Source organism: Tildeniella sp., from assembly GCF_059505325.1.
In genome coordinates this window covers 1-46936 of record NZ_JCACKI010000042.1, presented here as the reverse complement: position 1 = coordinate 46936, position 46936 = coordinate 1, and the positions used below count along the sequence as shown (strand labels likewise).

Here is a 46936-nt window from a genome sequence, read left to right as displayed (position 1 = left end):
CCCTGGGGAGAAGGGTTGGGGATGAGGGAAAATCATACCTGTATTCAGCAACGCCGCAAATCAGACCAGTAGCATCTATCAGGCGTTGAAAGAATACGCGACTGCTTGTTTAGCGGCGATGGATCAGGTGCCCGCTGTTGTACGATCGGTCGTTGGTGAGGCAGGGCAATATCCCGCTAAAAACCGGGAAGCGATCGGACGTGGCTTTACACAGGCGAATCGCTACGTTGCCAAATATTTTGAGACGGTGATTAAGCGAGGGCAGCTCAACACCCATCTTCCCGCTGAGAAGTTGGCGAGTCTGCTCAACGGCATGTTGCTAGGGTATGCCGTGATCGAGTTCACCAGCGAGTTTCACCAGCTTTGGCAAGACCGGGATGATTTTCTGGAGAATCTCGTTACCTTGTTTTTGCAGGGTGCCGTGTCGCCCTCGTCTGAAGTCAGCCCAGCCTTTTCGGGTCTTGTCCCCTTTGAGCCAGTTGCGATCGCCGAAAAAGTCGCTGATTTGCCCGCACCCTTAGTTCACGCTCTTTTGCAACGTGCCAAAAAACTGGGACTGCAAGAGTATGCGATCGCCTATGTGCTCTTCGGTGCAGGCTTGAGTCCGGCAGAACTTTGTTGGTTGGAGCGATCGCACCACATCAGCGATCCGCACCAACAGCTTCTGCAAATTACTCAGGGAGCCGTGCGTCAGGTACCTGTCAATCAATGGATTATGGGCAAGCGCTACGGTTCTTACACGCGTAATCCCCTCACTCAATGGCTCAGAAGTCGCAAAGACAATCAGCCAGCCATGTTTTTGAATCAGGCTGAACAGCCGTTATCTGAGGGCAACCTGCTGCAACAATGGCAGACAATCAGCGAGGGGTTTCTGACTCCTGATGGGCAAGAGCCTGCGATCGGGCAAACCCAACAAACCTGGTGCGTAGAACTGTTAATGCGAGGCATGACCTTAGCAGATCTGCAAATTCTCACTGGCTGGGATGCCACCAGACTGCAACTTTACGCTACCAGAGCGAGAGAAAAAGCCGCTTTGGAACAGGCAATTCGTCTCGATCAAAAAGCTTAGCTCTCTAGATTCAGATCCCCGACTTCTTAAAGAAGTCGGGGATCTAAGACGGCTTATCTCCGTGGGCAGGGATTGCCATTTGCATCAACGAAGTTGCATTGCCCTGTTGTTGAAGCATTGACGACTTTGGGATCAAACACAGGTGGTGCAGCAGCGTTTGAAGCTGCGATGGCAGATGTATTTGTCGGCGCGTCCCCAGGTTGTTTGCCACAGACACTACTGACATCGATCGCGCTGCTGCCCTGAAATTGAATATAGCAAAGGGGCGCATTGGGATCCAAACGCGTTGTTGCGTCAGACTGAAGAGTGAGTGGAAGGGCGATCGCAGATTCTGCTAGAAAAGAAGCGCAGGCGATCGTGAGACTGATATAGAAAGAAGGCTTCAACATAGCAAAAAACGAATCGTCAAAAGGACAGTTTGAGTAACCCGATTTGCATCATTGCCTGTGTTGAAATGCCCACGCCCAGCAGTGTAATGACCAATGCACTTAAAGCAGGCAACAGTCTAGCAAATCGAACTTGAGCTGGCATTCGCTCGAACAAGTGGCGAGCGCTCACTAGCATTAATCCAAGCGCCGTTAGCGTTCCTGCCAGTCCCAAGCTGAAGACCAACACCATGAGCAAGCCAAAGCCAACACGACCCAGCGCGATCGCGCTCAGCAGCATCACCAATGCCGATGGACAGGGCACCATACCACCCGAAATACCTAGCGCTAGCAAACTCCGCCACGTCACAGGCTCACCATCACTGCCCGGTGTTACATGCGAGTGAACGTGCCCATCGCCGTGATCATGAGTATGCGGATGGTCGTGTTTGTGCAAATGGGTACGATCGTCCGCATCATCATGACTGTGCGGGCGGGCATGATGGTGGTCAGTTGGGTGGGCATGAACGTGAGCACCGCCGTGACTGTGCGCTGACTCATGGTGATCGACATGATCGTGCTCGTGGTCGGCATGGGCATGAATGTGGGCAGCGGCATGACCAGTCGCTGCTACAGGTTGATTATGCGAATGGTCATTGGAATGATGCTCCAAGGTTGCCTTGGGAGCGACACGCTTTTGGCGCAACCGATGCATCAACTGGCGCAGTCCAATATCCACCACAATCAAGCCCGAAATAAAGCTGAGCCAGGGATACAGACGCTCTGGCAGCACGTATTGAGAGAAAAACAGAGTGCCCAACCCCAGTGCAAACACGCCAGCCGTATGTGTGATGGTCGTCGTCAAACCCAGAAAGATCGCATGTTGTGGCGTTGCATGAGCACCGACAAGGTAGGCACCGACGATCGTCTTCCCATGTCCGGGTGACATTGCATGCATGGCTCCCCACACAAAGCAACCCGCGATCGCCAGCGGCAGACCCCCCGCAAAATACCAGGGGGCATTCTGCATCAGCGCCGCATCCTTGCTTTCAGGACTGAAGATCACGCTCTGCGTCTGTCCAGGCGTGTTAATAGTCGTCAAACAACGAGCAGTCGCCACACCAGGCAAGAATAAATCGTAGTGCAGCGTCAAGCCCTGGACAGGTTGTGACCAGGTATATGTTAACTTCAGCGTACTGTGTGTACCAGCCGTCACCTGCTGAGTTGGTGGCAAAACGGTTGTGTCAGACGCTGCGACAGTGAGTATGCCACGATCGCCCTTGCCATCCGTAAGATGAATGCGATCGCCCAAAAAGGTTTCTAATTCCGCTTGATGGGCACGCACTTCAGCGGAAGAGAGTGTGCCATCCCGGTTGTCATCGGCTGTTGCGACCAGTCCCGTAGGAAACGTCAGTGTGATGTGTGTTGTCGTTTTGCCCACATCCACATTTGCCACTGCCAGATCTGCCCAGTGCGCCTGACTTGGCGTTGCCAACGCGATCGATAGCAACAGTGCCCCAAAAAACGCCAAAATACTAACCCTGACCAAACCCCATTTGTGCTTCATACCCTACTCCCTACTCCCTATTCCCTACTCCCTCAATTCAACCCAAGTAGCCCAACGCCCAGCCCTAAAGCCTTTTGAGCCTGTTCATCAAAGGTGGGATCAGTGTCCTGAGCCGCTTTGAAAAACGCAGTTGCCTGAGCGGTGTTGCCCAAGGTTTGCGCGATCGTCCCTGCTCGTTGAAATAACGCAGCATCTCGGATGCCTCCACGCAGGGCTTCTTGCATTGCCTGCTGTGCTTCTTGCCAGCGACCCATGCGAGACAAGACCCAGGCGAGTGTATCTAGCGTTTCGGCATCGCGTCGCACTTTAACTTCTTGCTGCATGAGACTGAGTGCTTCGGTGAGATCTTGGGGTCGATCGCGTTCGAGCAGGAGCCGTGCCAGTTCGCGTCGATGTCCAAACGCGGTTAAATCGCGCCGTAGACGTTCTTCTGCCCGATCGCGCCACTCATTTGCGCTCTTTGCGTCGCCCTGTAGCTCTTTGACCCGCGCCATGCCTCGAAAAACGATGTGATCGTAGACAGTGGGCGATCGCTGTGCGGTCAGCGCGATGTTCGAGTAACGGTCTTCAGCGGTGCGATAATTGCCACGTCGCACGTCTAGTTCTGCCAGATTCAGCATGGCAGGCAGCGATTGCGGCATCACGCGCAATGACTCGCGGTAAAGCTTTTCTGCCATCTCCAGTTGCCCACGTTTAAAGTAGAGCCGTCCCAGGATCGTCCGTGCCCAAACGGAACTGCCTGCTTCCTCCGGTTCTTCTGCGGCTAGACCCTGCTGAAAGGACTGTATCGCCGCTTGGTCTTTGCCTTGCGCGACATCGACCAGCCCTTTCGTGGTCAGGGTAGCCAGGTCAGGGTTTTGCGCCACCATGCGATCGGAGGCTTGACGGGCAAGGGTCAGTTGTCCGAGTGCCAGATGCGTGACGACTGCGACTGCGAGGGTGTCTTGACTGGGTGTTGCCTGTTGCGATAGTTTGATCGCGTCCCGAAAATCGTGCTTTGCTGTGGCGACTCTAGCAAGTGCCAGCAGTGCGCCATCGTTAGAAAAGGGCAGCTTTACCAGCGATTCTTTCGCGGCTTGTTCGCTCAACAGATACCAACTGCTTTCTCCGGTTGCCCGTGCCATTTTGATGTAAGCGTTGGCAAGAAAAGCGCGATCGATTCCAGCATCCGGGTCGCGCCGGATACGCTCTTGATAAAAGGCAATTTCCTGCTCCAGCCGTTGGGTGACGCTTCCAGGTGAGGGGCGCTCGAAGCTATACCGATAGGGCGCTGCAAGTTTGGCGCGATCGAACTCCGTCCATACTTTCAAGCCGATCGGAACGGCAAGCAGTAAGCTGGCGATCGGCACTATAACCAGTGGCATCGTACTGAAGCGCTTTAGAAACGCCTGACCAACGCTGTTCTGACCATACTCCATACATTTCCTTTCCTTTTTTGGTCGATGCTGCGGTCAGTGAACCTATGGAGGAGAAGCATTGGTGAGCGATACGTCTTGGTTAAGCCCAGCAAATTGAATTCGCGGCTACAAAGACGAAGTCCGCCTACGCGGACTAGAGAAGTTTCAACCTGCGAAGGCAGGTTTGGTTTCTCCAGCTGCGGTTTCAACCGCCACTAATCGAGAAGTGTTAATTCATGTATGGGCAAATTGCTTTACAACGTTAAGACTTCTCTTAGCGATCGCTCTAGACCAATGCTTCGCTCCTATTGAACCGTCACTCTAGTTGGGCAACGCCAGGTAAGGGAAGGCTGGTACCAGAGGATCGTGTCCTTGAGACGGATTGCCAGGAGTGCCATCGTAGGAAACGTTGTCCGTAGGAATAGCACCATTGGTCACGACGCTCAACGTGATATCGATGACATCATCTTTGAACAAGCGACCGCGAACGGGGCTGCCCTTGGCGTTCAGGTCATTGGCATAACCGCTCGGTCCGGTGGTGTCGATCCGCATCACGTCTGGTAGAAACGCAGCCAGTAGTGCATTTGCGCGTTCATCCGTGTTGCCGACTGCCAGCAAGGTTTGCTTGGCTTCGGTGACGATCGGCGCAGCAATGCTGGCAGCGGGTTGTTGCCCTGCCAGCGCGGCAGCTACGAAGTCAGGTCCAACGCTGTTATAGGCATTGAGCAGGGCATTGGTGCGCAGGAGTGCTTCGTTAATACCAGGGCGAGCGAGTTGTTCAACCTGAGTGAATTTGCCGTTGGCACCGGGAACCGAGATGGTCTCCCAAACGTCAAAGACTTTAGTTTGACTGCCACCCTGTAAGAACTTGATGGGCACCCGCACGGCGATCGCGTTCACGTTGTAGCCTTTCGCAAAATCGATCGCGGTTGTGGGTGGACGGAACCCAACAGCAGGTCCTGTACCAGCCGCACCAGCTCGTACCCGGAAATATTGCTCCACGTCGAAGAAGAATGGATCTTCCCGCAGACCTGCAAACACTGCCAGATATGTATCTCCTACTGCCACCTGATTCACGATCGGTGCCGTGCTGGGGTCAGCCGCAAGGGGCGTTGTTTTGCCGACGACTGCTGTTTGAGTGCTGCCATCACGAATGGTCGTGAGCTTGATTTCCTGCTGATTCTTGGCATCAGGTGCACCAAATTCAAAGCGCAATAGAACATCGGTTTGCCCGGTGGGTGAGGCATCCTTATCAGCCGCGCGAGTCACCTTAAACTCATAGCGGGCGCGAGTGCTGAAGTAATACTGCTGACGTGCCAGCGATCGAGGATTTGTGTTCATCACAAACACTAGATCACTGTCCGATGCGCTCGGATTCTGATCTTTTTCACGGAAGACGTACAAATCGGTCAGGCTCAGGTTGCGACCTTTGGTATCCACTTCACCGTCGTCATGGTCAGACGATCGCACATACTGCGTTGCCACACCAGCCGTGATGATCACGCCCAGCGCAATCAGGCTCAATCGCATTGGTGCTGCTGTCAAAAAGCGCTTCCAGGGTGAAGCCTTAGAAGTCGTCTCGGTTTCGTTCTTGGGTGGTCGGGGCTTTAACAACATGGTGGTAGTTTCCTGAAAACAGTTGGGTGTGCTAATTCATCTGAGAGGGATAGGCAAGAGCTGAGGTAAGGCATGGCAAACAGAGCGAAAATGACCCGACGATCGATCGCTTGTCTCACCAGTGCCACGCAATCAAACAATCGATCGCTTTTGCTTCAGCGATTTCCTGATCCGATAAGCGAGACCCAAAGCACCAGCGGCAATCAGACCGGCTGTTTCGCCTGGCTCTGGTACACCTGCTGCATTGCTGGCAGTCACGCCAGTGAAGCTGATCTGGTAGTCGCCGCCCGCCGTGCCATCGCCCACAAAACCCGTCAACGGCGAAACTGCTCCTGCACCTGTGGCTGCAAAAATACCGCTGGCATCCGCATCACCAAAAATGCTGCCCCCGGCACTCACAGGGTTATAGCCAGAACTGGCGATCGCCAGAAAATAGGTGCCGGATGCCGTGGGTGAAAAGCCACCGGAGGGCAACGATGCTTGCGCCGTGCCGAAACTATCATCATTGCCATACACGCCCCGACCAGCCGCATCAAACAAAAAGAGCTGCGGATCGGGCAGCAGAGTCGTGGGCGACCCCAACTGCTGGTCGATCGGCAGTTCAATCAATGTATTCGCGTTAATGGTGGTGGCTGAAAAGGTTTGACCACCCGCCAGCACAATGCGAAACAGGTTAATCACATTCGGTGCTGAAAGGGTGCCAGTGATGGCATCCAGGGGTTCTGATCCACCTGGAATCACTTGAGCGGTATCTAACGTTTGACCAGTATCACCAACCTGGCTAAACGTGACTGCCTGCGCATGACCAGAAGCTAGTCCTGCCGCAAAAACAGATACGGCTACTGCCTGTGTCAACTTGTTCATAAAGGGTTTACCTTGAAGCTGCGTACGCTACGGTGTGCGAGTAACCCATGAGCGACCTTAGAAACTTGGCAGCACAAACTAGCGCAGCTTCAACCGGAGCGTGAATGATCCGAGAATCTACGGGGTTATGTTTGCGAGTACCAGGTTGACTCGATCGTTCCGATGCTCTCCCCCTGGATACGATTGAGACTAAATACTGGATTTAAATTGTGAAGACAACTTTTGGGTAAGCACACGTAAATTGAGTAAAAATACGTAGGGAACGCAACCTAAATAGACCTAGCCTTTAGAGGCACAGCGACAGTCCTATAGAAATATCTCTGTGGAAATAAGTAGGAAGGCTCAATTAAATATAAAATCTGCGTCGGATGGGTATAGCCTTCGGCATTCAAGAAAAGTGAAGCTTAACCCATGCTGCTAAAGGTTTTGATGCGTTACGGCAATGCCTAACACATCCTACGTTTAATTCTACATAGCTACTTAGTTGTGCCAATTTAATGTTTGTGCGTCACTGAATCACTTGCAAGAGCGACTCGTCGATCGCCTCAGTCGCGTTTTAGTTTCAAGGCTCTACTACAACCGTTGTGCCAAGATGGACCTGATCAAACATTGCTGTTACATCCTGGTTTCGCATCCGAATACACCCGTGAGAAACTGCCTGCCCCAATAATTCTTCCTGATTGGTGCCGTGAAAGCCAAGCTGCGTTTTGCCGTCTGTCCAAATGCCAATCCAGCGCACCCCCAGCGGATTATTGGGTCCTGGGTAAATGAGTTTCCCGGTTCTGAAACTTTTGAAGACAGGGTTTTTCTCTTTTGAAAGCACCCGAAAACTACCCGTTGGGGTTTCCCAGCCGCGCTTGCCGATCGCGATCGGATACTTTGCCCACGCGCGATCGCCCCGATATAGGTAAACACGTCGCTGACTCAGCTTCACCACCACACGAACCGTAAGGGCTGCATCCGATGCAGCGGCAGGGGAGTTGGGTAAGGGTGGCAGATTGGTTAGCATTGCAGGCGAGTGCTGTGAACCTGGTAACGTGTCTCCACGCACCGACTGACCGATACTTAAAAGCAACGCAAAACTCAAGCCCAGCAAGAGCGATCGCCAATTGCTTTGATGCCGTGGAATGATGCTGACCATCTCTAGAGCTGAATCCTACACTATCGCTGCTCTGAGCCTACCCGATCGTCCACTGTTGCCCCAAACCAAAACGCCAAAATTATACTTTGTGTTTTTCATGACAAAAAGAGCGTTGATCTTCACTAACAATGCTTTCGACGCATTTGTCTTTACCAGAGAGGTTTCATGTCGCTCCCAGAAATTCCTGCCCTGACCGAAAAACTGCTGGCAGCCAAAAAAGCTAAAGGTCTCAGTTTTGCCGACCTGGAAACGGCTGTAGGGCGTGATGAAGTTTGGCTGGCTGCCTTGTTTTACCGTCAAGCCAGCGCCTCTGAAGAAGAGGCAACCAAGTTGCTCACTGCTTTGGGTCTCAGTATCGATTTGGTGCCAGAGCTAACGGGCTTTCCCTCCAAAGGGTTGGGTCCGGTTGTGCCGACCGATCCACTGATTTACCGCTTTTACGAAATCATCCAGGTCTATGGGTTGCCGATGAAGGAGATTATTCACGAGAAATTTGGTGATGGCATCATGAGCGCGATCGACTTCACTCTTGAGATCGAAAAGGTCGAAGATCCCAAGGGCGATCGCGTGAAAGTGACGCTGGATGGCAAATTTCTGTCGTATAAAAAGTGGTGAGTCTCTAGCGGTCAGCGGTCAGCTATCAGCTATCAGCTATCAGCCAAAGCGCTCCAGTTTGATTTGCGAAAGTTATTCTAGATCGCCTTCAGCTATAGGTTTCAAAGCTGACCGCTGACCGCTGACTGCTGACTGCTTCATCAATTCGGGGGCATCGAATCGTCTTGGAGATCCTGGTAATGCTCCCAGTCAATGTTGGGCATACGATCGAACGCCTGATGCAGCGAGATTTCCCACAGTTTACGAATTTGGGCTAAGTAGGGTGTGCCCAGACTTAGCTTGAGTTCGTAACGGATCTTAAACGTGTCGGTTTCGTACATCACCACATTAATGGGCGGACCCACCGAAATATTGGATTTCATGGTGGAGTCGATCGATAACAGCGCACATTTTGCCGCCGCTTCTAAGGGAGTGTCAAAGTTCAGGATGCGATCGAGAATCGGTTTGCCATACTTTGCTTCGCCAATTTGCAAAAACGGGGTTTCTTTTGATGCCTGAATGCAGTTGCCCTGACTATAGACCAGGAACAGTGCAGGTGCTTCGCCGCGAATCTGCCCACCCACCAAAAACGTACACTTAAAATCAATCCCGTCTTTCTCTAGCCAGGAACGATCGTGCTCCTGAATCTGTCGCGCTTTTGTGCCAACATAGCGAGCTACCTCATACATTGTGGGCAAGGTGTGCAAGTTGCTCTCTTCCTGAGCCGTTAAGTCTCGCCGCAGCAGCGTGAGTGCGCCTTGCGTCACCGAAAGATTGCCAGCCGTACAGATCAAAATGACTCGCTCTCCAGGATTGGAGAAATCGAACAGCTTTTGATGCGTGGAGATGTAATCGACCCCGGCGTTTGTGCGGGAGTCCGCAGCCATGACTAAGCCAGAGTGAGAAAGGATGCCAAGGCAATAGGTCATGCGATCAGGGTGAGGAGTGAGGAGGAAGGAGGAAGGGGTGAGGAGGAAGGGGTGATAGCAGAACTATACTGCTAAACGTTGGCAGGCTCTCTGGTGCAAGCGATCAACGAGATTCGCTTTGTCTTCAGCACCCAAAGCGGCAAACGCTGATCCCCGCTTTGGGTAAATTGATGCTCCAAAGATACCTATGGATGGTAGATTGAGCGGAGTATCTGCAAGCAAGATTTAGCAAGATGAAAGTCCTTGTTATTGGTGGTGATGGCTATTGTGGTTGGGCGACGGCGCTGTATCTTTCCAATCAAGGTCATGAGGTTGGAATTTTAGACAGCTTTGTGCGGCGACATTGGGATCTGGAACTGTGTGTCGAAACGCTGACACCGATCGCGCCCATTCAGCAGCGGCTGCAGCGCTGGCACGACCTTACAGGCAAAACGATCGATCTTTTCGTCGGTGACATCACCAATTACGAGTTTCTCGATAAAACACTGCATCAATTTGAACCAGGTGCGATTGTTCACTTTGGCGAACAGCGATCGGCTCCGTTCTCCATGATCGATCGTGAACATGCCGTGCTGACTCAGGTTAATAACGTCGTTGGGACGCTGAACCTGCTCTATGCCATGAAAGAAAGCTTCCCCGACTGCCATCTGGTCAAACTGGGGACGATGGGCGAATACGGTACGCCCAATATTGACATCGAAGAAGGCTACATTACGATCGAACACAACGGTCGCAAAGATACGCTGCCCTACCCGAAACAACCGGGCAGTATGTATCACTTGAGCAAAGTCCACGACTCCCACAACATTCACTTCGCTTGCAAGATTTGGGGTTTACGAGCAACTGACTTGAATCAGGGTGTGGTCTACGGTGTGCTGACCGACGAGACAGGCATGGACGAACTGCTCATTAACCGTCTTGATTACGATGGGGTGTTTGGCACGGCGTTGAACCGCTTCTGCATTCAGGCGGCTGTTGGGCATCCACTCACCGTTTATGGTAAAGGTGGTCAGACACGGGGCTTCTTGGATATTCGGGATACCGTGCGCTGCGTAGAACTGGCGATCGCCACTCCTGCAAACCCTGGCGAATTCCGCGTCTTTAACCAGTTCACAGAGCTGTTCAGCGTCGGTGATTTGGCACAGATGGTGGCAAAAGCGGGGAGCGCGATCGGTCTTAAAGTAGAAGTCCAGCATACAGAGAACCCCCGGATCGAGCGTGAAGAACATTACTTCAACGCCAAGAATACCAACTTGCTTGATCTAGGGCTGCAACCGCATTTCCTGTCCAGTTCCTTACTCGATTCATTGTTGAACGTCGCCATCAAATACAAAGGTCGCGTGGATGAGTCTCAAATTCTACCCAAAGTAAAATGGCGACGCTAAGAAGCAGTAGTAGGCTATGAGCAGTCGCATTCTCGCACTCTTAATTTTAGTCGTGCTTCCGGGTGTTGCGTTTACAGGGATCAGTACCTATTACCTGTTTCCCGAATGGGTCGTGTTGGGCAAGAGTGCTCAGAATTACCAGAAGCTGGCTCAAGTGCCTACGTCATCGGTGCGTGATCTCAATGTGGCACAAGCCGCCGAAAACCGACATCGACTCAACTGCTTCGCCGAAGGTGTCGGTGTATTGTTGGGTGGAGTCATTGTGGCGATCGGCATTCATGGTATCTGCACATTGCCTCAAGGGCGGCTTTGAGCAGTTGGCGATTTGCCAGTTTGCGATTTGCCAGTTTGCGATTGGTCAGTTGGCGATTTGTTAGTTGGCGATCGTGTCCGCATTAGCGTTTTCCATTCACCCTTTTGGTTTTCCGCCCTTATGCGAATTGCCCTCTTTACCGAAACCTTTCTGCCCAAAGTAGACGGCATTGTCACAAGGCTGCGCTACACAGTGGAACAACTGCAACGACTTGGCGATCAGGTGCTGGTCATTTCTCCGGATGGTGGGCTAACTGAGTACAAAGGGGCGCAAATTCACGGCGTTTCGGGTTTCCCGCTGCCGCTTTACCCAGAGTTGAAATTGGCGTTGCCACGTCCGTCGATCGGTCACGCAGTTGAGCGCTTCAAGCCCGATTTGATTCATGTTGTGAACCCAGCCGTTTTAGGCTTGGCTGGTCTGTTTTATAGCAAAGCGCTCAACATTCCGCTGTTAGCGTCGTATCACACCCATTTGCCAGAATACCTCCAGCACTACGGCTTGGGCATGTTAGAAGGTTTTCTGTGGGAGTTGCTGAAGGCAGGACACAATCAGGCACGATTGAATCTCTGCACTTCAACTGCCATGCGGCAAGCGCTTACAGAACACGGCATTGAGCGCGTCAGCGTCTGGCAGCGCGGTGTGGATACAGAAACGTTTCAGCCCTATCTGTCAAGCCTGGAGATGCGATCGCACCTCAGTCAGGGGCATCCCGAAAGTCCACTGTTGCTCTATGTGGGTCGTCTGTCACCCGAAAAAGAAATCGATCGCATCAAGCCCGTTTTGGAGTCCATCCCTGGCGCAAGGCTGGCGCTGGTTGGCGACGGTCCCCATCGGCAGTCATTAGAACAACATTTTGCAGGTACTGCTACACACTTCGTCGGCTATTTGCAAGGGCGAGAACTGGCAACTGCCTTTGCCTCGTCTGATGCGTTTGTCTTTCCATCCCGCACTGAAACGCTGGGCTTGGTGCTGTTGGAAGCGATGGCAGCGGGTTGCCCAGTGGTTGCAGCTCGTTCTGGCGGTATCCCCGATATCGTTCAGGATGGGGTGAATGGCTATCTGTTTGATCCACTTGACGAGGGAGGCGCGATCGCGGCAACCCAACGACTGCTGGCAAACGCCGAAGAACGTGAAATGCTCCGCCGCAATGCCCGTCGTGAAGCGGAACGCTGGAGTTGGGAGGCAGCAACGCGGCAGCTTCGCAGCTACTATCAGTCTGTCGTAACAGCGTAAAGGCGATGCGGCAGGCAGCAATCGAATGCTGGGAAGTCAAAGTTAAGTCTGAAGTCGTGTGATTAAAGCTGTAAGCGTTCTAGATCCTCCACAAAGCTTTGCGTTCAAGCGTTGTTCTCACCCACTCCGAGCTGGCGCTTACTTTGCTTAAGCTGCTTCCAGAGCAACTTAATTGCCTGATACGACTCTTCTGGAGACAGTTTGCCGCCTGTTTCGAGTCCGCAAATGTAGCTTACTCGTTGTGAAAATTCTTGCAGATTGGCGTTAAACACCAAATTTTCTGGTTTGACTGTGCCCTGATAGCGCGATCGAGGGTACAAAAAATCAGTTTTGTCCATCAAGCTAATACTCCTAGTTTCAAACTTCTTCCGCAGCAACGCCGATGGCATCCACCGCAGACGTATATGTTAACCCAACGTTAACCTTTAGTGTCAATTTTCACAGCTAGTTCACAAATGGCGGTAGAAAGCTGAGACGAGAGGCAGTGGTGGTTTAGCTTTTAGATTCACTTCTAGCAACGATCGAGTAGCTGACTGCTGACCGCTATCCTTACACCTTTAGGACTACCGCTGCCACATCTCATTCCCGATCGGATAGACAGGCGGGAATTTCTGCGTAATACACTAGGGGCTGTCATCAATGACAACTACACCTGACTTGCAACAAGGTTTCCAGCCCCTAGCCTGGTGTGTTGGGGCGGGCGCGATCATGCTGATACCGCAAGGTTTTGGAGCTAATTGGTGACGCGCCCTAACCGACTTCAGTGGCAAGCAGCTTTGTTTTCGCTTCCTGCTTCGGTGCAGACCAACAGTTGGTTAGTTAAGCGTTTGAACGGGGGCGATCGAACCTTACACGACTCCCATCAACACTTAATTCTTTAGAACGAAGCGTACTTGCTTCAACTTAATGGCTTCCATGTTGGGACAGGAGCCGCAACAACACCCTTTGCTTCCAGAAAGGCGGCGACTCGTAATGCCAGTGCTTCGTTGTAAGGAGCGGCGATTATCTGAACGCCGATCGGCAGTTTTCCAGCTTGCTGCACGGGCACTGCCACGATCGGTACACCAATGAAGGATAACGGCTGTGTGTAAACGCCCAGGTTAGGGCGGAGAGGCACTTCTTCGCCATCGAGCATCAGTGTGGTTTGACCAATCAACGGCGCGGGGCAGGGAGTTGCGGGTGCAAGAATAATGTCAACTTCGGTGAAGAGTGCGCGGACGCGATCGCGGTACCAACTGCGAAAGCGTTGTGCCTGCAAATACCATGTGGCAGGAATGAGGGCACCCGCAAGGAAGCGATCGCGCGTAGCCGGGTCAAAATCTTGCGGACGGGTGCGTAAGTCGTCCAGGTGCAAATTGCTGCCCTCAGAGCCAGTGATGATGAAGGCGGCGGCACGGGCACGATGAGCTTCGGGAATAGTGATCGGTCGGGTCGCACCAAGGGCAATGGCGATCGTCTCTACGGCTGCAAGGACATCGGGTTCGGCTCCTTGAGTGAAGTAGCCATCGGCGACGGCGATCCGCAGTCCATCAATGCCTTTGGACAGTTCAGGTAGGGTTGGGATAGGCGGACGATCGGTACAGGCTGGATCGTCTGCATCGGCTCCCTGTAAAAGGTCGAAGGTGAGGGCAAGATCGCGGGTCGATCGGGCAAAGGGTCCCAAATGATCCAGGCTGTGTACAAATGGATAGGTTCTGGCACGAGACAGCCGCCCAAAGGTTGGCTTTAACCCAAAAATGCCGCACAGCGAGGAGGGTACACGAATGGAACCGTTGGTATCAGAGCCAAGGCTGAGCGGTACCAACCCGCCTGCAACCGCTGTGACCGAACCACCAGAGGAACCACCTGTCATCCGCTTCAGGTCGTGGGGATTGCGACTGGCACCATAATGACTATTCTCGGTAACGAAGCCATAGGCATACTCATCCATATTCTGCGCGCCGACCAAGATTGCACCTGCTTGCTTCAAGCGCGTGACCAGTGTCGCATCTTGAGTCGCAGGCGGACGTTCAGCGTTGATTTTGGAGCCAGCCAGGGTTGTTAAGCCAGCGACATCAAACAAATCTTTGACCCCAAAGGGCACGCCTGCCAGAAGTCCGGGGTCTTTGCCGTCTGCGATCGCCCGATCGACCGCGTCTGCATCCGCCAATGCTTGCTCTGCAATGACGCTGGTAAAGCAATTCAGGCTTGAGTTCTGGTCAGCGATGCGCTTTAAAGCGGCGGCTACAACCGACGTTGCCGAAACATCCTGGCTCCGCACACTGGCGGCAATGCTGCTGGCATCTGGGTAGTCCTGGCTCATGGTCAAATGGTTAGAGAAACGGCTGGTGGAAGAAGGCAGAGGAAAGAGGGCAGACTTCGGTGTGGGCGCTCAGTCGAACGAAGGCAGAAGGCAGAGGGCAAGGGGGCAGAAGCTAATACTCTTCACACCTCACTTCCGCGAAGAGGCAGAAGGCAGAGGGCAGAAGGCAGAGGGATGAAGTCGTTTGAGAATGCGTCACTGAATCACTTATTTCTGCCCCGAAGCGCTAGGGTTCAAAGTTGGGAGCAATTTCGATGTCATCGGGTAGTGGAAACTCAGTGACCAGTTGCGCGATCGACACAATGCGGGCAAAGTTGTCTATCACACCGGGTCGATGGTCTGGTTGGAGCGGTAACGCCACGAGTGCCGCTAGCTGATCAACTAAAGCGGCTGCATCAAGAGAGGGTTCGATCATACGACCTCCGTCGCTGTTACTTTTTGTCTGGTTGGATCGGCGATATATGACCGCCAGCCGCCCCATGCTGTGATCTCCCGTTTGCCTTCACAGAGGATCGGTTCGCCAATCACGCCAAGGACTTCTTCGCCATCTGCCAGTCGCACTTTACCGATGCAAAGTCCCGGTGGCTCTAGCAGCAGCAAGAATGCCATCTTACTGGCGGGGACTGCCCAAATTTCCACGGCGATCGCCGCTCCACCTGTGCTCACCCGCATCATGGCGGGATGGCGATCGTTAATTGACCATAAGCGGTAAGAGGGTTCTGTCAACGCGTCTCGCACAAACTCAGCTTCTACGAGTTCCATGTTGGCGTTCAGTTCGAGACCGCGCATTAAAGTACCGTTGACGGCAAGATAGACCGTTGTTTTCATTCGAGTTGGGTGTGTGAGCACATCTTCGCAACCAATGTCACCCGATTGAACCACATTTGCTGTATCAATAGCACCAGCCTGTGGAACTTTTCTCCAAGGACGTGTTGATTAGCCGCCAGCGGTCAGCGGTCAGCGGTCAGCGGTCAGCAATCAGCAATCAGCGGTCAGCGGTCAGCCGTTAGCGGTTAGAGAAGGGCTGACTGCTCTGAACATTCGCAAGCTACGGTCGAACGTTGCGGCAGATTTAGCATCAGTTTGTAGAATAGCGATCGCCTTGCTGAAAGCAGGTAGTGATAAATTAAGCGTCTGCCGTACGACCGCTCAGCAAGAATGATTCTATGAATTTATCAACGCTAATTTTGGCGGCGCTGGGAGTGGGCATCCTGTTTGGCGCTGGGTTGAATGAAGTCCCAACGATCATTGAGCCAGTGAATGCCTACTTTCTAGCTCCCGTCGGCGAGGCGTTTTTGCGTCTCATTCAGTTTGTCGTGGTGCCGATCGTGTTTTCCTCCATGATTTTGGGGCTGACTCGTATTCAAAATGCGGCTCAAGTCGGACGCTATGCGGTCAAGTTGCTTTTCTGCTATGTCATTACAAGCGCGATCGCGGTTTGTCTGGGAATGCTCCTGGCAGTGGTGTTGCAGCCCGGTGCAGGCATTACCGGGTTTACGATCGCTGAGGCTGTTCAGCAAACGCAAAGCCAATCTCTCATCGCGTGGCTTGTGAGCCTCATCCCGGTCAATCCGTTAGAGGCATTGAGCAGCGGTAACTTGCTGCAAACGATCGTTTCAGCCGCATTCATCGGGGTTGGCATTCAATTAGTTGGTGCCAAAGCAGACAGCTTTGTGGCGTTGATCGAAAGTGTCTACGCTATTTTTGAGAAAATTTTAGCGTTGATTTTATACACAGCCCCTCTGGGAGTGTTTGCTCTGATTAGCTCAGTCATTGCGACAGAAGGGCTGGCAATTATTGTGAGGCTGTTTGTCTATGTGTTTGGCTTGGTGCTGAGTTCGCTGTTGATGATAGCGCTGTATGCTCTCATTCTTTATGCCCTGAAAGCAAAGCCCGTTTACTATTTCCGCAGCTTATTGCCAGCGTTATCCCTTGCTTTTGGTACAGCCAGCTCCAACGCTGCTCTGCCCGTAGCGTTGAAGAATGTTCAGGAAGTCTATGGTTTACCAGAAGCGATCGCCAGCTTTGCTATTCCGTTAGGCACGGCGCTCAAGCGGGATGGTTCGGCGATTCTGCAAGGCTTTAATGCCCTGTTTATTGCTCAGGTGTATCAGGTGCCGCTGACACCAGCCTTAGTGTTGGCGATCGCCCTTAGCTCATTACTGGTTTCGTTCAGCACTCCTGGCGTTCCAGGCTCTGGCATTATCACCATGACCACGGTGCTATCAGCCGCAGGTTTGCCATTAGAAGGCATTGCGATCGTGGCGGGTGTCGATCGCCTAGTGGATGGCTTCAAGACTGTGTTGAATGTGGTTGGCAATACGACTAACGCCATTCTTTTGAGCCGTTGGGAGTCTGACAGTTTAGCCGAGGCAAGCGCTGAAGCCCTGCCATCAAGTGACGCTTGAGCGAGCGTTTCCCTCACTGCCTCATCCCCTGAGTGCCTTGCCTTACATCTTGCACCATTCTCAACAAGGGGGTAGAAACCGGGTTTCTCAACCAAAGGTTAAGGGTTTCACGCCTTTATTTTTGCAAGAAACCCGATTTCTGGGCTGGTGCAAGATCTGCGTTACCGTTTGAAGGCTCGACCACCTGCAAAACGGTTTTTAAAAGACCAGGAAAGCGATCGTCCAAATCGTGGCGACGCAAGGAGTTCATGTGCTGTGTGCCTTCTTTCCGACAATGCACGACCCCAGATTCACGTAACACTTTGAAATGATGGGAGAGCGTAGACTTAGCAACCTGCGCTTCTAATGCTTCGCAGCAGGACAACTCACCCTTTTCAGCCAGCCGTCTCACAATTTCTAAACGCACGGGGTCGCCCAGCGCATACAGAACGCCTGCCAGCAAGATATCTTTTTTGTCGGGATGATATAGCAGCCTCATGGTTGTCATTATGGCACAGAACGCGTTATCGTTTAGTTGTTCGAGTTTCTCGAACTATGAATTACAAGGAGTAAAGACGATGTCTTCTGTCACTGCCGTTACCGACTCTAGTTTTCAGCAAGAAGTGCTGGCGAATGATCTACCTGTACTAGTTGATTTTTGGGCACCGTGGTGTGGTCCCTGTCGCATGGTGGCTCCGATCGTGGATGAACTAGCCGCCCAATATACGGGACAGGTAAAAGTCGTCAAGCTCAACACAGACGACAATCCTGGTATTGCCAGTCAGTATGGTATCCGCAGTATTCCAGCACTGCTACTCTTCAAAGCTGGACAGACGATCGATACCGTGATTGGTGCGGTGCCGAAAGCCACGTTGGCAGCCACGCTAGACAAACATCTTGGGTGAGGAGTGAAGAGTCAATGCCTCTCTTTAGCAACGTGAACGATCGTATCAAACTCCCGTTCGCGCATCCGAAACAGCGTACCACCATAAAACTTGGTGTTTCCACCCACCCAGTAACCTGCTGATGGATGCAACGCTTGATTATCTTTATCAGATCAGGTTTCGACGTTGAAGTATCGTTCTTGCTTAAAAACCTGTGTTGCATCCCAGTTGGCTTTTTCGCGTGGCAGAAAGGTGCCGCGTTCCAGCATTAAAATCCGCTTGCCGCTGGGTGCCAGTCTATGAGCCAGTGTGCCACCGCCCGCACCCGTGCCAATGATAATTACATCGTAATGGTCAGTCACTAAGTTGCTGCCTTCTTGCAGTGGATTTGCGATCGCCTAAAACACTGCCGTGCCGTGCCAGTGCAAGCACCAAGCGCGCCCGTTAAACTTTTATCTGGGCATCAGGTGTGGATGCCGCCTCTGTTGTCATGTGTAAGTGAGCAGACAGAATAGCGCAAAGAGCAGATTATGTGGTGCAGTGAAAAATCGCTCTAACCACTGTCTCAATTAGCTTAAGGGCAATCAGGCAGGAGAGACCATCGGCAGGCGATAGCGGTAAGGAAGTGAGCAGGATGGACGTAAGGGTGGAGGTTCTACGGATTGCGCCACTCATTGGCTAACTGCGCCAAATAATCTGCTCACCTACAAGAGTGATGAAGAGGGATACCTGGTAACCAGGAATAGTGTTATCTCCCTTCAGAGCCTAAGCCGGTAGCCAACACCGCGCACAGTTTCGATGCGGTCTTCGCCCAATTTGCGCCGTAGATGCCCTACGTAGACATTGACAATATTTGTACCAGGGTCGTAGTCGTAGCCCCAGATGCGATCGAGGAGTTGTTCGCGGGTCAATACCTGCATAGGGTGGCGCAAAAAGACTTCGGCAAGCAAAAACTCGCGGGCAGAGAGGTCGATCGCGCGATCGACCACCCAAACCTGACGACTCAATAAATTTAGCGTGATGTCACCCACCTGTAGCGTGGTTTCTTGCCGCACACCGGGCACCTGCCGATTGCGGAGCTGCACCCGGATGCGTGCCAGCAGTTCCTCAAAGCGAAAGGGTTTTGTGACGTAATCATCGCCGCCTGCTTCCAGGGCAGACACCGTATCATCCACGCCATCCCGTGCCGTTAAGACAATGATGGGAATGGTTTCACCCTGACCACGGACAGTAGCAATGACACCCAAGCCATCACCATCAGGCAAGCCCAGATCGAGAATCAACAGGTCAAAATTGTCGCTGTAGGCAAGACGGGTGGCATCCTGTGCCGTTGCTACCACTGTCGTCGTGAAGCTATGGGCTTGCAATCCCGTTTCCAGAAAGGAGGTGATACGAGGGTTATCTTCAGCAATGAGGATACGATTCATGCGATAGGTTATCCAATACTGACTTTGCCCTCCGCTGCTTCAACAGGTTTAACCTGCTTGCGAGGTTTGAACGGATTGCGATCGGAAGCATCACGCAGCAGCCCCATAATAGCGGGAACAACGGTGGGTGTCAGGATAGTGGAGAAGGCGAGTCCACCCGTTAGCACGATGCCCAAGCCTTGATAGAGTTCTGCGCCCTGACCAGGCACCACCGCCAGCGGCAGCATACCCAGGACGCTAGTGCCCGCCGACATGAAGATGGCGCGGAGACGATCGCGGGTGGCGTTGTAGAGCGAGGCATCGTAATCCTCACCTTCTTGCTGAAGTTGCAGGGCGCGATCGACCAGCAGAATCGCGTTGTTCACCACCACTCCAGTCAGGATAATGAAGCCCAGCGCGGTGATCATATCCAGCGGCACCACCCAACCCAGCACCCGATTGGCAAGCACCAGGCTCAGTAGCGCACCGCTCATGCCCATCGGCACCGTTGCCATAATCACCAGTGGATACATAAAGGAGCGGTAAAGCGCCACCAGCAACAGGTAGGTAATGAAAACAGAGAAGGCGAAGGCGACTGCCAGCTCAGTCACCGTTTTCGCCAGTTGATCGGCTGAACCTGCGAGTTCTAGACGGTAGCCTGCGGGAAGCTGCGATCGCAACGGTGCCAAAATTTCAGCCTCCGTGCGCTGGACGAGGGAGCCAAGCGGTGCATCGGGGGCGAGGGAAACGGTCAGGGACACCGATCGCTCTAGATCGACGTGGTTGATTACATCGGGTCCGGTGGTTTCGCGCACCTCGGCAACGTCACTCAGTTGGATCTGCCGCTCCCGTGCAAAAAGCGATAACTGGCGCAGTTGTTCGGGCGTTTCCACCGCTGCACTGTTGAGCTCGACCGAGACATCCAGTTCCTCTTTGCCGTCGATAAAATCGGATGCCAATCGTCCGCCCAGTGCTGCTTCCACCAGCGAACCGACTTCTGATTCGGATAGCCCAACTTCTGCCAGCCGCTCACGATTTGGGATCACCTGGATTTCGCCAGCACCCATCACAAAGTTCGATCGCACATTGCGGACACCGGGCAATTCGCGCAGTTTGCCTGTGATGTCTTGTTCCAGGTCGCTCAACTGATCCAGCTCAGATCCCACAATATCCACATCAAACTCTTTGCCAGGATCGCGAAAGATGGAAATACGCGTAGGAATGACAAAGCGATAGCCTGCAAAGTCGCTCGCCTTTGCCCGCAGGCGATCGACCATTTCAGCCAGTCCAGCAGTGGTCGCAAACTCTGGTTTGAGGATGGTGGCAATGCCACGCAGGGCACCGGGACGATCGACATACATGATGCGATCGACTTCAGGCTGCGATCGCAGAAAGTCTTGCACGGGCTGCGATTGGCGAACCGCTTCGGGGATGCTGGTTCCCGGCATCGGCTCAGCCCGCAGCACCACCAGGTTACGGTTGCCTTCGGGCAAATAGTCGGCAGGCGGCAGCAGGAGAATGCTAACCAGCAGCAACCCGACCGGAATGCCCAGCAGCATGAGTCTACGCCCCACCCGTCGCCGTCCGATCGACCAGCTTACGGTAGCGGCAAGGAAGTCTTCTAGCTTGCCCTGAAAGTAGCGAAACGTATCTGACGTGCGGTAGACCGCTTGCTGCACTTTGCCAAACAAATTGGAGGGCACCGCCGCAGGAGTAGAGGCACTCGTTGAGAGCATGCGCTGCGCCTCTGCCTGGTCAAGAAACAGCCCAGAGAGCATGGGCACCAGGGTAATCGCCGAGAAGAGGGCAAAGATGGCAGAACAGGACAGGGCGATCGCCATATCGGCAAACAACTGTCCCGCTTCTCCCGTCACCATGATGAGCGGCAGAAAGACGATCACATTGGTCAGCGTCGAACCCAGCATGGCAGCCCACACTTCCTGGGTGCCTTCGATCGATGCCCGCATAACGCTCTTGCCCTGCTGCATGTGGGTGAAGATATTTTCAATCACCACGATCGAGCAATCCACCACCATACCGACCGCAAACGCGACTCCAGCCAGACTAATGAGATTCAGCGTGCGCCCCATCAGGTGCAGCACAATGAAAATAGCAACCAGGCTAATGGGAATCGTCAGCGCGACCACCGCAACCGTTCGCAGCGACCCCAGGAACAGCAACAGCACGAGGGTGGCGAGTACGGCACCGCTGATCAGGTTTCCTTGCAACAGGTCGATCGACTGCTGAATGTATTGGCTTTCGTCGTAGTTGTAGGCAAAGCGGAGTGCCTCCCCTTGCCGATTCAGTTCCGTTTCTAATGCCGTGATGGTATCGCGCACACCTTTGGCAACCTCTGGCACATTCGCGCCGACTTGCCGAATCACCCCAATGGCAACGGTAGGAGTGCCGTTAAACACCAGCGCACTATCCTGCACTTTGCGCCCCATCTGCGCCTTTGCCACATCCCGCAGATACACGGTGCCAGACTGATCGCGCCGCAGCACAAAGCCCTCAATTTGCGCCAGATCTTGCGATCGACTCAATGTTCTCACCCGATATTCGCGTCGTCCCAGAATTAACGGACCGCCCCGAATATCACGGTTGTTTGCCTGAAGGGTTTGCACCACATTGCCGATCGTCAGGTTGCGGTCTGATAGCGCTTTGGGATCAACTTTGACCTCGACTTCGCGCTGCTGTCCGCCTACGATCAAAAACTGCCCCGTACCTTCGACCCGTCTCAGGCGTGGCACAATCACCTCTTCTGCCAGATCGCGGTAGTGGTTGGGGGCGCCCTTACCATCTTGCGGCACCATCGGAATCCACATCATCGGCGAACTGCTGCCACCCACCAATTCCACATTCGATTCATCCGCTTCGGGAGGTAGACTGTCCGCTTGTTGCAGCCGATTGATGACATCAACCAAGCGCCCTTCCAGGTTGGCATCGGCATTAAATTCCAGCGTGATGCTGCTGCGTCCGGCACGGGAACTGCTGCCGATCTCCTGTACGCCCAAGACCTGCTCCATCTGTTCTTCGATCGGGCGCGTCACCAAATCTTCCACTTCGGTGGGTCCAGCACCGGGATAGGTGGTGGTGATGGTGATTTCGGGGCGATCGCCACCGGGCTGTAGCTCCAGCGGCAACCCAACCAGGGCAAAGACACCAAAGATAAAGATCAAGCAGAACAAAACAAAGGTGCCGTGCCGCCACCGCACAGCCGTTTCGATGAAATTCATGGAAGTCTCCTCTAGCTATTGCTGTTCTGCACAACTTTCACAGGCGCACCGTCACGCAAGCCATCGCCGCCGCGTAGTACAAGGGGCTGTCGGGGTTGCAGGGCGTTGCTGTAGATGGCAACCTTCTCGCCCATATCGGTCACCAACTCCACTGGAATCTGCTTAGCTTTGTCACCGTCGATCGCAAACACCAACCACTGATTTTGTCGCTGGGTCAGCACGTCACGCGACACCACAAAGCTGGTGCGATCGGCGGGCATTTCAAGGGTACCCGCGATCGCCATGCCAGGAAGCAACCGCTGTCCCGCATTCTCCAGGCTGACCCGTATGCGCTGCCGCCGAGATGCTGCTTCTGCCGCTGGCACGACGGCGGTAATGGTGGTGCGCTGTTGCCAGTTGGGTAGCGCTCGTGAGGTAAGCTGAATGGGCATTCCAGCCGTAACTCTGCCCGTCAGGTCTTCGGGTAATTCCAGGAAAATATCAAGGCGATCGCCCGCAATCAGCGACACAATTTCGCCGTTGCTTTCCACATAGTCGCCCCGACTCAGCACACGTCGATCGACCACACCCGCAGAGGTTGCTTTCACCTGCGTCCGCTGCTGGGTTAACTGTGCCTGCTTGACTTCTGCCTGGGCTGCTGTTGCGTTTGCCCGCTGTGCCGCAATTTCTTCGCGAATAGGACCTGCCTGCGCTTCTGCTAGTTGCGCCTGTGCCTGGAGCCGTTCGCCCCGCGCCGTATCCACACTAGCTTTAGCCTCGACCAGCAACCGTTGCGACAGTGCCCCATCTTTAACCAGGGCAGCAGTCCGACTGAGGTTATCGATCGCCTCCTGTTCACGAGCTGTAGCCGCGCTGAGTGCCGCCTTCCGCTGGGCGATAATTTCGGGACGAGTGCCCACTGTGAGCCGTGCCAGGTTGCTGCGCTCTTGTGCCAGCCGTGCCTGCGCTCTCGACAGTGCTAGCTGCTGGTCGGCATCGTCCAACACCGCGATCGTGGTGCCAGGTGAGACGCGATCGCCCGGTTGCACCAACAGTTCTTGAATCACGCCGCTGGTCTGCGCCCGCACGGTTGCCCGCTCTGCTGCCTCGACCTGCCCGATTAACTGTACGGGTCTGGCAGCACTGCCCTGAGCCAGCGCGATCGTTTCTACAGCGCGGGGTGGGGGCGCTTGTTGGGCGATCGCTGGCTTTGAGGCTTGCCCTGCAGCGAACGATCGCCAGACGGCAATACCGCCTGTGGTCAGCGCAAGTGCCAGTACCGCCCAGAGCCAGCGTTTTTGGGGCTTTGGCGACTGGTTTGTTGTCTCAGCGGTAGACGGGTCAGGTGTCTGAATTTGAGGGTCAACGTTGTTCATGGTTCGCGATGAGATGGCTAGAGAACAAAAGCGTTGCGTTGGTTATTCAGGAGTTTTAAGCAGGCGGATAAATTAGCAATAAAGACTTTGTGAAAAAAAGTTTATCCTCACTTTACAATCTGCAACCAAAAGTGCCCGTAGCTAACTTGTCATTAACCTTTCGCTTCTAGGACTGATGCAAAGATCCCCGACTTCTATGCTTGAGTTGGCTTTGAAGACAGAACTTTAATCAGAAGTCGGGGATCTAAACACCTGATGCGTAAGTCCTGGCTTCTAATCTTTCGGCAGAAAGTTTAGTAGGCGTGGCGTTGAGCGGCATGACGATCGTAAACGTGGAGCCATGCCCGATCTGGCTGGCAATCTCCACACGACCGCCATGCGATTGAGCGATCGCCGCGACGATCGACAAGCCCAACCCGTAGCCTTCGCTATGGGGATCGCCCGTTGCCCGCACAAAGCGCTCAAAAATGCGGGACTGGTCGGCGGTGGCAATGCCTTCGCCCGTATCGCTGACCCACAGGTAGGCGTAGTCTCCTTTCACGGAGGAACCCAGCGTAATTGAATCGCCCGGTTTTGTATGTCGGATGGCGTTTTGAATGAGATTCATTATGGCTTGCGTCAGCCGTTGGCGATCGACCGTGATCGGGCTTAACCCTTTCGATTCCAAACGCCAGGTGCGATCGGCAAGTCCCCGCGCTTTGAGATAAACTTCCTCCGTCAACCAATCCAACTCCTCTGGCTTGAGCCGCAAGAAGTCCGATCGCTCCGCTTTTACCAGCAGAAGTAAATCGTTGACCAGACGGCTCATGCGCTCCAGTTCATCCATCACCAGTGCGATCGAGGCTTCCTTTTCTGGCTGATACTTCAACATTTCCAGATGCCCCTGCATGACCGTAATCGGCGTGCGTAGCTCATGGCTGGCATCCTTTAAAAATTCCTTCTGGCTATCGAAGGCTGCTTGCAGGCGATCGAGCATTTCGTTCACGGTCGTCGTCAACTCAGCAATTTCATCCCTGCCCTGCACCGGGAGGCGTTGCGTCATATCCGATTCGGTAATGGAGTGCGCCGTCTTGGTCAGCAGTCGGAGTGGATATAGCACCCGCCCTGCCGTAAACCAGGCAAGCAAAAAGAAGATCAGCAGCAGTACGAACGTCACTTGCATCACCAGCCCGATCGCACTCCGCGCAATGCGATAATCGGGCGTACTATCATGCAAAACCACGATCGAGCCACGTTCATTGGTTGCCTGCCAGGTGACAGGCTCGACGACGTAGTAAAGCTGTTTGCCCTGAGCATTGATGGCTTGGCGACGTTCTTCTGTCACTGTTGCCCAGGTTTGCATCAGTTCAGGGCGCTGCTTTAGCAAGTCTGACGGGAGTTCTGGCTTGGTGCTGTAAACGCGATCGCCCACCAGCATGATGATGTATTCGCCCCGCGTTGGCACATAGCTAGAGAGCAGCCGATCGAACAACACGTTGATATTAGTGGGTCCTAACCGTCCCTTTTCACGATGCTTTTGCACCAGCACCGTAAATTGGTTTGCCTGTTGCAAGGCGGAGTCTTCTGCCTGGATGCGGATGCGATCGCAGAACAGGCTATACGTGGTTTGAATGGAGATAAAAACGGTGCCCGTTGTCATCAAAAAATACCAAACCAGCAGTCGGGTGCGGACACTGAAAAAGGCGCGGTGCCAACGGCTTTTTACCATACTAAAATCCCGTCAGTTTTTGCGACTAAAGGACATGGAAGCTACCTACACCAAGTTGCTAACAATCTATGATTTAAGCTTGGGATAAATTGCACCTAAACAAAAGATGAAAAAACTTTTATGCAACAAGATTGCTTCCAGTCGCTCAACGGACGAGGTTGTGAGTTTGGGTCATTGCATTGCGTTCTCTCAACTATTGAAAGATGTGATTAAGGCATCGCTCTCTCGGTGGGCAACATTAGCACTTCGTGGATTGCTGTCGCTGCGTTTCCGCCTGTTTTGGTTCCACCACCAAACACAAAAATACGGTTGCCAACAGCCGATGCCCCTAATCCATGCCGTGGGGTGGGCAAGGGCGGTAATGCTTCCCAGCTATTGGTTTTCGGGTCATAGACCCAACTCTCGGCAAAAACTTTCTGCTCTGGAACCCACTGTTCGCCGCCAAACACGTAAAGCTTACCGTTGAGTGAGGTTGCAGCCAGACCGCCTCTCGCTTGCGGCAGCGGCGATCGCGTCTCCCAACGATCGCGCTTCGGATCGTAAACCTCAAGCGTTGGCATGTTGACTTGGCGGTTAGTGCCATCAGCATTCTTAAAAAACTTGCGACCACCAACGACATAGATCTTGCCATCAATGACAGCCGATGCTGCACTGTTTCGCGGGGTTGGGGCATTGGCACGGGTTGACCAGCGCTGAGTCATTGGATCGAAAACTTCGTTTCGCACACTGTCGATGTGGTCATTGAACAGCCGAGCATCCTCAGTGGCTCGAACGCGCCCGCCAATCAGGTATAACTTGTCATCAATCACAGCGGCTATGCCCTCGGCGCGAGCTGCTGGCAGATCAGTACCTTTAGTCCAGGTATTAGAGGCAGGATTGTAGATAAACATCGTCGGCTGTGCGCGCCAGTCTGGAAACCCACCTGTGAAACCGCCAACTCCGTAGAGCAAACCCTTCACTGCCGACAGCGTAATGTGGTGACGGGCTTCAGGGAGCGATCGCAATTGTGTCCAGGCGTTATTGACCGGATCGTAAGACTCGAAGTGAGCTGAGAATCCAGTGTTGGGGCTGAGTAAACCACCAACCACGTAAATTTTTCCATTTAAAACGTCTGGATAAAGCTCTTGCCGAGCGATCGTTGGCGGGGCAGCTTTTGTCCAGTACGGCATCTGGCTTGGCGCTTGACTGAGTACGGGCGACCATAGCGCAATGACCGAAACGATCGAGATCGACAGGGGAAACAGATATCTAGGTGGCATCATACAAACTCCATCTCAAACGATTGGACGTGGATTGGGCAGGCGAACCAAGCCATTAAAATTTTTGCCGGGATACCAGGACGTTTGGAGCAGGTTGTCAAAACCGGGAAGGCTTTCCATATGTCTTACCATCCGGGTACGCATTGCACGGTCGGGTAGCAATCCTCTTAATGCCCCCATATTCTCAGCAACGTGGTCGGGGTTTGTGGTTGCGGGAATCGCGCAGGTGACAGCCGAGTGAGAAATCACATACTTGAGAAAAAACTGTGCCCAATTTTCGCACCCAATCTCGCTGGCAAAAGCAGGGAGTGGTTGCCCCTTCACCAACTCAAACAGACGGGCTTTCTCAAAGGGCATATTGGCTAAGACTGCGGTTCCTCGCGCCGCTGCCGCTGGAAGAATTCTGTCTTCGACTTCACGCTGACGCATTGAGTAGCGAAGTTGCACAAAGTCCAGATCGCCGTTCTCAATCCATTTCTCAAGCGCCGCAAAATACAACGGATCGTGGTGAGTCACACCCACGTAGCGAACTTTACCTTCTTTTTTCCATGCCTTGAGCAGAGGCAAAATCGCATCTACATTCACCAAGCTATGAACCTGCATCACATCAATGCGATCGCGCGACAATCGCTTCAGTGATTGTTCAAACTGACGCTGCGCCTGGCTGCGATCGCCCAGATACTCGCCCGTTGCCCAGGCTTTGTTCGTAATAAACAAATCATTGGTCAAGCCGAGTGTTTTGGCAAATTCGCCTACGTTCACTTCCGCCATACCGTAGAGCAGTGAGGTATCCACCAGTCGCCCGCCTGCATCCCAAAAGCGGCGCATCACTTGTTGCAGCCGATCGCGGGGCTGATTAGCCAAAACATCAAAGGTCATGAATGTTCCGAGACCGATCGCGGGCAGTTTCTCCTTTGTGCGCGGGATCTCTTTCGTGATGATTGGCGATGGTTGGTTTCGAGACGGTGGCGATGATTGAGTTTGAGTTTGACTCTGTGCCTGTGCGGTCTTGGCAAGAGTGGGCATCAAGGCAGCGGCAGCGGCACCAAATCCCAACAATCCAAGGGCAGACCGACGGGAAACACTGCGCCGCATTGCTGGACGCGCATAATGGTTATTGTGTATTGCATCATCCTTCGGGCTGCCGTTCATCATTACTTTATCCTCTTGCTTTTTCACTAGTTGTAAAAGTCGTGCCTGTATTCTTGCTGCTTACGTTGTGAAGCCTCTGTTTTTAACTGGGCATTGGAGCCAACAGCCATGCACCGATTTGATGCAGCATTCCGAACCAATCTTCCAAGTGCCAGGTGTGTGTAATGCGATCGCCGTCAAAGTGATGAAACTCATGCAAGGCGATCGAGATTGGCTTTCCCGTCGGCTGAAGACCAATGATTTCCCCGCGGTGGGTCGCAACCATCCGCGCCCGTACACCAACACGGTTTGGTTGTGCAACCACGTCATCAACCATGATCTGCAAGTCCGGAAACGCAGCAAAGAACATCTGCATGAGCGGCTTGAAACCCTCACGACCAGCACCTTGACCGGGCGCGAGGGGCATATCCTGCCAGTCCGAGGTCACGGCTTCGTTGAGAAGGCTAGGGTTTTTGTCACTGAATGCCCGATAAAACGTTTCGAGTGACTGTTTTTGCGCCACTGTCAGTGCTGAAGTTTGAATCGTTGTCAATGAATGCATGAAATCCTCAGTTGATGATGAACGCGAGTGAAGCTATTACAACCATTACACGGTATTTGTGATGTGTCCAATGCATACTTTAGATAGGTTATATATCAAAATTGCTATATAGTGAAATCATGGCTCAGCAGTTCCCCAATCTCTCTCGCCTGGACCTGAATCAGCTTCTGGCTCTACAAATCATCCTGGAGGAGAGGCATGTTACTCGTGCGGCTGCCCGATTCTCTCTAAGTCAACCAGCGATGAGCCGTGTACTCGGTCGGCTGCGCTTGGCACTTGGCGATGACCTGCTCGTCCGTAGCGGCATAGGGTACGAGCGAACGCCACGCGGCGATCGATTGTTGCAAGAGCTGGAAGTCCTTCTGCCTCGCCTCAACGCGGTGATCGGAAGCAACGATTTTGATCCTTCTACCTCGCAACAGCGCTTCCGGGTGACCGGCACTGACTACGCGGCTGCCGTTATCATCGGTGGCACTGTGCGGCTCTGCCGCAAATTTGCTCCCGGCGTTCGCTGCGAAGTCGTGGGCTGGACGCAAGATAGTTACCGTTACGCGGAGATGGGTCGCTGCGATATCGCACTCGGTGTCGGTAGCGTACCAGCCATACCCACAGAATTAAAAATGGAAGTGCTGTACCAGGAACAATTCGTGTGCCTCATGAGTGCAGACAGCAGTTTCAATGACGAGCGGTTTTCCCTGGTTGAATACCTGCGTCGTCCACATGCGGTGGTCGCAATAGCGGAGGGGCAGCAAACAATGATCGATCGTCCGCTTGCTGATATTGGGAAGGTGAGAAATGTTGTGCTCCAGTCACCCTACTTCATGGCAACCGCGCTGAGTATTGTGGATACCGACTTGATCCTCACCGTGCCCACACGTTTGGCACTCGAACTCTCAAAGTTGGCGGACTTCCGGCAGGTGTTACCCCCTCAAGAGATTGGTAGCTTCCCTTACACAATGGTCTGGCATCCCCGGCTTGATGGTGATTGCGGGCAGATGTGGTTCCGTGATCAAATCCGAGCGGTTGTGAAACGATGTTGAGAACTAATTTCTCCACTGCGATCGCGACAAGCGCCACATTGGGATGCTGAGCGATCACACCTTCACCATTCTTCTAGCCGGGTGGCTATCCTACCACCGGAAAGAAGTTGCTTTGAAAGGAAATGCAACCATTTCTGCGGCAGGCAAAAAAGGTTCAGACCAGATCAAGGTGGAAATCAAATCGTTGAAAGAATGGGCTGAAGTCGAGTCTGAGTCCGATCCGAAGAACATCTTCAAAAATCCAGATGAATTTGTCAAGAAATGGATTGTTACAGGCAACGCTAAGTTAATCCGACGTAAGAGGGTGTTGCCTCCAGAGCAACCCCAGTCGTCCATCAGCAGGGAAACACGGAGATGAAGGGATGATTGCGAAATACGTCAAGAATCAGGGTAATGAATATCTCAAGCTACACCGAGATGAGCAGCTTACTCTTTTTTGATTCTGATACCCCGTCTGCTTGCAGCGGGGTAGTTCATTCGCCGATTCTGAGTAAGAATCCTGTTTCTTTTTCAGAATATAGATAATCAGTCGATGGTATTTTGAGTACTGGTTATACTTAGTAAATTGCTCCAGGGTATGCTTGACTTTTTTAAGATCAGGAGTAGCTGTGACTTGAACACAGATTCCCGCTACTTCGTCAGCTAAATCAATACCAGGATATTGATTATTATCCTCGGCGTAATTGATATTCTCTAAGCTCCAGCCATACATTTCTTTGAGTAACGGTATCAATATCGTTTCAGCAGCTTTATTGAGATCTGTTTTGCCCATTGAGGTCGCACTTTCGATCTGAGCGACAAAACGAGCCATCAATTCAATGATTCGATTTCGAGAGTGCTCTAACCTCATTAACAGCCTCAAACTCAAAAATCTTCTCGAAGTTTTTCTCGCCAGTCACAGACAGCAGTATTTTGCTGTTCATGACAAGTATTTTAGCTACTTCAAAGAGCGATCGCCCCTCCCTCCCATTTCTCTCGGCACCGCAAGCCAAGAGGCAGCCTCATAGAAGGGACGATTGCTCATCTCCTCCACTGACTTTAACTCACCGTTACCCTCGCTCCATTCCCATTCGTCTCCACGCTGGATGCAGGAATAGGTGCGATCGTCGTTGTTGGCGTAGCGCTCACAGCCTTGCGTGTAGTGCGCTTACGGGGCGTTCCCCCTGCCTATCTTGTAGAGCCAAAAGGCATCTGCAACAGTCGCCTTTGAGATCCCAACGATCGTGTTGCAGTACCCGAACATCATGTTCAAGTACCTGAATATCGCGTTTAGGTTCCTCAACATCGTGTTTGGGTTTCTCAACATCGTGTTCAAGTACTCAGCGATCGTGTTTGAGTACCGAAATATCGTGTTTGGGTTCCTCAACATCGTGTTTGGGTTCCTCAACATCGTGTTGGAGTACCGAAATATCGTGTTGAGGTTCTTTAACGTCGTGTTTGGGTTCCTAGATCTCGTAGTTGGGTTCCCAAACATTGTGTTTCAGTTCCTCAACAGGCTGAGTGCGTTGGGTCAACCAGGAGCCTTGCTCAACCAGCCGACGGAAGAGTTTAGCAAGGCGATCGACTCAAACCGCTTTTCCAGCACCACCATGCGGCGATCGCGCCAACCCAGTCTTTTACCGTCACTGCTTGATGGGTTCTTTACCACCACAGCGCAACGCCTTAATCAACGCTCTGAGCAACAAACGCAAGACCTGATCAAACGCAGCACGCTTGCGATCGTTCCCGTAGGCACCGAGGTTTCTGTGGTCATTAACAGCTTTTTCCGTGTCAACCGCTAATTTGACTGAACATTGGAGGTTTCTTTAATGAAGCGAATTTTTGTCAGTGCTGTCCTTAGTCTAAATTTGATGAGTCCGGTAGCTCTACCAGTGATGGCAGTACCAACCTACCAAGTCATCAGCCGTGATGCGGCGATGCAGAGTGCCGTAGAGGTGCAGGCGGAACCAGGGCGATCAACAGCAGGAGTCCTCCAATCTTTTTGGCAGACCGAAGCAGGGGCAAAAACCCTGGAAGTTTTGCCAAAACCCTAAAACCTTCTCCTGACAATACTTTCATTAAATTGAAGATTGCCAGCATGAGTTCTCAAGAAAGTTGGAAGAGTACTTTTTAGACAGGTTTGCCCAAAGCTAACCTGGAGAGCTTACAGGAAAAGGATTTTAGCGCTGAGAGTCGCAACCGTCTTCCCAGAGATGGGTGGGCTGAAAGGAGCTAGTTTTTAAGTAAAAGCTTTGGAGGGCTGAAAGAAGCGCTGCGATCTCACCATTAGGCTCAATTCGCTTAATCTGACGATTTCAGCCAAAACGACATTAATGTGCGAAACGCTAATAAACTCTCATTTAACGACATTAATGTGCGGATGCAGCAAAAATGCCCTAAAACGACATTAATGTGCGAACGTACAGCACTTTCAACCTATGGAGAGTAGGGGAATCGAACCCCTCGCCTCTGCGGTGCGATCGCAGCGCTCTACCAACTGAGCTAACTCCCCAACAAACGCGAGATTTGCTTCGACATCTTATCATTCCCTGCCTCAACCTGCTTTTGGTGCGGCTGTCTGATCGTAGCTTTGCTGTACGCGATCGAGTTCCAAGTCAGAAAGGTAATCGACCACCCAGTTGGCGCGGCGCTGAAGCATGTGAAACGGGTAGGTGTTAGCAACGCCTACTACAGGAATGTTGGCTCGTTTGGCGGCTTCGATGCCCGCAAACGTATCTTCGATCGCCAGACATTCTGACGGTTTGAGGTTGAGGTTGCGATCGCTTTGGTTGAGGCGATCGACGGCAAGCAGGTAGCCATTGGGTTCCGGCTTGCTGGGCAAACGCTGGTCGCCAGAGACAATCACTGGAAACTGGTCGCTCAGTTGCAGACGCTTGAGTACGGAGTCAATTTCGACTCGGAGTGCACCGCTCACGATCGCCAGTTTGAGCTTTGCCGCTCGGAGCTTGAACAGCAAATCTTGTAAGCCTGGATAGACTGGCAGGGCTTCCAGTTGGTCTAATTGTTCCTGGTAAAACACTGCTTTGCGGGCAATCAGCTTGCTGACATAGTCATCCGTCACCACTCGCCCTCGGTGGGTTAGTAGGTCTGTAATACAGGCGCGATCGTTCCGCCCCAAACAAAACTGACGGAATTCTCCTGGCTTCGATCGCAGGTTTTCTTCCAGCAGCAGTTGGTTAATTAGTTTTTCGTGGAGTGGCTCATCGTTGATGATGATGCCGTTAAAGTCAAAAAGAACCGCCTTAAGCATGTGCGTATTGAATGACAGGTGAGAGGTTTGAGTGATTAAGTTTTAGTGTTAGACGATCTATTCTCTAACAACCAACAACCAATCACCAACAACTCTCTGCTCAGCCCATTGCCCATTGTCGATCGCCCCTCTCAACGTCAGTCGCTGACCCAAATTCAACGGTTTGATACGGCAACGGTTTAATGCCACGGGTAATCTGGTGCAGCCACCACCACTCTTGAGTGTGGACTGCCTCAAACCGCGCTGCGCCCATCCATGCGTCCACATTACCGCCCGCGTACGCCTGAATGTAAGGTTCTTCAAAAATCTGTGTCAGCCATTCTGTTTGGCGCAGCATTTTTTGGTTGCCGTCCAGAATGGCAACTTCGCCACCCACTGTCAGTAAACGGTAGCTCTCTTGCAAAATCGCTTGAGAGACAGCAGGCGGCGTTTCGTGGAAGAGTAGCGACGCTGTGACCAAATCGAAGGATGCCTCAGGCAAGCCAGTCTGTTCAGCGTTGCCATGCCGCCACTGAATGTTTAAGCCTGCCTGCTGTGCTTTGTGCTCGGCGACAACCAGCATATAGGGCGATAGATCTAACCCAATGACTTCTGCATGAGGAAATGCCTGTTTGAGCAACAGCGTCGTAGAACCCGTGCCACAGCCTAGATCCAGAATCCGACGCGGCTTGGACTGGATGGCATCCAACAAGCCCTGGCGCACCAACGTTTCGCCCGGAGGCAGCGCGTATTGGGTGATGGGGTCATAGGAAACAGCCGCGCTGACGTTCAGATAACCACCCTCAATGCCGTGGAAGTTCTGGCTACTGTAATAAGCGGGATAGATTAGTCCAGTGTCGCTGAGTCGATCGCTGGCGGTTTGCCAGTCGATGCTTTCATAAAAGCGCCGTAGCCCTTCCTGATCAATTAAAAACGTTTTGACAACGGGTGCAAGAAAGCGCTCGAAGATTGTGTCTTTGCGAACTGCCATAAACGTTGCTCAGCTCTTTTGGATGGTTAAGGTCAATAGAGGCGATCGCCTCACTTACCTAAAGTTTAATGAGAATTGATGGTTAATGTCGTTTGGAGGATGCCATACCGTTCTTTTTAAGGATAAAAGACGAAGGTGAGAACGGAGTTTGCCAGTGATTTGGACATATTTGGTTCCAAAAGCAACACCCTGCCTTGAGGTTGGCTGTTTTGTCGAGACGTTACACGTTATGCTCCTGCGGACAAAAACAACACCTGACGAAAGACCATTTCAAGCAGTTCGACGACGAAAACAACCGATCGAGGAATCAATCATGTTGCTGCCCCGCCGCTTATGGCTGTCAGTTGTGCTGCTGTTGGCTACGCTTAGTGCTGTAGTCTTCACGAATGTAGTGAGTCCGGGACTAGCAGTTGAGACCGCTCGTAGCGCCGATCGCTTTGTTGACAGCATCTGTGTGGGTACCCATTGGAGCTACCCTGATACGCCTTATGGTCAGCGCTATGCGGAAGTGAAACAAAAACTGGTTGCCTCTGGTATTCGTACCGTGCGAGATGGTTTTTACCAGAACCGTCCGCAAGATCTGGGCAAAAGTGGCATTCGTATGACAATCGTGGCGGATGTGCCCGATCGCTCAAATGGTAACGAGCAAACCATTCGGGCGATCGTCAACCAGGTTAAAACCGCCAACGCTGCTGGAGCAAAAATCGATGCGATCGAAGGACCCAATGAGCCAGATTTATTCTGGATTGCCTCCCGCTTCGACAAAAAATACAAGGGACAAGGCTTTCCCAACGGGGTGATTGCATTTCAGAAAGATTTGTACACCGCCATCAAACGTGATCCTGCCACTGCCGCGCTAAAAGTCATCGGACCGTCATTGGGTGTGACCTACGATGGTGGCAGTGGCAATCCTAATCCACTACCGAAAGGAAGTCTTGCCAATGCCGTTGACTGGGGTAACTTTCATCCCTATCCCGGCGGTAACCCATTTAGCTTTCCCTTTGACTACAACACCACACCGAAATACTACTGGAACAGCAACTTTCCTTCCGTCAGCATTGACGAATTTCCCTATAACTTCAACACCTACAGCCCGCCGTTTCAACCCAAGCCAATGGCATCTACTGAAACGGGCTACTCAACGTTTAACCAATGGGTTTCCGAGAAAGTACATGCTAAATACATGCCGCGTCTGTTTTTAGAATTTTTCCGCAAAAACGTTCAGCGCACCTGCTCTTACGAGTTTGTGGATGAGTTTGTTGATCCCGGTAAAGCGAAACGTGAGGCAAACTTTGGGCTATTGCGCCATGATCTCACACCCAAGCCTGCTTACACGGCTGTAAAGAATCTGATTAGTGTACTGCGTGATCCTGAAGCCAGCTTTACGCCCGGTGGTCTTGCTTACTCGCTGGACGTGCGCCCTGTGCAAAACTACCGCGAACCCATCTCCGGACGTGTGGCAAATTACGATCGCACTCAATATGTGCATCATGTCCTTTTGCAGAAGCGCGATCGCACCTTTTATCTGGCGCTCTGGCACGAAGTGTCCAACAACGATACCAGCGTTCAACCACCCCGTGAAATCCAGCCACCCGCGATGCCCGTGACGCTCAAATTGGGTCAGCCAATTCGCACGGTTGCCATCTACGCACTGGGTGAAGACGGTCGTTTGACGACGACACCCACTCGCCTGACCAACAACCAGCTTGCATTGAACGTGCCCGATCGCGTGATCATCATCAAACTCGTACCCGCCTAACAATCTGCTTTCTATGTCATCTACCCACATTCCATTGCTCCAGCAACGGGCAGTGCTGATCCATCAACGACTATGTGTAGAGTACGGATGCCCGATCGCCTACTTCCACAATCTTGATCCTCTGAGTGAACTGGTTGCATCGCTCCTGTCTCACCGCACTCGCAATGCGGATTCAGGACGTGCTTTCAAAGCACTTCGCAGCCGTTTTGCTGACTGGGAAGCAGTGCGTGATGCGCCTGTAGAGGAAGTAGAGCAAGCGATCGCAGCCTGTACCTGGGCAGAACAAAAAGCACCCCGCCTTCAGCAGGTGTTGAGGCTAATTGGCGATCGCTGTGGCAAGCTGTCTCTCGATTTTTTAGCTGACCTACCTGTGCCCGAAGCAAGAGCCTGGTTAGAAGCATTGCCCGGAGTCGGACCCAAAACCAGCGCGGCTGTACTCTCCTTTAGCCAACTGCGGCGACGTGCCTTACCTGTGGATAGCCACCATCATCGCGTTGCCATCCGTCTGGGTTTGATTCCACCCACCATAGCGGTTGGTCCCTCTCATGCGTTGCTAGAAGCGCAGTTACCGCCAGAGTGGACAGCCCAAGAAGTCTATGACAATCACGAGGTGATGATGCTGCACGGTCAGCGCTGTTGCTACTATCAAAACCCAGCGTGCGATCGATGCACCGTTCTTACTCTTTGCTCGTTTGGACAGGCTCGATTACATCACGGCGAGGTGTAGCGGATTGTATCAATACTGATTACAAAGATCACACGATAAGACTTCAACCATATTCAGCCTGGTGATTCATTCGAGAGTGTCATCGGGGCGCAGCAGAGTTTCTGGCATTTGATGCAAAAGACGCTCAAACGTTGCTGTATCATTCAAACCTCGCGTGAGCACTAGCGCACCTTGAATCTGCACGATCGCGTCTTCAGCACGATGACGAGCAGTGATGGATGAAAGTCCCGCCTCAACTAACACCGCTGCCAAGCTATCAATCCAGAGATGCAAAGCTTGTTGCACCTGCGCTTGAAATAATTGGTGCGCCTCCCCAATGCTCAGGAGTGCCAGCAGACAATCTTGCTGCCCGTGCTGATAGAACGCATCGACCTTCTGGTTCATCGCCCGGATGCGATCAATCGGTGGACGATCGCTGTGCAACGGTGCCAGTAACTGCTCTTTCAAAGCCTGTGTGATGTAATCCAGCACTACGGCTGCCATTTCTTCTTTGCCATTCGGGAAATAGTGATAAAGGCTCGCTCGCTTCAAGCCCGTTGCTTCCGAAAACCGGGTAATGCTGGCTCCCTCATAGCCATATTGCTGAAATACAGCCATCAACTGGGGAATGACCGTCGCTTTAGACATTCAACACCTCAAAGAAATTTTGTGCTCCCACTTGACAGTATACCAAACGTTCGGTTAAGTTAGCTTTATACCGAACGTTTGGTAAAAAATTGTGATTTATCTACCGATCCACCAAGGAGCTAACCCATGAGCACAACCTTCCATACCATCACTATCGACGGTCTCAATCTTTTCTACCGTGAAGCAGGTGACAAAGCGAATCCCACCATACTGCTGCTGCACGGCTTTCCAACGTCATCTCATATGTTTCGCAATCTAATTTCACAGCTTGCCGATCGCTTCCATCTTATCGCCCCTGATTATCCTGGCTTTGGCAATAGCTCGATGCCGACGGTTGATGAATTCGATTACACGTTTGATCATCTAGCAGACGTGATGGAAAGGTTCACAGAAGCACTCGCATTGAAAAAATACAGCCTTTACGTGATGGATTACGGTGCGCCGATCGGCTTTCGACTTGCCAAAAAGCATCCAGACCGCATTGAAGCGTTAATTGTCCAAAACGGTAACGCCTATGAGGAAGGACTACGTGACTTCTGGGAACCCCTTAAAGCCTATTGGAGCGATCGCTCATCCGAGAATGCTGACAAGTTAAGGCAATTCTTCACGCTTGATGCCACCAAATGGCAGTATACGCATGGCGTTCGCAATCCTGAAGCCATCAGCCCTGATAACTGGAATATCGATCAACCTCTGCTCGATCGACCGGGTAATAACGACATTCAACTGGCTTTGTTTTACAGCTACCGTTCCAATCCACCGCTCTATCCGCAATGGCAGGACTATTTCCGCACCTATCAACCGCCAACGCTAATTGTCTGGGGCAAGAATGATTTCATTTTCCCAGCCGAAGGGGCGTATCCCTACAAGCAAGATCTGAACACCGTTGAATGTCACTTACTTGACACAGGGCACTTTGCTTTGGAAGAAGAGTGTGAGGCGATCGCCGGGCACATTCACCGCTTTCTTCCCGCTCACATTACGTATAGCCACACCCCCTCCTAACCCAATGTCCTAACTTTTATGGCGATAGCTACATAGCAGTCCTAAAGCATTTGTGAGCAAGACTGAATCATTGAGCGGTCAGCGGTCAGCGATCGGCTTTTTGGCTGACTGTTGACTGCTGATCGCTCAGACCAGTGTGATTCTCATCATTCAAATAGGACTCGTGCTTCACCCGATCATGGCTGGTCGGCTGGTCGGTAAGGGAGGCTCGATCGTTTCTGCCACCAGACGCGTGTGATAGAGGTCAGCCACGTGTTGCTCTTCAGCCGCAAGGGCAACCTCCATTTCGTCAAAGATAGCAACCGTAGCGGGATCGGTCAGCTTATTGCGCAGTTTGTAGATATCGATCACGCCTGTTTGGAGGTCGCCCAGGGCACGACGCAAAATGCTTGCATCACCTCGACTAAACTGTAGCCATGTTTTGAGATGGGCGTAAGTACTGCTGGCAGCAGCCTGAAGCGATTGCTTCTCATCCAGAACGCCTAAGCGATCGTCTAGCAAGGCAAGGTGGCGCTGTCTAGTCGTGCAGATTGCCAGAAAAACGCGGCTCATTTCTTCATCAGCAGCATTTTCGGCGTAGTGCTCAAACGCTTCCAGTCCATATCGTTCACCCGCGATCGCTGTGTTGAGTCCTTGCACAATTTCACGTTTACTGGAACCGCCCCATTCTGCACCTAGCTTCCACCAACTAGCATCCCGATCGGTTTCACTGGGTAGTGTTGTGTCGGGCACTTCTAACCCCAAACGGTTCAAAATGGCTGTCGTGAAAAGTGGTAAATCGCCTGGACGACGTGAGGTGATCAGGTTACCGTCTACAACCAACGGTTCATCAACCACCCTAGCCCCTGCATTTTGAAGGTCTTTACGGATGGCTTTGAAGCCCGTCACACGTTTGCCTCGCACCCAGTCGCCCTCAATCAGCAGTTGTGGACCATGACAGATTGCTGCAACCCATTTTTCTTGCGCGATCGCCTCACCAACAAACCGTACCATATTGCGATTTGTACGCATGGCATCGGGTGCCATGCCACCGGGAATAATGACTGCATCGAAATCCTTTGCGAGTACTTCTGTGGGGGTCGCATCTGCCTTGATGGAAAGGCTGCCCTGTTTACCTTTATACTCTTCGTTCATACGAGAGCCAAGCACAATTACAGTCGCTCCGGCTTTCTTCAAAGCATTGTAAGGAATTTGAAATTCACTATCTTCGACCTGTTGCTCAATTAAAAGAGCAACTCGTTTTGCGATCGCGTGACCATTCAGCATGATGTTCTGGAAGTGATGAATGTTGGGCAAAATAAGTCAAACAGAACACACGAGAAGTCAGAAGAAGGTATCACAAAAGAGCCGCCACTACGCACGTATTGGCACGGGCGGCTTTTCGTTTTCAGTTAGAAAACACGACTGCTCGTATATCAAACCAAAGTTAATGCATTGAGGAAACAGGGGCATCACCCCTCAGATAGTCCATATAGTCCAACGAGACTCAGGGCGATCGTAGCTTTGTCTTTTTTGACAATCGGAGGCGGATGGCTGACCGCGCGCGCTAGCTATGAGCTTACTGATGAACACTCTCTAAAGTGAAAACACGATCGCAAACACACTCCCTTCGCCCAGTTTCGATCGTACCGAGATTGTGCCGCCCATCCCTTCTACTAACGTTTTGACGATGGCTAGCCCTAAACCGTGTCCGCCAGTCGAACGAGCGCGAGCCTCATCAACTCGGTAGAAGCGTTCAAAAATGCGGCTCTGATCCTGAAGCGGAATGCCCACGCCGCGATCGCGCACCTGAATCATTGCCTGCTGTTCTGTTCCCTCCAGAATCAAATCAATCGGTTGGTTAGACTCCGAATATTTCACAGCATTATCAATCAGGTTGATCAACACTTGTTTGAGGCGATCGCGGTCTACGATCGCAGCAATCGGTTTCGTTGCCTCAACTCGGAGCGATCGATGACTAAATTTTTCTGCCATCCCTGCCACTTCAAAAATCAGGTCATTCAGCACGAGCGGCTCCAACTGATAATGCGTGTAGCCACTATCAGCTCGCGCTAGATCGAGTAGATCCTCAAGTAGGCGCACTGTGCGATCGGCTTCCGCCGCCGCCGTTTCTAGCGCCTCTTTTTGATAGTCGGTTAAGTTGGTACTGCGCCGCAGCAAACTTTGCAAGTAGCCCAACACAACCGTTAAGGGGGTGCGTAATTCATGGGAAACATTGCCAACAAACTGGCGCTGCTGCTCCCAGGCATCCGAAAGCCGCGACAGCATCATGTTGAAGGTAAGCGCCAATGCTTTCACTTCGGTGGGCGCATGGCTCAGTTGCAGCTTGGCTTTGCTCAAATCATTGGCGGAAATTGCGCCTGCCATCTGGCTCATGTCTTGTAAGGGTTGCAACGATCGCCGAATGCGTAGGGCGATCGCGACAGTCGTCAGAATCGTTGCCAGAAGGCACACGATCGCCAAGCCCTGAATCGCAGCAGTTAACTGCCGCTGATCCTCCGTCACATCCTGCGCCATGTAAACCTTGCCCAGCAGCTTTCCCTTCGCTGTAACGGGACCTTCAGACAAAATCAGATAGCGACTCCCAACTTGATAAACTTGAGGCTTAAGCGGCATCTCTGCCAATGACATCAACTCGTCTGTAGCGGCAAACGACGAGGTTGCCCCCGTTGACTGAGCAAGTATCTGCTTGCCATCGACACTTTTAATCCAGATAGCTAACCCTGGCACAGACACATTATTAATGGTCTTTTGGAGACCGATTTCGACTGGCAGCATTTCGCTGTAAAGTTCTACCTCGCGTGGAAAACGACTCGCAATATATTCAACGCTCTGAGTGTGAGTCGTAATCAAAAGCTGCTGCATTTTCCAGCTTGTCCAAGTAGCAACGCACGCAAGACACAACATCGAGAGTGCAGCGATTTCTGCCGTCAAACGAAACTGGAGAGAAGCAGGATCCAGTTGCCTTTGCTTGACGTGACGAATTGTCCCCCAGAATTTGTGCATTAGTTGCATGGACACGCTGTCCCGTTCATGCGGTCATTTGGTTGTAAAGCGCCTGTGCCTTGGCGTTGGACGATCGCTCATGTAATCTAACGCACTCAATAAGAAAACTATTCATACTCTAGCTGAAGTCTTTTTTGTAAAATGATGGTGTCTTCATATCTAGATAAGTTTTTGCTGAGAAATACTCTCATGTTGAGAAGGGGTTTGCCTAGTAACCTATGGGTTATAAGCGCTCAGGTCATCTAGTTGAAAGGCACTCATGAGGCACTCTTCTTCACAGCAGGCAACAGCACTCAGTCGATTGATGTACCGGATACCTGGACAGACATACCTCTGGTTCGCAGTCGTGATCTTTGGGGCATCTAGTGCAGTGACCCGCAAGATCACCGAAATCGGCGCTCAAAACTTTATCGGTGGGCAGAATCCCATTTCTCTTTGCAACGTTTTGTTTGTGGGCAATCTTTGTGCCCTGATGGTTTTAGTCATCATTCATAGACAACAGTGGTATTTGACGGCGTTGAGGCAACGTTCCGGGCAGGAATGGCGTAGTTTAATCATCGTCGCTATCTTATCAGGAGCGCTGGCTCCCGGTTTAGTCTTTCAGGCATTGGCATTGACCCAGGTGACGAATGTGGTGCTGGTCACTCGTCTGGAACCGCCGCTGACGCTGGCGCTTTCGATCTGGCTCTTGGGCGATCGCGTCAATCGGTGGGAAGTTTTAGGCGCGATCGCTGCCTTTGTTGGAGTTGGCTTAACCATTTTCCTGCAACCCGCTAGAGAAGCCATGATGCAGATGGGGGGCTTCCATATCGGTGTGGGTGAACTGCTGGCAGCCTTGAGCGCGATCGCGCTGGCAGTTTCTACCATTCTTGGCAAAAAACGGTTGTCTCAAGTCCCTTTAGGACTCTACAGCATTGTACGGACGGGACTAGGAACCCTGATCTTCTTCGTCTTGGCGCTAGTGCTGTATGGTCGCAATCATTTTATGGGTGTGCTGTCTCCCTTTCTGTGGCAATGGATGCTGGTGTATGGCGTGATTATTGTCGTGGTCGGGCAATCCTTTTGGCTGACTGGCTTACGTGCATCGTCTATTTCTACTGCGTCGATCGTGGGTTCCTTCGCGCCGATCGTCGGCATTGTGGCAGCGTATTTCATTTTGGGTGAGGTGCCGACACTCGCTCAATATATGGGTGGCAGCGTCATTTTGCTAGGACTAGTGCTCAGCCAAATCGGTCTACAGCGCCGAACATACAAATCTGCTCTAACCAATGCAGAGTCTGTGCCCGCAGAGCAGGCGATCGAAGCGAACACGGGCTTCAAAGGCATTTAAGTAATGCTAGAAGTCGAATGTTTTTATACAGAATAACTGCGATCGCTAAGAGCATTGCTGTCAGCTTTTAGAGCTTAAATTCGAGTTATACCAAATCCAAAAACAGGCGCTACAGATCAAGCAGCCTAGCTGCCCTCACCCTTACCCTCTCCCAACGGGCGAGGGGACTGGATTTTAGCTCCCTTCTCCTTCGGGAGAAGGGCTGGGGATGAGGGCAAAGGATTTGTAGCCTTTGCAATTTGATTTGGTATTAGTTGAAAGACTGTCTTAAAAGCAAGACTTCTGGTTGCCTGCTATATGGCAGACATCCTTCAATTCAATGATACCTACTTGGAGGGATGTCTAAGTAGTCAAACTCGTATGTACCAAGCTGATAAAAATATAAAACTTTCCAAAAGTTTTTCTAAGATAGCTTTCACATATACGCTGTACTCATCGCTTACCAAAGCCTTATTCTCCTTTTAACATTCCTTTGTGTTCCTTAAGCTCATTTTTATTTTTATACTTGACCCTTCTAGAGTTTTTTCACTTACACTTTCTCACATAGAGGGAGCCTCATTTGTTTCCAAACGAGCCGTGGTGTAGAGGAGATACCTAGTTTTACGCTAACAGTTTGTGGCGATTGCTACCTCACCTGTTGCCGTACCAAATCGGTTATTGAGTAGGAACAAGACTGTTAGTGTTTCGTACAACAGTAGAGCTTTAAGGTTTGAAATCAATCTTCTATAATTCACGAAGACTGACTGTTGGTAGAGCGACACAAAAGCTATGAGTGGGGTCAGCCAAAGCTAGTTCGATTAGCAGCGCTACAGCCTTTCTTTCGTCACACGGTGATTTCGTTGAACGTTTGAAGCCAAAGAAACAGGCGTGACTGCATTCTTTTTTACTGAAAGCATTTAAATCTAACTGAGACCATTTTAGTCAACCTTACGCGAGTGCAAATTATGGTAGCAACACCTTCTAGGCAAGCGATTGACACCTCAATCAGTGCTTTTGGGCAAGCGCGATCGACCGTTGAGGGCGCACCGCTCAATGCTGAAGAACTTCGTAAAACTCATGCTTACTGGCAAGCTGCCTGTTATCTGGCAGTCGGGATGATTTATCTGCGTCACAACCCGCTGTTGACTGAACCGTTAACCGCAGAGCATGTAAAAAGTCGCCTGCTAGGTCACTGGGGATCAAGCCCTGGTCAGGCGTTCATCTGGGTACATCTAAATCGGGTGATCAAGAAATATGATCTCGATATGATTTATTTGTCGGGTCCCGGTCACGGTGCTCCAGGTGTGCTAGGTCCGGTGTATTTGGAAGGCACCTACTCTGAGGTTTACCCCGATAAAAGCGAAGATGCTGAAGGGTTGTTAAAGTTCTTCCGGCAGTTTTCGTTTCCTGGTGGGATTGGTAGCCACTGCACTCCTGAGACACCGGGATCAATTCACGAGGGAGGAGAACTGGGTTACAGCCTTTCTCACGGCTATGGGTCGGTTTTTGACAATCCCGATTTGATTAGCGCTGTCGTGGTGGGTGATGGAGAATCCGAAACGGGACCCCTGGCAACGGCATGGCATTCCAACAAGTTTCTGAACCCGCTGCGAGACGGTGCTGTGCTGCCAATCCTGCACTTAAACGGCTATAAGATTAATAACCCAACCATTTTGTCTCGTATCAGCCACGCGGATCTGGAGCATTTGTTTTTGGGCTATGGCTATCAGCCCTATTTTGTGGAAGGGTCTGATCCAGAGAGTATGCATCAAGCGATGGCAGCAACGCTCGATCGCTGTGTGGAGGATATTCTAGCCCTTCGGGAACAGGCGCGGAGCAGTGGAGAGGCGAAACTGCCGCGCTACCCCATGATTGTGCTGCGAACGCCCAAAGGTTGGACGGGTCCCGGTGATGTCGATGGGCATAAGGTAGAGGGATTCTGGCGATCGCATCAGGTACCGCTGTCAGGAATGCACAAGCATCCAGAGCACCTGAAGCTTTTGGAAGCATGGCTACGGAGCTATAAGCCTGAAACAGTGTTTGATAAGAGTGGCAAGTTGGTACCGGAGCTTAAAGCACTGGCACCGGAGGGCGATCGACGCATGAGTGCCAATCCTCACGTGAATGGTGGAGTGCTGCGGAAGGATTTACGGATGCCCGATTTTCGTCAATACGGCATGGAACTTCCCAAGCCTGCACAGATTGAAGTGGAAAACACCAAGCCTCTAGGTGTCTTTCTGCGAGATGTGATGCGACTAAATCCGACTAACTTCCGCGTCTTTGGTCCTGACGAAAATACATCTAACAAACTGCAAGCCATTTACGAAGTCAGCAAGAAGTTCTGGATTGCGGAGTATTTACCCGAAGATGCGGATGGTGGTGAACTATCGCCCGATGGTCGGGTGATGGAAATGCTGAGTGAACACACGCTAGAAGGCTGGCTGGAAGGGTATCTGCTCACTGGACGGCATGGATTCTTTTCAACCTATGAATCCTTTGTGCATGTGATTGATTCCATGTTCAACCAGCACGCTAAATGGCTGGAGATTTGCAATCACATCGCCTGGCGATCGGATATTGCTTCACTCAACTGGTTGATCACTTCAACCGTGTGGCGGCAAGACCACAACGGCTTTACCCATCAAGATCCTGGCTTCTTGGATCTGGCGCTAAACAAAAGCCCTGATGTGGTGCGAATCTATTTACCACCCGATGTGAACTCGCTGTTGTCGGTTGCCGATCATTGCCTAAAGAGTACGAACTACGTCAATATCATCGTGTCGGACAAGCAGCTTCACTTGCAGTTTCTGAGTATGGATGCGGCGATCGAGCACTGCACCAAAGGCATTGGCATTTGGGGTTGGGCAAGCAACGATCAGGGAGAAGAACCGGATGTCGTTCTGGCAACTGCGGGCGATATTCCAACGCTAGAGGCACTGGCTGCAAGTGTGTTTTTGCGAGAGGAGTTCCCCGATCTCAAGATTCGGTTTATCAATGTGGTGGATCTATTGAAGCTACAGCCCGATACAGAACATCCACACGGGTTAAGCGATCGCGACTTTGACTCTTTATTCACCATTGACAAGCCGATCATTTTCAACTTCCATGCGTATCCCTGGCTCATCCATCGTCTGACCTACCGACGCACCAATCATGACAATCTGCACGTGCGCGGCTACAAAGAGAAAGGCAGCATCAACACACCGTTGGAATTAGCGATTATTAATCAGATCGATCGCTTTAGCATTGCAATGGATGTGATCGATCGCGTACCCAAACTCAAGGTAGCGGGTGCTCATGCGAAGGAGAAGTTCAAGAACGAACAGATCAGCTGCCGCAACTATGCCTATGAACACGGCGAAGATCGACCTGATACGGTGGGTTGGAGGTGGCCGTATTAAGCAATTCAGCCCTCCGATTTCTTCAAGAAGTTGGAGGGCTTTAGTCAACACACGCATAGTAGACCTGCATTAGCGATTTAGCTCCAATTCCACATCAATGCATTGTCATCGAGTTGATCAGTCACAATGCGTCCAATCTGGTCAATTTCTGCCAGGTCTGCATCGCTGAGCTTGATCTCGCCTGCTTTAGCATTCTCAACGGCTTGCTCGGCATTACGAACTCCCACGATCGCGTTTGCTTGCGGTTGTGCGATCAGCCATGCCAGTGCGAGGTTGCCGAGGCTGGTTTGGTAGCGATCGGCGATCGGGCGCAATTTCTCTAAAGCCATCTGAGCACGTTGATAGGTTTCGCCTTGAAACAGCTTGTTCTTCGCGCGGTTATCTTCTGGCGGAAAGGTGTGATCGGCTCCAAATTTGCCAGTCAACAGTCCTTGTGCCAAGGGCGAGTAAGCAATGATGGAAATCTTCTGTTCTACACAATACGGCACGGCATCCTTTTCGACGTAGCGCCAGAACAACGAGTAGGGCGGTTGCAGGCTATCAATACGTCCATACTGAGCGGCTTCTTCGAGCTGTGCTTGAGAAAAGTTGGAGACACCGATCGCCCGAATTTTGCCCTGTTGTTTGAGATCGTTGAGTGCTCGCATGGTTTCTTCGATCGACACCACCTCACTTTTGAAAGAGCCGGAGGGCCAATGGATTTGGTAAAGATCGATGCGATCGGTCTTCAGATTTTGCAGGGAGGCTTCACACGCAGCAATGACCTGATCGTATTTCAGATGGTTAGAAAAAACTTTTGTCGCATAGACAACGCGATCGCGCACATCAGACAACGCTTCAGCAACCACCCGTTCAGAATGCCCGCTACCGTAAATTTCAGCCGTATCAACCGTCGTGATCCCGGCATCAAACGCGGCTCGAATGGCTTTGATGGTTTCAGCATCTTCAACGCCAACCCATTGGCTTTTCCCTGCCTGCCAGGTGCCTGTAATAACAGGTGTGATGTGAATGCCGGATGTACCGAGTTCTCGCTTTTCCATAGTGCTTAATCGCCCATTCATTCTTTGAGGTTTAACGCTTAAGCAGCTATCAGCTATCAGCTATCAGCTATCAGCTATCAGCTATCAGCTATCAGCTA

The 46936-nt window shown here is 52.0% G+C and carries 42 protein-coding genes, 1 tRNA gene and 4 pseudogenes; 19 read left to right on the top strand and 28 right to left on the bottom strand.

The genetic code is table 11. From position 1 onward, the window contains the following. Positions 1 to 55: 55 nt before the first annotated feature. A pseudogene (locus AC5JO6_RS15520) lies at positions 56 to 1069 on the top strand (TetR/AcrR family transcriptional regulator C-terminal domain-containing protein); the annotation flags it as partial. 53 nt (positions 1070 to 1122) lie between these two features. On the opposite strand, the gene AC5JO6_RS15515 reads toward AC5JO6_RS15520, so the two are convergent. From AC5JO6_RS15515 to AC5JO6_RS15490, 6 genes are all read right to left on the bottom strand, one after another. Further along, on the bottom strand, positions 1123 to 1458 hold the full coding sequence (locus AC5JO6_RS15515) for a hypothetical protein (RefSeq protein ID WP_496081968.1): 336 nt from the start codon (positions 1456 to 1458) through the stop codon (positions 1123 to 1125). A 16-nt stretch (positions 1459 to 1474) separates the two neighbouring features. After that, positions 1475 to 3001 carry a nickel/cobalt transporter gene (locus AC5JO6_RS15510; RefSeq protein ID WP_496081967.1) on the bottom strand — a complete coding sequence of 509 codons (1527 nt, stop codon included), beginning with the start codon at positions 2999 to 3001 and terminating at the stop codon, positions 1475 to 1477. A 32-nt stretch (positions 3002 to 3033) separates the two neighbouring features. Continuing rightward, on the bottom strand, positions 3034 to 4419 hold the full coding sequence (locus AC5JO6_RS15505) for a tetratricopeptide repeat protein (protein WP_496081966.1): 1386 nt from the start codon (positions 4417 to 4419) through the stop codon (positions 3034 to 3036). Positions 4420 to 4719: 300 nt separating this feature from the next. Continuing rightward, complete coding sequence (locus tag AC5JO6_RS15500; protein WP_496081971.1) at positions 4720 to 5928, bottom strand: DUF4331 domain-containing protein; 1209 nt, start codon at positions 5926 to 5928, stop codon at positions 4720 to 4722. Positions 5929 to 6147: 219 nt separating this feature from the next. Beyond that, complete coding sequence (locus AC5JO6_RS15495; RefSeq protein WP_496081965.1) at positions 6148 to 6879, bottom strand: hypothetical protein; 732 nt, start codon at positions 6877 to 6879, stop codon at positions 6148 to 6150. Positions 6880 to 7441: 562 nt separating this feature from the next. After that, entirely contained in the window at positions 7442 to 8020 is a 579-nt protein-coding gene (locus tag AC5JO6_RS15490; protein WP_496081964.1) for a L,D-transpeptidase, read from the bottom strand. Positions 8021 to 8185: 165 nt separating this feature from the next. Between AC5JO6_RS15490 and cynS the strand changes: the two genes are divergently transcribed. After that, positions 8186 to 8635, top strand: a complete 450-nt coding sequence (gene cynS, locus AC5JO6_RS15485; RefSeq protein WP_496081963.1) for a cyanase — start codon at positions 8186 to 8188, stop codon at positions 8633 to 8635. Between the two features lie 140 nt (positions 8636 to 8775). Here the strand turns inward: cynS and AC5JO6_RS15480 are convergent, their stop codons facing one another. Continuing rightward, on the bottom strand, positions 8776 to 9543 hold the full coding sequence (locus AC5JO6_RS15480; protein WP_496081962.1) for a proteasome-type protease: 768 nt from the start codon (positions 9541 to 9543) through the stop codon (positions 8776 to 8778). 233 nt (positions 9544 to 9776) lie between these two features. Between AC5JO6_RS15480 and AC5JO6_RS15475 the strand changes: the two genes are divergently transcribed. The 3 genes from AC5JO6_RS15475 (at position 9777) to AC5JO6_RS15465 (ending at position 12474) form a co-directional block, all read left to right on the top strand. Then, positions 9777 to 10928: an NAD-dependent epimerase/dehydratase family protein gene (locus AC5JO6_RS15475; protein WP_496081961.1), complete on the top strand. Its 1152-nt coding sequence runs from the start codon at positions 9777 to 9779 to the stop codon at positions 10926 to 10928. 16 nt (positions 10929 to 10944) lie between these two features. After that, positions 10945 to 11241 carry a hypothetical protein gene (locus tag AC5JO6_RS15470; protein ID WP_496081960.1) on the top strand — a complete coding sequence of 99 codons (297 nt, stop codon included), beginning with the start codon at positions 10945 to 10947 and terminating at the stop codon, positions 11239 to 11241. 120 nt (positions 11242 to 11361) lie between these two features. Next, complete coding sequence (locus tag AC5JO6_RS15465; RefSeq protein ID WP_496081970.1) at positions 11362 to 12474, top strand: glycosyltransferase family 4 protein; 1113 nt, start codon at positions 11362 to 11364, stop codon at positions 12472 to 12474. Between the two features lie 104 nt (positions 12475 to 12578). Here AC5JO6_RS15465 and AC5JO6_RS15460 read toward each other — a convergent pair whose 3' ends face one another. Beyond that, entirely contained in the window at positions 12579 to 12812 is a 234-nt protein-coding gene (locus tag AC5JO6_RS15460; RefSeq protein WP_496081959.1) for a DUF7219 family protein, read from the bottom strand. Positions 12813 to 13372: 560 nt separating this feature from the next. Next, complete coding sequence (locus AC5JO6_RS15455) at positions 13373 to 14776, bottom strand: AtzE family amidohydrolase (protein WP_496081958.1); 1404 nt, start codon at positions 14774 to 14776, stop codon at positions 13373 to 13375. On the opposite strand from AC5JO6_RS15455, the gene AC5JO6_RS15450 reads away from it, so the two are divergent. Beyond that, a complete protein-coding gene (locus AC5JO6_RS15450; RefSeq protein ID WP_496081957.1) occupies positions 14775 to 14954 on the top strand; it encodes a hypothetical protein in 180 nt (59 codons plus the stop codon). The two genes, AC5JO6_RS15455 and AC5JO6_RS15450, sit on opposite strands and share 2 nt — an antisense overlap. 48 nt (positions 14955 to 15002) lie before the next feature. On the opposite strand, the gene AC5JO6_RS15445 is transcribed toward AC5JO6_RS15450, so the two are convergent. Beyond that, on the bottom strand, positions 15003 to 15191 hold the full coding sequence (locus tag AC5JO6_RS15445; protein ID WP_496081956.1) for a DUF4089 domain-containing protein: 189 nt from the start codon (positions 15189 to 15191) through the stop codon (positions 15003 to 15005). Further along, a complete protein-coding gene (locus AC5JO6_RS15440) occupies positions 15188 to 15604 on the bottom strand; it encodes an allophanate hydrolase-related protein (protein WP_496081955.1) in 417 nt (138 codons plus the stop codon). The genes AC5JO6_RS15445 and AC5JO6_RS15440 overlap by 4 nt, the downstream gene beginning before the upstream one ends. A gap of 338 nt (positions 15605 to 15942) precedes the next feature. On the opposite strand from AC5JO6_RS15440, the gene AC5JO6_RS15435 reads away from it, so the two are divergent. Then, the gene (locus AC5JO6_RS15435) at positions 15943 to 17184 is read left to right on the top strand and encodes a dicarboxylate/amino acid:cation symporter (protein ID WP_496081954.1); all 1242 of its coding nucleotides are present in this window, start codon (positions 15943 to 15945) and stop codon (positions 17182 to 17184) included. Between the two features lie 115 nt (positions 17185 to 17299). Here the strand turns inward: AC5JO6_RS15435 and AC5JO6_RS15430 are convergent, their stop codons facing one another. Continuing rightward, the gene (locus AC5JO6_RS15430) at positions 17300 to 17662 is read right to left on the bottom strand and encodes an ArsR/SmtB family transcription factor (RefSeq protein ID WP_496081953.1); all 363 of its coding nucleotides are present in this window, start codon (positions 17660 to 17662) and stop codon (positions 17300 to 17302) included. A gap of 79 nt (positions 17663 to 17741) precedes the next feature. Here AC5JO6_RS15430 and trxA point away from each other — a divergent pair, with 79 nt between their 5' ends. Further along, positions 17742 to 18068, top strand: coding sequence for a thioredoxin (trxA, locus tag AC5JO6_RS15425; protein ID WP_496081952.1), 327 nt, complete (start codon positions 17742 to 17744; stop codon positions 18066 to 18068). 32 nt (positions 18069 to 18100) lie between these two features. Here trxA and AC5JO6_RS15420 read toward each other — a convergent pair. From AC5JO6_RS15420 to AC5JO6_RS15385, 8 genes and pseudogenes are all read right to left on the bottom strand, one after another. Beyond that, positions 18101 to 18409, bottom strand: a pseudogene (locus tag AC5JO6_RS15420) (dehydrogenase); the annotation flags it as partial. Positions 18410 to 18805: 396 nt separating this feature from the next. Then, positions 18806 to 19474: a response regulator transcription factor gene (locus tag AC5JO6_RS15415; RefSeq protein WP_496081951.1), complete on the bottom strand. Its 669-nt coding sequence runs from the start codon at positions 19472 to 19474 to the stop codon at positions 18806 to 18808. Between the two features lie 8 nt (positions 19475 to 19482). Beyond that, positions 19483 to 22689, bottom strand: a complete 3207-nt coding sequence (locus AC5JO6_RS15410; RefSeq protein ID WP_496081950.1) for an efflux RND transporter permease subunit — start codon at positions 22687 to 22689, stop codon at positions 19483 to 19485. Between the two features lie 11 nt (positions 22690 to 22700). Further along, positions 22701 to 24044 carry an efflux RND transporter periplasmic adaptor subunit gene (locus AC5JO6_RS15405; protein ID WP_496081949.1) on the bottom strand — a complete coding sequence of 448 codons (1344 nt, stop codon included), beginning with the start codon at positions 24042 to 24044 and terminating at the stop codon, positions 22701 to 22703. Between the two features lie 244 nt (positions 24045 to 24288). Continuing rightward, a complete protein-coding gene (locus AC5JO6_RS15400) occupies positions 24289 to 25752 on the bottom strand; it encodes a sensor histidine kinase (protein ID WP_496081948.1) in 1464 nt (487 codons plus the stop codon). Positions 25753 to 25961: 209 nt separating this feature from the next. Continuing rightward, entirely contained in the window at positions 25962 to 27011 is a 1050-nt protein-coding gene (locus AC5JO6_RS15395) for a Kelch repeat-containing protein (RefSeq protein ID WP_496081969.1), read from the bottom strand. Between the two features lie 15 nt (positions 27012 to 27026). Further along, complete coding sequence (locus tag AC5JO6_RS15390; protein ID WP_496081947.1) at positions 27027 to 28166, bottom strand: aldo/keto reductase; 1140 nt, start codon at positions 28164 to 28166, stop codon at positions 27027 to 27029. 79 nt (positions 28167 to 28245) lie between these two features. Beyond that, positions 28246 to 28704 carry an ester cyclase gene (locus AC5JO6_RS15385; RefSeq protein ID WP_496081946.1) on the bottom strand — a complete coding sequence of 153 codons (459 nt, stop codon included), beginning with the start codon at positions 28702 to 28704 and terminating at the stop codon, positions 28246 to 28248. Positions 28705 to 28823: 119 nt separating this feature from the next. Between AC5JO6_RS15385 and AC5JO6_RS15380 the strand changes: the two genes are divergently transcribed. The 3 genes and pseudogenes from AC5JO6_RS15380 to AC5JO6_RS15370 form a co-directional block, all read left to right on the top strand. Continuing rightward, positions 28824 to 29744, top strand: coding sequence for a LysR family transcriptional regulator (locus tag AC5JO6_RS15380; protein WP_496081945.1), 921 nt, complete (start codon positions 28824 to 28826; stop codon positions 29742 to 29744). Positions 29745 to 29787: 43 nt separating this feature from the next. After that, positions 29788 to 30102, top strand: coding sequence for a hypothetical protein (locus AC5JO6_RS15375; RefSeq protein WP_496081944.1), 315 nt, complete (start codon positions 29788 to 29790; stop codon positions 30100 to 30102). After that, a pseudogene (locus AC5JO6_RS15370) lies at positions 30080 to 30184 on the top strand (IS200/IS605 family transposase); the annotation flags it as partial. The gene AC5JO6_RS15375 and the pseudogene AC5JO6_RS15370, both read left to right, overlap by 23 nt. Positions 30185 to 30282: 98 nt before the next feature. Here the strand turns inward: AC5JO6_RS15370 and AC5JO6_RS15365 are convergent. Next, positions 30283 to 30555: pseudogene (locus tag AC5JO6_RS15365) on the bottom strand (SMEK domain-containing protein); the annotation flags it as partial. 7 nt (positions 30556 to 30562) lie between these two features. Here AC5JO6_RS15365 and AC5JO6_RS15360 point away from each other — a divergent pair. The 3 genes from AC5JO6_RS15360 (at position 30563) to AC5JO6_RS15350 (ending at position 31777) form a co-directional block, all read left to right on the top strand. Beyond that, positions 30563 to 30751, top strand: coding sequence for a hypothetical protein (locus tag AC5JO6_RS15360; RefSeq protein WP_496081943.1), 189 nt, complete (start codon positions 30563 to 30565; stop codon positions 30749 to 30751). A gap of 237 nt (positions 30752 to 30988) precedes the next feature. Then, on the top strand, positions 30989 to 31525 hold the full coding sequence (locus AC5JO6_RS15355) for a hypothetical protein (RefSeq protein ID WP_496081942.1): 537 nt from the start codon (positions 30989 to 30991) through the stop codon (positions 31523 to 31525). 27 nt (positions 31526 to 31552) lie between these two features. After that, positions 31553 to 31777, top strand: a complete 225-nt coding sequence (locus AC5JO6_RS15350; protein WP_496081941.1) for a hypothetical protein — start codon at positions 31553 to 31555, stop codon at positions 31775 to 31777. Positions 31778 to 32162: 385 nt separating this feature from the next. Here AC5JO6_RS15350 and AC5JO6_RS15345 read toward each other — a convergent pair. From AC5JO6_RS15345 to AC5JO6_RS15335, 3 genes are all read right to left on the bottom strand, one after another. Next, positions 32163 to 32235: transfer RNA gene (locus AC5JO6_RS15345), tRNA-Ala, on the bottom strand. A gap of 42 nt (positions 32236 to 32277) precedes the next feature. Then, positions 32278 to 32994, bottom strand: coding sequence for an HAD family hydrolase (locus tag AC5JO6_RS15340; protein WP_496081940.1), 717 nt, complete (start codon positions 32992 to 32994; stop codon positions 32278 to 32280). Between the two features lie 100 nt (positions 32995 to 33094). After that, positions 33095 to 33964: a class I SAM-dependent methyltransferase gene (locus AC5JO6_RS15335; protein WP_496081939.1), complete on the bottom strand. Its 870-nt coding sequence runs from the start codon at positions 33962 to 33964 to the stop codon at positions 33095 to 33097. A 313-nt stretch (positions 33965 to 34277) separates the two neighbouring features. Here AC5JO6_RS15335 and AC5JO6_RS15330 point away from each other — a divergent pair, with 313 nt between their 5' ends. After that, the gene (locus AC5JO6_RS15330) at positions 34278 to 35723 is read left to right on the top strand and encodes a hypothetical protein (RefSeq protein ID WP_496081938.1); all 1446 of its coding nucleotides are present in this window, start codon (positions 34278 to 34280) and stop codon (positions 35721 to 35723) included. Positions 35724 to 35736: 13 nt separating this feature from the next. Further along, entirely contained in the window at positions 35737 to 36450 is a 714-nt protein-coding gene (locus tag AC5JO6_RS15325) for an endonuclease III domain-containing protein (RefSeq protein ID WP_496081937.1), read from the top strand. A 66-nt stretch (positions 36451 to 36516) separates the two neighbouring features. On the opposite strand, the gene AC5JO6_RS15320 is transcribed toward AC5JO6_RS15325, so the two are convergent. Continuing rightward, positions 36517 to 37077 (bottom strand): TetR/AcrR family transcriptional regulator, encoded by a 561-nt coding sequence (locus AC5JO6_RS15320; RefSeq protein ID WP_496081936.1) that lies wholly within the window; start codon positions 37075 to 37077, stop codon positions 36517 to 36519. Positions 37078 to 37203: 126 nt separating this feature from the next. Between AC5JO6_RS15320 and AC5JO6_RS15315 the strand changes: the two genes are divergently transcribed. Continuing rightward, entirely contained in the window at positions 37204 to 38082 is an 879-nt protein-coding gene (locus AC5JO6_RS15315) for an alpha/beta fold hydrolase (protein WP_496081935.1), read from the top strand. Positions 38083 to 38250: 168 nt separating this feature from the next. Here the strand turns inward: AC5JO6_RS15315 and AC5JO6_RS15310 are convergent, their stop codons facing one another. Together AC5JO6_RS15310 and AC5JO6_RS15305 are read right to left on the bottom strand one after the other, a co-directional pair. After that, a complete protein-coding gene (locus AC5JO6_RS15310) occupies positions 38251 to 39348 on the bottom strand; it encodes a DJ-1/PfpI/YhbO family deglycase/protease (RefSeq protein WP_496081934.1) in 1098 nt (365 codons plus the stop codon). A gap of 309 nt (positions 39349 to 39657) precedes the next feature. Beyond that, positions 39658 to 41097: a sensor histidine kinase gene (locus AC5JO6_RS15305; protein ID WP_496081933.1), complete on the bottom strand. Its 1440-nt coding sequence runs from the start codon at positions 41095 to 41097 to the stop codon at positions 39658 to 39660. Between the two features lie 250 nt (positions 41098 to 41347). Here AC5JO6_RS15305 and AC5JO6_RS15300 point away from each other — a divergent pair, with 250 nt between their 5' ends. Further along, the gene (locus tag AC5JO6_RS15300) at positions 41348 to 42418 is read left to right on the top strand and encodes a DMT family transporter (RefSeq protein WP_496081932.1); all 1071 of its coding nucleotides are present in this window, start codon (positions 41348 to 41350) and stop codon (positions 42416 to 42418) included. 944 nt (positions 42419 to 43362) lie between these two features. Further along, positions 43363 to 45798: a phosphoketolase family protein gene (locus AC5JO6_RS15295; RefSeq protein WP_496081931.1), complete on the top strand. Its 2436-nt coding sequence runs from the start codon at positions 43363 to 43365 to the stop codon at positions 45796 to 45798. 77 nt (positions 45799 to 45875) lie between these two features. On the opposite strand, the gene AC5JO6_RS15290 is transcribed toward AC5JO6_RS15295, so the two are convergent. Beyond that, positions 45876 to 46838 carry an aldo/keto reductase gene (locus tag AC5JO6_RS15290; protein ID WP_496081930.1) on the bottom strand — a complete coding sequence of 321 codons (963 nt, stop codon included), beginning with the start codon at positions 46836 to 46838 and terminating at the stop codon, positions 45876 to 45878. Positions 46839 to 46936 lie beyond the last annotated feature (98 nt).

Excerpts from the sequence above, each read along its gene's own strand:
- AC5JO6_RS15515 (WP_496081968.1), bottom strand. The coding sequence starts at position 1,458 with ATGTTGAAGCCTTCTTTCTATATCAGTCTCACGATCGCCTGCGCTTCT.
- AC5JO6_RS15510 (WP_496081967.1), bottom strand. The coding sequence starts at position 3,001 with ATGAAGCACAAATGGGGTTTGGTCAGGGTTAGTATTTTGGCGTTTTTT.
- AC5JO6_RS15505 (WP_496081966.1), bottom strand. The coding sequence starts at position 4,419 with ATGGAGTATGGTCAGAACAGCGTTGGTCAGGCGTTTCTAAAGCGCTTC.
- AC5JO6_RS15500 (WP_496081971.1), bottom strand. The coding sequence starts at position 5,928 with ATGCGATTGAGCCTGATTGCGCTGGGCGTGATCATCACGGCTGGTGTG.
- AC5JO6_RS15495 (WP_496081965.1), bottom strand. The coding sequence starts at position 6,879 with ATGAACAAGTTGACACAGGCAGTAGCCGTATCTGTTTTTGCGGCAGGA.
- AC5JO6_RS15490 (WP_496081964.1), bottom strand. The coding sequence starts at position 8,020 with ATGGTCAGCATCATTCCACGGCATCAAAGCAATTGGCGATCGCTCTTG.
- cynS (WP_496081963.1), top strand. The coding sequence starts at position 8,186 with ATGTCGCTCCCAGAAATTCCTGCCCTGACCGAAAAACTGCTGGCAGCC.
- AC5JO6_RS15480 (WP_496081962.1), bottom strand. The coding sequence starts at position 9,543 with ATGACCTATTGCCTTGGCATCCTTTCTCACTCTGGCTTAGTCATGGCT.
- AC5JO6_RS15475 (WP_496081961.1), top strand. The coding sequence starts at position 9,777 with ATGAAAGTCCTTGTTATTGGTGGTGATGGCTATTGTGGTTGGGCGACG.
- AC5JO6_RS15470 (WP_496081960.1), top strand. The coding sequence starts at position 10,945 with ATGAGCAGTCGCATTCTCGCACTCTTAATTTTAGTCGTGCTTCCGGGT.
- AC5JO6_RS15465 (WP_496081970.1), top strand. The coding sequence starts at position 11,362 with ATGCGAATTGCCCTCTTTACCGAAACCTTTCTGCCCAAAGTAGACGGC.
- AC5JO6_RS15460 (WP_496081959.1), bottom strand. The coding sequence starts at position 12,812 with ATGGACAAAACTGATTTTTTGTACCCTCGATCGCGCTATCAGGGCACA.
- AC5JO6_RS15450 (WP_496081957.1), top strand. The coding sequence starts at position 14,775 with ATGGTCAAATGGTTAGAGAAACGGCTGGTGGAAGAAGGCAGAGGAAAG.
- AC5JO6_RS15455 (WP_496081958.1), bottom strand. The coding sequence starts at position 14,776 with ATGAGCCAGGACTACCCAGATGCCAGCAGCATTGCCGCCAGTGTGCGG.
- AC5JO6_RS15445 (WP_496081956.1), bottom strand. The coding sequence starts at position 15,191 with ATGATCGAACCCTCTCTTGATGCAGCCGCTTTAGTTGATCAGCTAGCG.
- AC5JO6_RS15440 (WP_496081955.1), bottom strand. The coding sequence starts at position 15,604 with ATGAAAACAACGGTCTATCTTGCCGTCAACGGTACTTTAATGCGCGGT.
- AC5JO6_RS15435 (WP_496081954.1), top strand. The coding sequence starts at position 15,943 with ATGAATTTATCAACGCTAATTTTGGCGGCGCTGGGAGTGGGCATCCTG.
- AC5JO6_RS15430 (WP_496081953.1), bottom strand. The coding sequence starts at position 17,662 with ATGAGGCTGCTATATCATCCCGACAAAAAAGATATCTTGCTGGCAGGC.
- trxA (WP_496081952.1), top strand. The coding sequence starts at position 17,742 with ATGTCTTCTGTCACTGCCGTTACCGACTCTAGTTTTCAGCAAGAAGTG.
- AC5JO6_RS15415 (WP_496081951.1), bottom strand. The coding sequence starts at position 19,474 with ATGAATCGTATCCTCATTGCTGAAGATAACCCTCGTATCACCTCCTTT.
- AC5JO6_RS15410 (WP_496081950.1), bottom strand. The coding sequence starts at position 22,689 with ATGAATTTCATCGAAACGGCTGTGCGGTGGCGGCACGGCACCTTTGTT.
- AC5JO6_RS15405 (WP_496081949.1), bottom strand. The coding sequence starts at position 24,044 with ATGAACAACGTTGACCCTCAAATTCAGACACCTGACCCGTCTACCGCT.
- AC5JO6_RS15400 (WP_496081948.1), bottom strand. The coding sequence starts at position 25,752 with ATGGTAAAAAGCCGTTGGCACCGCGCCTTTTTCAGTGTCCGCACCCGA.
- AC5JO6_RS15395 (WP_496081969.1), bottom strand. The coding sequence starts at position 27,011 with ATGCCACCTAGATATCTGTTTCCCCTGTCGATCTCGATCGTTTCGGTC.
- AC5JO6_RS15390 (WP_496081947.1), bottom strand. The coding sequence starts at position 28,166 with ATGATGAACGGCAGCCCGAAGGATGATGCAATACACAATAACCATTAT.
- AC5JO6_RS15385 (WP_496081946.1), bottom strand. The coding sequence starts at position 28,704 with ATGCATTCATTGACAACGATTCAAACTTCAGCACTGACAGTGGCGCAA.
- AC5JO6_RS15380 (WP_496081945.1), top strand. The coding sequence starts at position 28,824 with ATGGCTCAGCAGTTCCCCAATCTCTCTCGCCTGGACCTGAATCAGCTT.
- AC5JO6_RS15375 (WP_496081944.1), top strand. The coding sequence starts at position 29,788 with ATGCTGAGCGATCACACCTTCACCATTCTTCTAGCCGGGTGGCTATCC.
- AC5JO6_RS15360 (WP_496081943.1), top strand. The coding sequence starts at position 30,563 with ATGATTCGATTTCGAGAGTGCTCTAACCTCATTAACAGCCTCAAACTC.
- AC5JO6_RS15355 (WP_496081942.1), top strand. The coding sequence starts at position 30,989 with ATGTTCAAGTACCTGAATATCGCGTTTAGGTTCCTCAACATCGTGTTT.
- AC5JO6_RS15350 (WP_496081941.1), top strand. The coding sequence starts at position 31,553 with ATGAAGCGAATTTTTGTCAGTGCTGTCCTTAGTCTAAATTTGATGAGT.
- AC5JO6_RS15340 (WP_496081940.1), bottom strand. The coding sequence starts at position 32,994 with ATGCTTAAGGCGGTTCTTTTTGACTTTAACGGCATCATCATCAACGAT.
- AC5JO6_RS15335 (WP_496081939.1), bottom strand. The coding sequence starts at position 33,964 with ATGGCAGTTCGCAAAGACACAATCTTCGAGCGCTTTCTTGCACCCGTT.
- AC5JO6_RS15330 (WP_496081938.1), top strand. The coding sequence starts at position 34,278 with ATGTTGCTGCCCCGCCGCTTATGGCTGTCAGTTGTGCTGCTGTTGGCT.
- AC5JO6_RS15325 (WP_496081937.1), top strand. The coding sequence starts at position 35,737 with ATGTCATCTACCCACATTCCATTGCTCCAGCAACGGGCAGTGCTGATC.
- AC5JO6_RS15320 (WP_496081936.1), bottom strand. The coding sequence starts at position 37,077 with ATGTCTAAAGCGACGGTCATTCCCCAGTTGATGGCTGTATTTCAGCAA.
- AC5JO6_RS15315 (WP_496081935.1), top strand. The coding sequence starts at position 37,204 with ATGAGCACAACCTTCCATACCATCACTATCGACGGTCTCAATCTTTTC.
- AC5JO6_RS15310 (WP_496081934.1), bottom strand. The coding sequence starts at position 39,348 with ATGCTGAATGGTCACGCGATCGCAAAACGAGTTGCTCTTTTAATTGAG.
- AC5JO6_RS15305 (WP_496081933.1), bottom strand. The coding sequence starts at position 41,097 with ATGCAACTAATGCACAAATTCTGGGGGACAATTCGTCACGTCAAGCAA.
- AC5JO6_RS15300 (WP_496081932.1), top strand. The coding sequence starts at position 41,348 with ATGAGGCACTCTTCTTCACAGCAGGCAACAGCACTCAGTCGATTGATG.
- AC5JO6_RS15295 (WP_496081931.1), top strand. The coding sequence starts at position 43,363 with ATGGTAGCAACACCTTCTAGGCAAGCGATTGACACCTCAATCAGTGCT.
- AC5JO6_RS15290 (WP_496081930.1), bottom strand. The coding sequence starts at position 46,838 with ATGGAAAAGCGAGAACTCGGTACATCCGGCATTCACATCACACCTGTT.